Origin of the sequence: Tessaracoccus oleiagri (assembly GCF_900103275.1) — a bacterium.
GTDB lineage: Bacteria > Actinomycetota > Actinomycetes > Propionibacteriales > Propionibacteriaceae > Arachnia > Arachnia oleiagri.
The window spans coordinates 57,234-112,723 of sequence record NZ_FNGP01000004.1 but is presented as its reverse complement, the minus strand read 5'-3'; the positions used below and the strand labels follow the sequence as shown (position 1 = coordinate 112,723).

Below are 55,490 nucleotides of genomic sequence, written 5' to 3'. Positions count from 1 at the left end.
GCTCGACGGTGGTGCGCCACTCGGGGCGCGCGTCCACCTCGAAGGTGACGGTGGTGGCGGTGAGGTCGGTGACCCGGATGCCGAGCCACGAGTTGTAGGGGCTGTCGTCGATCCAGCCCTGGACGACCTCGAGTTCCGGTAGGGCCATGTCAGGCCTCCAGCCAGGGGTCGACGACGATCTTCCCGAACACCTGGCGCCCCTCGAGGCGGCGGAAGGCGTCGACCGCGTCGTCCAGTCCGACGACCGAGTCGATCACCGGGTGGAAGTCGCCCTCCTCGACGTAGCGCAGCAGCGACTCGAAGTCGGGGGTGTCGAAGCCGTTGCTGCCGATGATGCGCAGCTCGAAGCTCCAGATGTAGCGCAGGTCCTCCGTGGGGTCGAAGCCGGCGGTGGCGCCGCAGACGAGGATGGAGCCGCCGCGCTTGGTGGACCGCAGGGTCGGGTGCCAGGTGTCGCCGCCGGTGTTGTTGACGATGACGTCGAAGCCGCCCTCGTAGCTCGTCCGCGACGGCTTGCCGAGGTGCTCCTTCGTCCAGGCGTAGAAGTCCTGCTCCCGGTAGTTGATGAACTCGTCGGCGCCCAGCTCGAGCAGCTGGCGGCCCTTCTCGTCGGAGCCGGCCGCCGCGACGACGTACGCCCCGAGCCGCTTGGCCAGGAGGACCGAGGCGGTGCCGACACCGCCGGATGCCCCGAGGACGAGGACCTTGTCCCCGGCCTTGATGGTCTGCTTGTCGACGATCATGCGGTGCGCGGTGCCGTAGGCGACGGGCAGCGCCGCGGCCTCCGTGAAGCTGACCGCGTCCGGCAGCCGGATCAGCTGGCCGGCCTCCACCAGCGAGTACTGCGCGAGTCCCCCGTCAACGACCTCGCCCATGAGCTTGCCCTCGGAGTTGATGGGGTGCACGAGGACCCGGTCACCGATCTCCCAGCCCTCCACGCCGGCGCCGACCTCGTCGACCTCACCCGCGATGTCGAGCCCCGGCACCACCGGCATCGGGATGGTGATGCCCGGCATGCCCCGCAGCGTGAAGATGTCGTGGTAGTTCAGGGACGAGGCCCGGACCTTGACGACGACGTGACCCTCGGTGGCGATGGGCCTGGGGTGGTCCTCCACGACCCTCAGTGCCTCCACGTTGCCATGCTCGGGGATGGTTACGGCGCGCAATTTCGTGCTCCTTCTTTCGTTGCTCGGTGGTCAGCTGACGGTCCAGGCACCGCCGGGCCCGGAGACGGTGAGGGACAGGGACGGCTGGTCGGCCCGCGCCACCGGGAGATCGGTGCCGAGTGCGGCGTAGCGTTGCCGCACCCAGTCGGGATCCGGGTGGGCCACGAGGAAGTCATCGAGCGCCGCGGCGGCACGGACGGTCTCGGCGGGCGTCGGGGTGGAGCCCCAGTCGATCAGGAACGGGATCACGCCGGACTCCTCGGCGAACAGCGGCCGCGTGAGCCGCCACTCGAGCAGGTTGCCCTCCGTGTCCCGTCGCTGCCCACCGGCGAGCGGGCCGAGGTCGAGCCCCAGGTCTGCGGCGCGGCGCAGCGCGTCGTCGGGGTCGGAGGGGTGGATCGCGAACGTCGCGACCACGGGGGTGATGACGCGGTGCAGGTTGAACATCCGCGTCTCCCCCGGGACCGCGATGTCGGGGTCGAGCCCGATGAGCTCGAGGTAGGCGCCACCGCCGAAGGTGACCAGGTAGTTCCGGGTCCCGAACTGTGGATGCACGCCGCCGGCCTGGGGGGCGACGCCCGTGGCTTCCTCGAAGTCTCGGACGGTCGCGGCGAGGTTGTTCGTCGCGACCACGACGTGATCCAGGTTCAGGGGTGTGGACATAGTCATTCCTAGGAAGGTTTTCGGGTGGGCGAGCGTCAGCCGGCGTAGGGGCCGCAGGGGCGACAACACGAGGGCGCCGCGGTGCACGCGGTGCGCTGTCGGTTGGCCTGCGGCATGGGTTCGGCTCCCTCGAAAGCTGTGGTTGCTAGAACCTACAACTTCCGGGCCCGCGGGGTTATTCCGGATTCCAGAGAATGGACGAACAATTTCCGGCGGTGCCGGGCCTAGTGGCCCAGGAGGATGCTGCGGGCGTCGTCGATGTCGTGGCGCATCTGCTCGATGAGCGGGCCGACGCCCTCGTACTTCACCTGCCCGCGCAGCCGCTGCACGAAGTCGACCACGACCTCGGCCCCGTAGAGGCTGAGGTCGTCGCGGTCGAGCACGTGGCTCTCCACCCGTCGCTCTGCCCCGTCGAAGGTGGGGTTCGATCCCACGGAGATGGCCGTGGGCATGGGGGATCCGCCAGGTATGTCGACGCGCGTCAGCCAGCCGGCGTACACCCCGTCGGCGGGCACTGCCATGTCCGGGCTCACGAGCAGGTTGGCCGTCGGGAACCCGAGGTCGCGACCACGCTGGTCCCCCACGACCACCAGTCCCCGGAACTGGAACGGTCGGCCCAGGTGCTCCGCCGCCAGCGCGACGTCGCCGCCGGCCAGTGCCTGGCGGATGGCGCTGGAGCAGGTCGTCTCGTCATGGATCGACTCGAGCTCGAGCGCCTCGACCTCGAATCGGCCCTCGCCCAGTCGGCGCAGGGTCTCGACGTCGCCGGCGGCGCGGTGGCCGAAGCGGAAGTTGATGCCGATCACCACACGGCGGGGCTGCAGCGGCAGCAGGAACGTCTCGACGAAGTGCTCGGGGCTCATCCTGGACACGGTCTCGTTGAAGCGGACGACGCGCACCTCGTCCGCCCCCGCCTGGCGGAGCAGCTCGATCCTCGTCTGGAGGTCGGTCAGGAGCTTCGGGGCCCTGTCGGGCCGCAGGACCGAGACGGGGTGGGGCCAGAACGTGACCACGATGAGGCGGTCCAGCCCGCCCGCGCGGGCGTGTTGCAGCACCGCCTGATGACCGCGGTGCACCCCATCGAAGTTCCCAATCGCGACGACGCTCACCGGTTCACCCTAGAGCAATCTCGTCGTCCGGGCCCACCAGAACGGTCACGGGGATGGCCCGCTCCCCCTCGGGCGCGTACAGCGCGAGCAGCTGCCCGCCCGGGGACAACAGCCCGGTGACCGGGCCCCGCACGGCCACGTCGAGCGCCCGCCCGAAACGGACGTCCCTGGTCTGCGCCTCGTCGAGCGTGACCACCGGGAAGCTGCGACGTGCCGCCTCCGCCATGGTCATGAGTTCGGGTGCCTCGTCGCCGAGGACGACGGCGTCGTCGATGTCGAAGTTGCCGATGCGCGTCCGGCGCAGCGCCGTGAGGTGCCCGCCGACGCCGAGCGCGGCGCCGAGATCGCGGGCGATGGCCCGGATGTAGGTTCCGCTGGAGCACTCCACGTCGATGTCGACGTCGAGGCAGGCCCCGTCGGGGCGCAACCCGAGCACGTCGAGGCGCGACACGCGCACGCTCCTGGGCCGCAGTTCGACGGGCTTGCCCTCCCGGGCCAGGGCGTAGGCCCGCCTGCCGCCGACCTTGATCGCGGAGACGGTGCTGGGCACCTGCTGGATGTCGCCGCGGAGCGGTGCGCAGGCACGGTCGATGTCCTCGCGGGTGAGCCCGGAGGCGTCCGCGACGGCCTCGACGACGCCGTCCGCGTCGTCCGAGTCGGAACGCTCCCCGAGGCGCACGGTGGCGAGGTAGCGCTTGTCGTGCAGCGCGAGGTGGCCGAGCAGCCGGGTGGCGCGGCCCACCCCGAGGATGAGCACGCCGGTGGCCATGGGGTCGAGCGTCCCCGCGTGGCCGATCTTCTTCGTGCCGAGGAGACGGCGAAGCCGCCCGACGACCTGGTGGGAGGTGGCCGCCGACTGCTTGTCGACGACCACCACCCCATCGAGGCTCACTCGAGCGGCTTCTTGTACGGGTCGGCCTCGCCCGCGTAGCGCTGGCCCTCGCGCCGGGCGGCCGCCTCGGCGTCGCTCGCCTGGGCGCGGGCGAGGAGGTCCTCGATGTGGCGGGCCTCCTCCTCCGTCGCGTCCAGGACGAAGTCCAGCGTCGGCGTGTACCGCAGGCCGAGCTGTTGACCGACCGTGGTGCGGAGCATGCCCTTGGCGGACTCCAGCGCAGCCGCGCTGTCGGTCCGGGCCGCCTCGTCACCGAACACGGTGTAGAACACCGTCGCCTCACGGTTGTCGCCGGTCAGCCTGACCTCCGTGATCGTGATGAATCCCTTGCGGGGGTCCTTCACGCGGCGGTCGAGCGCGGACGCGATGATCGTCTTGATCTGGTCCGCCAGCTTGGCGTTGCGGGGGTTGCTCATCACACGCGCTCCTGTTCCACCATCTCGAACACCTCGACGATGTCGCCGATCCTGATGTCGTCGTAGTTGTGCAGGGTCAGGCCACACTCGAAGCCCTCGCGCACCTCGGTGGCGTCGTCCTTCTCGCGCCGCAGGGACGCGATGGACGTCTCGGTGACGACCACGCCGTCACGCAGCAGGCGCGCCTTGGCGTTGCGCTTGATGGTGCCGTCGATGACCATACAGCCCGCGATGTTGCCGATCTTGGACGAACGGAAGATGTTGCGGATCTCGGCCTGGCCCCGGACGACCTCCTTGAAGATCGGCTTGAGCATGCCCTTGAGCGCCGCCTCGATCTCGTCGATCGCCTGGTAGATGACCGAGTAGAACCGCAGGTCGACGTTCTCCTGGTCGGCCATCTGCGCCGCGTGCGGGGTCGGCCGCACGTTGAAGCCGATGATGACCGCCTTCGACGCCGCAGCCAGCGACACGTTGGTCTCGGTGATCGCACCGACACCGCGGTCGATGACCCGCAGCGACACCTCGTCGGAGACCTCGATCTTGCTGAGGGCATCCTCCAGCGCCTCGACCGAGCCCGCGCCGTCGCCCTTCAGGATGAGCAGCAGTTCCTGCGTCTCGCCCTTCTCGAGCTGCTCGAACAGCTGGTCGAGCGTCTTGCGGCGGCTGGACTTGGCCTGTTGGGCTGCGCGCATGCGCGCCTCCCGCTTGTCGGCGATCTGGCGGGCGACGCGGTCGTCCTCGACGACCAGGAAGTTGTCACCGGCACCGGGGACCGACGTCAGGCCGAGCACCTGGACGGGCATCGACGGCGGCGCCTCGGTGATGTTCTCACCCAGGTCGTTGATCATGGCGCGCACGCGGCCATGGGCCGAGCCGGCGACGATGGAGTCACCGATGTGCAGCGTCCCACGGTGCACGAGGACCGTCGCGACCGCGCCGCGGCCCTTGTCGAGGTGCGCCTCGATGGCGACACCCTGCGCGGGCATGTCGGGGTTGGCGCGGAGGTCCAGCGCGGCGTCGGCCGTGAGGACGATCGCCTCCAGGAGCTCGTCGAGGCCCTGGCCGGTGAGCGCCGAGACGTCGACGAACTGCGTGTCGCCGCCGTACTCCTCGGGCACGAGGCCGTACTCGGACAGCTGCCCGCGGACCCTGGTGGGGTCGGCGGCCGGCTTGTCCACCTTGTTGACGGCCACGACGACGGGCACTTCGGCCGCGATCGCGTGGTTCATGGCCTCGATCGTCTGCGGCATCACGCCGTCATCCGCCGCCACCACGAGCACCGCGATGTCCGTCGACTTGGCGCCGCGGGCACGCATGGCGGTGAACGCCTCGTGACCCGGGGTGTCGATGAAGGTGATCTTGCGATCCTGGTCGTCGACGTTGGCCTCGACCTGGTAGGCGCCGATCTTCTGCGTGATGCCGCCGGCCTCGCCGGAGACCACGTTCGACTTGCGGTAGGCGTCGAGCAGCTTGGTCTTGCCGTGGTCGACGTGGCCCATGACGGTGACCACCGGCGGGCGCGCCGCCAGGTCGTCCTCGTCGCCGAGGTCCTCGCCGAAGTCGACGTCGAAGCTCTCCAGCAGCTCGCGGTCCTCGTCCTCCGGGGAGACGACCTCGATGTTGTACTCGAGCTCGGCGCCCAGGATCTCCAGCGTCTCGTCGGAGACGGACTGGGTGGCGGTGACCATCTCGCCCAGGTGGAACAGCACCTGCACCAGGGACGCCGCGTCCACGCCGATCTTCTCGGCGAGGTCGGTCAGCGAGGCGCCGCGACGCAGACGGATCGTCTCGCCGCCGCCCTTGCGGACGCGCACACCGCCGATCGCCGGGGCCTGCATCTCGTCGAACTCTTGACGACGCTGCTTCTTCGACTTGCGACCGCGGCGACCTCCAGCGCCACCGCGACCGAACGCGCCCTGCGTGCCGCCACGGCCGCGGGCTCCGCCGCGTCCACCGGGTCCGCCGGGACCGCCCATCGGCGGGCCGCCGAAGCCGCCGCCACCACCGCCGCCGGGACCACCGGGACCACGGCCGCCCGGGCGGCCACGGCCGCCGCCGGCGGGCCGTGCACCACCGCGAGCGGGCGCTCCGCCGATGGCGGGATCACGGTGCTTGGGCATCATCGCGGGGTTGGGACGCGGCATGCCGGAGGTGCCGCCGGGACGCGGCATGCGGTTCTGGTCGCCACCGGGCGCGCCGGCAGGGGCGCCGGGACGCGGGCCGGGGCGCCGCTGGTCGCCGTCCGGGCGGGGGCGGCGCTGCTGCGTGCCCATGCCCTGACTCGGCGCGAACGGGTTGTTGCCCGGACGGGGCGTCCCGGGACGGCGCGGTCCGGGAACCGCTCCGGATCCGGGGCGGGGGCCGGGGGCCGCCGCAGGACGCGAACCGGGCGCGCCGGGTGTCCCGGGACGAGGGGCTCCCGCGGCTGGGCGTGCTTCACCGGGCTTGGGCGTACGCGGCGCCGGGGCCGCGGGGCGCGCCGACGGGGTGGCCGGGCGCGGCGCCGGGGCGCCTGGCTTGGCGGCCCCTGGCGCGGGCGCTGCGGGTCGCTGCTGCGGCTCGGCCGGCTGGGCCGCCGCGGGCGCTACCGGAGGCTCCGGCTGGGGCTGCGGGGTGGGTGCGGGGCGCTGCTGCGGCTCGGCCGCGGCCGGCTTGGGGGCGGGCGCCGGGGCCGCCGGCTTGGCCGCCGCGGCCTTGGGCGCGCCGGGCTTCGGGGCGGCGCCCCCCTTGGTCTTGGCACCGAAGTGCTCACGAATCCGGCGCACGACAGGAGCCTCCAGCGACGACGACGCGCCGCGGACGTACTCACCCTGGTCGTTGAGCCAGCTCAGCAGGTCCTTGCTGGCGATACCGAATTCTTTTGCGATCTCATGAACGCGAGGCTTAGCCACTACTCTCCTTCAAGGGGCCCAAGCCTCAAGCGGCCGGGACCGGTTAGTTGTTGCTCATCGTTGGTAACTCATCGAGTGGTCATGAGCGTTAGCCCACCTTCTGGGTAGTGCCCCGACGGGTTCGGGGCAGGGGAACGAGCGGTCCTTGGACCGTTGGTCATTCTAACGCGTCGCCACCCCTCCGACGCAAACCCCTGTTTCCTTGTGGCGCTGCGCGCGACGTTGTAGGCTCTATGGAAAACCTTCTCTACAGGAATGGGTATGGGGTTCTTCGAAGACCTGGCACTCGACGAACGCCGGCTGGCGCTCGACTGCGACGTGGTGGTCGGCCACTGGACGGCACGACCGGAACTCGACGCGTCCCCGGAGGCGCTGCTGGCCCTCCAAGCCCGTGGCGGGATCGACTCGGCCGTGGTGGCATGCGCCGAGGCGGTCTGGTACGACGAGGAGCGCGGCAACCGGCGGGCCTCGGCCCTGGCCCGGGAGCATGGCTGGGTGCCGTGCCACGCCGTGAACCTCCGCGACACCTACGGGATCGGCGAACGGCTCGACGGATGGGTCGAGTCAGGCGTCCGCGCGATCCGGCTGCCGGGCTCCACGCAGGGCATCAGCCCCTCCACCCCCGGGTACCGGAAGACGGTGACGGAGGCGGCGGCGCGGAGGCTCGTGATGCTGGTGGAGGGCGACTTCACCGCCGTCCAGGCCGCCTTCCGGGGGCTCGGCGCCAAGGCGGTCTTCCTCGACGCCTCCTACTACGAGTTGGCCGACTTCCTCCTCGTCGCGCAGGAGGAGCCGGCGTTCGTGGTGTCGACGCGCCGGATGCTCGGCCCAGACTCCTTCGAGATCATCTGCGACGAGGTCGGCGCGGCCCACCTGACCTTCGGGTCGGGGACGCCGCTGCAGGACCTCGAACCCACCGTCTGGCGGCTGCGTGACGCCGCGCTCTCCCCCGCCGACTTCGACGCCGTGGCGGGCGGCACCCTGCGTTCCCTCCTGGAGGCATGACCATGCACAACTACCCGACCATCGCCGACGCGGCGGGACGCAGACTGGGCGAGGAGGAGGAGTCGGCCGTGCTCCGCGTCCTGCGCAGCGGCCATCTCTGGCGCGTCGACGGCGCGGAGGTGGTGGCGCTCGAACGGGAGTTCGCGGCCTTCACGGGCAGCGCGCACGCAGTGGCCGCCGCGACGGGTTCGGGCGTGATCCACGCCGCCGTGGCCGCGCTGGACCTCGAGCCGGGCGACGAGATCGTGATGCCGCCGATAACCGACGCGGGCAGCCTCGTCGGGGCGCTGGCCCAGGGCCTGGTTCCCGTGTTCGCCGACGTCGACCCCGTCACCGGCTGCCTCACGGCCGAGAGCGTCCGGGAGGTGCTCGGGGCGCGCACCCGGGCGGTGATGGTCGTCCACCTCTTCGGCGGGGCCGCCGACGTCGAGGGCATCGTGGCATTGTGCCGCCCCCATGGGATCCGCGTCGTGGAGGACTGCGCGCAGGCGTACCTGACCCGCACCCCGGGCGGCGCCCTGGCAGGCACCGTCGGGGACATCGGGTGCTTCAGCCTCCAGCAGTCCAAGCACATCACCACCGGCGACGGCGGGCTCCTCGTCACGGACGACGCCGAGCTGGCGCGGCGGGCCGCCCTCTTCACGGACAAGGGCTGGCCGAGGGACACCGGCGAGCGGACCCACCTCTTCCTGGGCCTCAACTACCGCATGAACGAGCTGACGGCCGCCGTCGCTCGCGTCCAACTGGGGAAGGTGGCGTCGGTGGTCGAGGACCGCAGGGCGATCGCCGAGGCGTGGTCGACGGCGATCGCCGCCCCCGGCGTCACGGTCCCGCACCACACCGGCCACAGCTACTGGCTCTACCCCATCGTGGTCGACGCGGCGACGGCCGGCTTCGACAACCGCCGACTCGCCGAACTCGTCAACGGCACCGGGCTCGGCGCCTCCGCGGGCTACCTCCAGCGGCCCCTCTACGCGAACCCCGTCATCGCGCAGCGCCGCACGTTCGGCGCCTCCGGCTGGCCGCTCACCCTGTCGGACCGTGGCGCGCCCCACTGCCCGGCGGCCGAGCGCCTCATCGGGGAGACGCTCGTGACGGTCTCCATCAACGAGAACTTCACGCCTGACGACGTGCGCGCGTCCACCGAGTCCCTGCGGTGGGCGATCGCGGAGGCGGGGTCCACCCGTGGCTGAGCTGCACCCACTGGCCCGCGTGGCGCACGTCGTCGACGTCCACGCCCACGTCGGCCCCTACTTCTTCCACATGGGCCAGCGCGACCTCGCCGCCAGCCAGCGGCTGTGCGATCGCTGGGGCATCACGCGCCAGCTGGTCTCCCACGCGCGGGGTGTCTTCCACGACGCGCGGGAGGGCAACGAGGAACTCGCCCGGGCGCTCGAGGGCCACGACACGTTCCGCGGCTACGTCGTGATCAACCAGCGCGACCTCGACACCGCGGCGCGCGAGCTCGACCGGTGGCTCCGGCCCGACAGCCCGTTCGTCGGCGTCAAGGTCCACACCCACTACCCGCGCACCACCATGGCGTCGCCCCAGATCCGCGACGCGCTGCGGTTGCTGGACGAGCACGCCGCCACGCTGCTCATCCACACCTGGGGCGACGACGTCCTGCAGCTCGCCGCGGCGATGCGAGGCCTCGATCGCATCAAGGTGATCGCCGGCCACATGGGCGCCGACCGCTGGGACCTGGCCTGCGAAGCGGCCACCGCCAACCCGAACCTCTACCTGGAGCCGTCGTGCTCGGTAGCCCTGGCGGGCCAGATGCGCCACGTGATGCGGCACGCCCCCCGCGGGCAGGTCCTGTTCGGCACCGACGCGTCACTGCTCGACCCGGTGGTCGCGTTCGGCCAGGTCGCCGCCGCGGATCTCGGCGCCGACGAGCTCGAGGACGTCATGTGGCGCAACGCCGTTGCGCTATTCGGCGACTCGCTCGAGCTCGGCTGACAGCGACGGGTCGAGTTCGGCCCCGGCCCCGAAGGCGCGCGTCACGGCCCGACGTCGCACGGCGAGCCCGAGGCAGCCGGCGTGCACGTACGCGCCGCGTCCGGGGGCGCGAGGCTTCGTCCCGTCCACCACGACGTCGCCTCGGCGGACGAGCCGACGCAGCGCCGCCTGGTCGTCGACGGTCCGGCATCCGATGCACGTGCGCTGGGGCATGCCTGCAAGGTAGCAGTTCACAGGAGAGCCGGGTCGCGTCCACAGCCGAGTCACAGCTCGGGGCGACACGCTGGTGGCATCGAACACCACGTTCCTGAAGGGAAGTGAAGAGCCATGAAGAACAAGCTCATAGTGGGCGGCGCGACGGCACTGGCGCTGGTCGGGGGTGCCTGGGGCGTCGCCCAGACCGCGAGCGCCGACGAGGAGTCCACGCCCACGCCGTCGGCCAGCGCGGAGGCGCAACCGGGCAACGGTTGGGGTCGCGGGGGCCAGGACGGGTTCCGGGGCCACATGCGGGGCCACGGCGCGATGCGCGGCGGCGCCGACCTCGGCTCCCTCGCCGAGAAGCTCGGCGTGGCGGAGGACGACATCGAGGACGCCATGGAGGCGGTGCGGGACGAGTTGCGCTCGACGATGCAGGAGGGCGGACCGTTCGGGATGAGCGACGAGGACCGCCAGTCCCACCAGGACGCCATGGCGGACGCCCTCGCCACCGAGCTGGGCATCGACGTCGACACGGTCAAGGCCGCGTTGCAGGAGATGCACGACGAGCGCCAGGCCGCCCGCGACGCGGAGACCGATGAGGTGCTCGACCAGGCGGTCGAGGACGGCAAGCTCACCCAGTCGGAGGCCGACGCGGTGCGCAAGGCCGTCGAGGAGGGCATCGTCGGCGTGCGCGGCGGCCGCTGACGCCACGCAAGAAGACGCAGGGCCCGGGCAGTGTGCCCGGGCCCTGCGTCGTCGCGCCGATTTCAGCCCTGCGTGTCGGGCTGGATGTCGATGCGCCAGCCCGTGAGCCGGGCCGCCAGGCGCGCGTTCTGCCCCTCTCGGCCGATCGCCAGTGAGAGCTGGTAGTCGGGGACGACCGCCCGGCACGCCTTGCCTGCCTTGTCGGTGATGACCACGTTGAGGACCTTCGCCGGCGAAAGCGCCGCGGCGACGAACTTGGCCGGGTCCTCCGAGTAGTCGACGATGTCGATCTTCTCGTTGCCGAGCTCGTTCGTGACGGCGCGGACCCGCTGCCCCATCGGACCGATGAAGGCGCCCTTGGCGGAGACGTCGGGATTGTTGGAGGCGACCGCGATCTTGGTCCGGTGCCCGGCCTCCCGGGCGATCTCCTTGATCTCCACCACGCCGTCGGCGATCTCGGGCACCTCCAGCGCGAACAGCTTCTTCACCAGGGCCGGGTGGGTGCGGGACACGACCACCTGGGGACCGTGCGCCTCCCGTCGGACGCTCACGATGAAGACCCGGAGCCGGCGCCCGTGGGTGTACTCCTCCCCCGGCACCTGTTCCGCGAGCGGCATGATCGCCTCGAGCGTCCCGAGGTCCACGCGCACCGTCTTGGAGTCCCGGTCCTGCTGGACCACACCGGTGACGATGTCGCCCTCGACGCCCGCGAAGTGGCCGTACTTCTGGTCATCCTCCGCCTCGCGGATGCGCTGGGTGATGACCTGCCGCGCCGTCGAGGCGGCGACCCGGCCGAAGTCCTCGGGGGTGTCGTCGAAGTAGCCGATGATCTCGTCGTCGTCGCCGAACTCCGGCGCGAGGACCGAGACCTTGCCGGTCCGGCGGTCGATGTCGATCTTCACGCCGCGGAGCGCGTGGTCGGTCTTGTTGTAGGCGTTGAGGATCGCGTCCTCGAGCGTCTTGAGCAGGTACTCGGTGGGGATGTCCCGGTCCCGCTCGATGGCGCGAAGCGCCGCCATGTCGATGTCCATGCCTAGCCCTCCTTGCGGTTCAGCTCGACCTGCACCACGGCCTTCGTGACCTGGTCCAACGGGATCCTGCTCACCTCGCCCTTCACGTCGAGCGCGACGGAGTCGTCCTCGGCGCCGACGATGCGGCCCAGGACCTCCTGGTCCCCGATCCACAGCTTCACCAGCCGGCCGGCGTTGCGCCGGTAGTGCTTGGTCTCGGTCAACGGCTTCGAGACGCCGCGCGAGGACAGCTCGAGCGTGAAGGGCTGCTCACCCACGGCTGCGCTCTCGTCGAGCGCGGCCGAGACCGCCTGCGATGCCGCCGCGATGTCGTCGAGGAGGGGCCCCTTGCCCTCGGGCCCGTCACCGTCCACGGTGATGCGCAAGATGGCGCGTTTCCCGACCGGAGTCACGTCGAGAGCGTCCAACTCCAGTCCGTGTGCCGCGAGGATGGGTTCGACCACCTCGACCAAAGCTCGTTCCTGCATGCTTTCTCCGTATCCGGTTGTGGGCCTCAATTGTGAAGCACAAGCATACCTATAGGCTGGGCGCCATGCTTCTCGCTCGGCGCTCCGTCATGCTCGGCGCGGCGTTGGGCCTGGTCGGCTGCGCGGGGGACCCGACGATCCTCGTGCCCGAGGGGACCGCACCACGGGTCCGCGAACCCGACGAGCCGGTGCAGGCGCCCCTCATGGCACGAGCCGCGTCACTCGCCGCGGGCGTCCTCGAGCAGGTGCGCTCGGCGCAGTCCGGGTCGTGGCGCGACGCCGCGACGGCGCAGTGCGAGGCGCAGCTCGCCCGTTTCAACTCGATGAGCCCCTACGCGGAGCCGGACCCGATCTTCTCCCCTCCGGCCGCGTCGGCCACGGACCTCGGCGGGGCGGTATCGACGGCGACCGCAGGCCTGGTGGTGTGCGCCGACGAGGCGGACACCGTCGCGGACCGCCTCCTGTTCCTGTCCGCGGCCGCGGCGACCGCGGGGTTGGCGGACACGTCCTCGGTGCCCGCGGAGGGCGGCTCGCCCGCCTTCGTCGAGACGCTCGACGGCCAACGCCAAGTGGCGCTCCGGCACGCGTGGGCACTGGTCCACGGGCTCGAGGTCGGGCTCGGGAGGCTGGCCGCGGAGGAGCCGCTCCGTGCCGAGCTGGGGGCCCGCCTCGCCACGGCCAAGGCGCTCCGCAACGAGATCCGCGACGGCTTCGACGGCGTGGCGCCCTCGCAGCCGGCGGCCTTCGCGCTGCCCACGGCCATGAGCGACGTCGCGTCCATCCGGGAGGGCTGGGGGGCGCTGGAGGTGCGGCTGTTGGAGGGGCTGGTGCTGCTGGCGGCCGACGAGCCGGGCGGCGAACCGTTGTGGCCGGAGCAGGTGGCGCAGGCGCAGGCCGCCGGGGGACGGATCCCCCGGTGGCCCGGCTGGGACTGACCCGTCAGCGGCCGACGAGCGCCACCACTTCCGCCACCGCATCGGCCAGGGCCACCTCGTGCTTCTCCCCGGTGCGACGCGAGCGAACCTCGACCACGCCGTCGGCGAGCCCGCGGCCCACCACGACGATGACCGGCATGCCCATGAGCTCCGCGTCCTTGAACTTCACCCCGGGGCTGGCCTTCCGGTCGTCGACGAGGACGTCGATGCCGTGCGCCTGGAGCGCCTCGGCGAGCCGGTCGGCCTCGTCGAACACCGCCTGGTCCTTGCCCGTGGCGAGGACCTGCACCTGGTAGGGGGCGAGCTCGACGGGCCAGCACAGGCCCAGTTCGTCGTGGGTGGCCTCGGCGACGGCGGCCACGGCGCGCGAGACGCCGATGCCGTAGGAGCCCATGGTCACGGTCACGAGCTTGCCGTTCTCGTCGAGGACCTTGAGGCCGAGCGCCTCCGCGTAGCGGCGGCCGAGCTTGAACACGTGGCCCATCTCGATGCCGCGCGAGAGCTTCAGCGGTCCTGAACCGTCCGGCGCGGGGTCGCCGTCCAGCACCTCCGCGACGTCGAGGACGCCGTCGACGGTGAAGTCGCGGCCACAGGTCACGCCGGAGAGGTGCTGGTCGACCACGTTCGCGCCGGTCACCCAGTGCGAGCCGGTGACCACCCGGGGGTCGGCGAGGTAGCGGATCTTCGTGGTGGACTCCTCACCCAGCACGCGCTCGCCACCGGCCGTGACCGGCCCGATGAAGCCGACGGGCAGCTGCGGGTACGCCTTGAAGTCGTCCGCGGTGAACGGGACGGCCTCGGCGGGCGTCAGCGCCGCCTCCAGGCGCTTCTCGTCGAGCGCACGGTCGCCAGGGATCGCGATGGCGAGCGGGTACCAGGTGCCGTCCGGCTCGGTGACCCGGTACATCAGGTTCTTCAGCGTCCGGCCGCCCTGCCAGGGCTGCTCGGCCGGGTGGTTGGCGTTGAGCTGGTCCACCAGTTCCGCGATCGTCCCGGCGCCGGGGGTGTCCAGCACCGCGATCTCGGGCGCCGCGTCGAGCGGCAGCGCGTCGGGTGCGGCGATCCGCACGGCCTCGACGTTGGCGGCGTAGCCCCCGTCGGTGTGGGCGAAGGTGTCCTCGCCCACCGGCGACACCGCCAGGAACTCCTCCGACGCGGAGCCGCCCATGGCACCCGCCATGGCGGAGACGACGACGTACTCCAGCCCCAGCCGGTCGAAGATCCGCTCGTACGCCTCGCGATGCGCCCGGTAGCTGGCGTCGAGGCCGGCGTCGTCGACGTCGAACGAGTAGGAGTCCTTCATCACGAACTCACGCCCGCGCAGCAGGCCCGCCCGGGGCCTGGCCTCGTCGCGGTACTTGGTCTGGATCTGGAAGAGGCTGAGCGGGAGGTCCTTGTACGAGTTGTACAGGTCCTTGACGAGCAGCGTGAACATCTCCTCGTGCGTCGGACCGAGCAGCATGTCGGTGTGCTTGCGGTCCTGCAACCGGAACAGGTTGTCGCCGTAGTCGGTCCACCGGCCGGTGGCCTCGTAGGGCTCCCGCGGCAGCAGTGCTGGGAAGTGGACCTCCTGCGCGCCGATCGCCTCCATCTCCTCACGGACGATCCGCTCCACCTTCTGCAGCACCTTCAGCCCCAGCGGCAGCCAGGAGTAGATGCCGGGCGCGGCGCGCCGGATGTAGCCGGCGCGGACCAGCAGCCGGTGGCTGGGCACCTCGGCGTCGGCGGGGTCGTCGCGGAGGGTGCGGACGAACAGCTGCGAGAGTCGAGAAATCACGGGGGCAACTCTAGCCCGTCGCCCACCTAGTAGTGCACGGTGGACAGGGAGCCGATGGTCTCGAACCCGAGCCTCTCGTAGGTGCGCAGCGCGGCGGAGTTGAAGTCGTTGACGTAGAGCGACACCGTGTCGAACTCGCGCATGACGATGCGCAGCATCTCGGACAGGGCGGGGACCGCCAGCCCCTGGCCGCGCAGTTCCGGCTTCACCCACACGCCCTGGAGCTGCACCTGTCCCTTGTGCTTGGGCCCCAGGTCCGCCTTGAAGATCACCTCGCCGTCGACGACGATCCCGTACGCGTCTCCCTCCCGCAGCCGGGACAGCACGAACGACTCGTACCCGGGTCCGTACTTGAACGGCGAACTGCCGATCTCGTCGGTGTACATCATGACCGACGCCTCGAGGTAGCTCTCGAACACGTCCTCCCCCAGCCGGTGCACGCGGGGATCGCCGTCGGCGACCACGGGCCGGTCCAGCACCATCAGCGGCTGTCGGCGGCGCACGTTGCTCACCGAGCCCCACTGGTCGCGCCACCGCTCGGCGAGGCCGATGAACAGGCCCAGCGCCGGGAAAGTCGGCCCGACGATCGAGGTGGCACGCCGGAAGGAGCCGAGCTCGTGCACGAAGTGCGGCAGCGCCTCCGAGTCGTTGCCGGTGACGAAGATCGTTCCGCCGTCGAGGCAGAGCGCGGAGATCTCCGTACCCCGCTGGAACGCGTGGATCCGGCCGAGCCTGCGGCGGTCGATGCCGAACTGCGCGATCTTGGAGGTGAGGAACAGGTTCTCGTGCGGCGACGCCTCGAGGAACTCCATGACCCGGTCGCGGTCCCTCGAGTCGAGGGTGCGCAGCTGGCCGGTCATGGCGACACTCTAGTGTCGCGCCCGCGCGTCAGGAGACCGAAACCTGAGGTTCGCCGATCTCGCCCATCTCGGCGGCGATGCGTCGCGCCTCGTGGACGAGCGTCTCGACGATCTCGGCCTCGGGCACGGTCTTGATGACTTCCCCCTTGACGAAGATCTGGCCCTTGCCGTTGCCGGACGCGACCCCGAGGTCGGCCTCGCGCGCCTCGCCGGGGCCGTTCACGACGCAGCCCATGACCGCGACGCGCAGCGGCGCCTGCAGGCCCTCCAACCCCTTCGTGACCTCTTCGGCCAGGGTGAAGACGTCCACCTGGGCCCGGCCGCACGACGGGCAGGACACGATGTCGAGTTTGCGCGGGCGGAGGTTGAGCGACTCGAGGATCTTGGTGCCGACCTTGACCTCCTCGACCGGCGGGGCCGACAGGGAGACACGGATGGTGTCGCCGATGCCCTGGCTGAGCAGCGCACCGAACGCGACGGAGGACTTGATGGTGCCCTGGAACGCCGGGCCCGCCTCGGTCACGCCGAGGTGCAGCGGGTAGTCGCACTTCTCGGCGAGCAGCTCGTAGGCCCGGACCATGACGACGGGGTCGTTGTGCTTGACGGAGATCTTGAAGTCGTGGAAGCCGACGTCCTCGAACAGGGACGCCTCCCACAGCGCGGACTCGACGAGCGCCTCGGGGGTGGGTGAGCCGTACTTCGCGAGCAGCCGCTTGTCGAGGGAGCCGGCGTTGACGCCGATGCGGATCGAGATGCCGGCCTCACTGGCCGCCTTCGCGATGTCGGCGACGCGGTCGTCGAATTGCTTGATGTTGCCGGGGTTGACCCGGACGGCCGCGCAGCCGGCCTCGATGGCCGCGAACACGTAGCGCGGCTGGAAGTGGATGTCGGCGATGACCGGGATCTGCGACTTCTTGGCGATGATGTGCAGCACGTCGGCGTCGTCCTGGCTGGGGACGGCGACGCGGACGATGTCACAGCCGGAGGCGGTCAGCTCGGCGATCTGCTGCAGGGTGGCGTTGATGTCGGTGGTCTTCGTGGTGCACATGGACTGCACCGAGATGGGGGCGTCGCCACCGACGGCCACCTTGCCGACCCGGATCTGCCGCGTCTTCCGCCGGGGTGCGAGTACGGGCGGAGGGGATGCTGGCATGCCAAGGCTCACGGTCATGCTGTGCAGTTTAGTCGGATCGCCGCTAGAACAAACTCACGGGCGAGATGATGTCCGCGAGGATCAGGACGGCGCCACCCAGCACGAGGAAGCCGCCGACGACGAAGATCATCGGCATGGCCTTGGCCGTGTCGACGGGGCCCGGATCCGGTCTGCCGAGGAGCCGGTGGGCGCGGCGCTTCAGCCACTCGTAGATCGCGCCCGCGATGTGGCCGCCGTCCAGCGGCAGCAACGGGACGAGGTTCAGGAGCGCGACGAACAGGTTCACCGAACCCAGCAGGGAGAACCACGTCGCGACCTTGCTCTCGACCGGCAGCTGGTCCGTGACGCCGATCTCGCCGGCCACGCGGCTGGCGCCGACGATGGAGATGGGGCCGTTGAGGTCACGGGGACGGCCCATCACCAGGTCCTCGGCGACGTTGTAGATGCGCACGGGGAAGCTCAGGAGGGCGACCGCCGACTGCTGCGTCATGGTCCACATCTGCCTTGCCGTGGCCACCGGCCCCGCGCGCTGGAGCTCAACCGTCGGCGAGACACCGAAGAAGCCCGCCTCGACGTAGGCCGTCGGGTCCAGCCGGTCGGGCAGGTGGTTCAACTGTGTGCGCACGGTCGGCAGGTCGACGCGTTCGCCGTCGCGGATGACCGTGACCCGGGCCTCCCCGTCGCGGTTCTCCCGGATGAGCTCGCTCATCTGGTCCCAGGACTGCAGCGCGACCCCGTTGAAGCTCGCGATGACGTCGCCGACCCGGACTCCGGCCTCCACGGCCGGGGTGGGTGGGTCGTCGGGGCCGCACGTGCGGTCCTCGCTGTTGGCGGCGATGACGCACTCGCTCACCGCGGAGACGGTGAGCGTGGAGACGTACATGCCGTGGATGGCGTTGACGCCCAGGAAGATGAGGAAGGCCAGGACGATGTTCATCATCGGGCCGCCGAGCATGACGACGATCTTCTTCCACGTCTTCTGCTGGTAGAGCAGGCGGCCCTCGTCGGCGGGGGTGATCTCGTCCCACTCGACGGACCGGGCGTCGTCGGCCATCCGGGTGAGCCAGTTGCGCTTCTCCCCCGGCCTCGCCGGCGGGTACATGCCCACCAGCCGCACGTAGCCCCCGAGGGGGATCCACTTGAAGCCGTACTCGGTCTCGCCGCGCCGCGTGGACCAGATCCGCTTGCCGAACCCGACGAAGTACTCCGTCACCTTGACGCCGAACAACTTCGCGGGGACGAGGTGGCCGATCTCGTGGAGGGCGATCGACGCCATGATCAGCGCGAAGAAGAGGATGCCGAGCGCGATGACCAGCAGCACCTCGGTCATCGACGTGCCCCCGCCAGTTCGGCGGCGCGGGACCGGCCCCACGCGTCGGCCGCCAGGACCGCGTCGACGGTCAACGCCTCGTTTGGGACGTGCCCGTCGGCGAGGTGCTCGTCGAGGCAGCGGGCGATGGTCTCCGTGATCTCCAGGAATGCGAGGCGACCGTCACAGAAGGCGTCCACGCACGACTCGTTGGCGGCGTTGAACACGGCCGGGGCGGTGCCCCCCGCCTTCCCGGCCCTGCGGGCGAGCTCGACCGCCGGGAACGTGGCCGAGTCCAGCGGCTCGAAGGTCCAGGTGCTCGCCGTGGTCCAGTCGCACGGGGCGGCGGAGCCCTCCAACCGCTCCGGCCAGGTGAGCGACAACCCGATCGGCATCCGCATGTCCGGGGGCGACGCCTGCGCGATCGTCGACCCGTCGAAGAACTCGACCATCGAATGGACGATCGACTGCGGGTGGACCGTGACCACGATGTCGTCGAGGTCCACGTCGTACAGCAGGGCGGCCTCCAGCAGCTCGAGCCCCTTGTTGACGAGGGTGGCCGAGTTGATCGTGACGACCCTGCCCATGCTCCACGTCGGGTGCGCCAGCGCCTGGGCGGGGGTCACCTCGTGGAGCTCGTCGCGGGTCCGGCCGCGGAAGGGGCCGCCGCTAGCCGTCAGCACGAGGCGACGCACCTCGTCGCGCCTCCCGCCGCGCAGGGCCTGCGCGAACGCCGAGTGCTCCGAGTCCACGGCGACGATCTGCCCCGGCAGGGCGGCCTCGGTGACGAGGCGTCCGCCGATGACGAGGGACTCCTTGTTGGCCAGCGCGAGCGTGCTGCCTGCGCGCAGCGCGGCCAGCGTGGGCTCGAGCCCGGCGGCGCCGGTGATGGCGTTCAGCACCACGTCGCACTCCATGGCGGCGAGCTCGGTGGAGGCGTCCGGCCCGAGCAGCAGCTTGGGGAGCCGGTACTCGCCCTGCGCCCAGCCCCGCTCCGCCGCCACGGCGTAGAGCGCGTCCATCAGCTCGCGCCCCTTCGAGGCGCGCGCCAGCGCCACCACGGACGGCCGGAACTCGACGATCTGGCGCGCCAGCAGCTCGATGTTGCCACCGGACGCCGAGAGGCCCACGACGTCGAACCGGTCGCGCCTCGTGGAGATCACGTCGAGTGTCTGCGTACCGATGGAGCCGGTGGAACCCAGGAGGACGACTTTTCGCACCTGCCCAGTGTTCCACGCGGGCCAAGGGGTGGGCCAAGAACCTTCGCGAACCGGCGGTGGATGACCGGGCGCGGGGTGATGATGGAGCATGGAATCTGTCTGGTTTGCCACCCATCAGCCAACGACCGCAGAGACGCAGCCGCTCGAAGCGGGGACACACTTCGACACCCTCGTCGCGGGGGCCGGCCTCACCGGGTTGACCACCGCCCTGCTCCTCGCCCGGGCCGGCCAGAAGGTGGGCGTGCTAGAGGCCCGCAGGATCGGCGCCGTGACCACCGGCCACACCACCGCGAAGGTGTCGCTCCTGCAGGGGCTGACCCTCTCGGACGTCCTCGCCCACCAGAGCGAGGAGGTGCTCCGCGCGTACGTCGACGCCAACCGCGAGGGTCAGGCGTGGCTCCTTCGACTGCTGGACGACCACGGCGTCGACTACCAGCGGCGGACCGCCTACACCTATGCCACCACGGACGACTCCCAGGGCGCGCTGCGCGCCGAGCTGGACGCCAGTCGCCGCGCCGGGCTCGACGTCGAGTGGCTCGAGGAGACCGAGCTGCCGTTCCCGGTGACGGGTGCCATCGCGCTTCGCGACCAGGCCCAGATCCACCCGCTCGAGGTGCTCGACGCGCTGGTCCGCGAATTGCGGGAACACGGCGGCACCGTCGTCGAGGGGGTCCGCGTCACGGACGCGAACCTGTCCGGCTCCAAGGGGCCCCTCCAGGTCGCCACCCCGCAGGGCGAGGTCACCGCGGACCGGCTCGTGCTGGCCACGGGCACCCCGGTGCTCGACCGCGGCGGGTACTTCGCCAAGCTCGTCCCGATGCGCTCCTACGCCACGGCACACCGCGTCGCGGGCGGGACGACACCGCGCGGCATGTACCTGAGCATCGACCAGCCGACGCGTTCCCTGCGCACCCTCCCCGTCGGCGACGAGGAGTTGCTCATCGTGGGTGGCAACGGGCACGTCGCCGGCCGCCACTCCTCCACCCAGGACCTGGTGGACGACCTCGGCGCGTGGACACGCGAGCACTTCCCGGGCGCGCAGATGACGCACGCGTGGTCGGCGCAGGACTACATGGCGGCCGACCGGGTGCCCTACGTGGGCGTCCTGCCGCGGGGCGGTGGCCGGATCTACGTCGCCACCGGGTTCAACAAGTGGGGCATGGCCAACGCGGTCGCGGCGGGACTGAACCTCAGCGGGCAGATCCTCGAGGGCCACATGCCGTGGGCGGAGACCCTGAGCCGCCGCAGCACCACACCCGCCTCCATCGTCAGCGCCCTGAGCCCCAACCTCCAGGTGGCCTACGAACTGGCGAAGGACTGGGTGCAGGCCGAACTGCAGCACCTTCCGGACAGCGCCCCCGAGGAGGGTCAAGGTGTGGTCGGTCGATCGGGCGGGAAGCCACATGCCGTCTCGACGGTCGACGGGGTGACCTGCAAGCTCTCGGCGGTCTGTACGCACCTGGGCGGGATCGTGCGCTGGAACGACGCGGAGAAGTCCTGGGATTGCCCGCTGCACGGGTCACGCTTCGCTGCTGACGGGAAGCTGCTCGAGGGGCCGGCGGTCCACGACCTGCCGCGGGCGGACTGACCCGGGCGCCCCCTCAGGATCGCCGGTTCGGGGTATTGTGCGAGACGAAGCCGTGTGTTTTGATGCCTTGTGCCCACACGCGCGCGTGCCTTCCACCATGCCCTCGCCAACACCGCAGTGGCCCTCCTCGGAACGGCCTTCCTGTGGTTCGCCCCACGTTCTGGGCCTATCTGGAAACGCGCTCTGTCCTAGTGACCTCGTGGCTCGGCGGCGCGTACATGCTCGCCATGGCAGTGAGTGGCGTCCCGTTCGGGAGCATGATCGATCGGCACCACAAGCAGCAGGCGATGCTGGCCTCCGCAGCCGGCAGCACGCTGCTGTTCGGCCTCGCCTGGCTGGTCTACGTGCTGGCGCCCACCTCGGAACTCACCAGATCGGACAGCCCCTGGTTCTGGGTCTTCGCCGCCTGCGTACTGCTGGGCGCGCTGCTCGTCAACCTACGTAGCTTGGCGCTCGCCACCCTCGTGACCATGCTCGTGGAGCCCGACCGCCGCGCCAATGCCAACGGGATGGTCGGCGCCGTCAACGGAGCCATGATGCTGGTCACCGGCGTGGTGTCCGGGCTCGCCATCGGGCAACTCGGCATGCACGCCGTGCTGGTGATCGCGTTCGTGACCGTCGCCGCCTCGCTGCTGCACCTGGCATTGCTCAGGATCCCGGAGGCGGAGATCGTCCACGCTGAGGGCACTCCGAAGGCCGTGGACTTCCGTGGGGCGTGGCTGGCGATCATCGCGGTCCCCGGTCTCGTCGGGCTCATCGTCTTCTCGACCTTCAACAACTTCCTCGGGGGCGTATTCATGGGCCTGCTCGACCCGTACGGGCTCACCCTGATGTCCGTCGAGGCCTGGGGCATTCTCTTCGGGCTCAGCTCTGTCGGCTTCATCGTCGGCGGCGCACTCATCGCCAAGTTCGGGCTCGGCGCGAAGCCGTTGCGCAGCCTGCTGCTCGGCTGCCTCGGCATGTGGTTCATCGCCGGCGGCTTCACGCTGCGCGAGCACGTGTGGCTGCTCGCCCTCGGCGTCTTCGCGTACATGGTACTGATCCCCGTCATCGAGGCGGCGGAACAGACGCTCCTGCAACGCGTCGTACCTCTCGCCAAGCAGGGGCGCGTCTTCGGGTTCGCGCAGGCCGTCGAGGTCTCAGCAGCTCCGGTCAGCGCGTTCCTGATCGGTCCGCTCGCGGAGTTCTGGCTCATCCCATACGCCGAGTCGCGGCAAGGTGTGCGCGCGTTCGGGTGGCTGCTCGGCGACGGAGACGCCCGGGGCATCGCGCTGGTCTTCGTCCTCGTGTCGGCGGTCGGGCTTGTCACCACCGCCATGGCGTTCCTCACCCGCACGTACCGACGGCTCAACGCCGCGTACCTCGAGGGCGACGTGAACGCCGGCATCGTGCCGCCCGAGACCCTCGGTGACGACGGCGTGCCCGGACCGCACGTGCTCGGCAAGGGACATACTCAAGCCTGAGCACGTGGAATGATGGGGCCATGTCGCTCGCAGCCACTCCCCCGCCCGGCATCCGCGTCCCCGACCCGATCGCCCGCTGGGCCGACCAACGGGGCTACAGCGTCGACGAGCTCATCTGGCTGAGCGAGATCGGTGGCATCACTGCGCGCCTCCGGAGGGACGACGACCACCCGACGCTCTACGCCAAGTGGGTGCCCTACGGCGACTGGACCAGCGACGACGCCATCGACGAGGCCGAACGGCTCTCGTGGCTCTCCGGCAGGTTCCCGTCCCCGCGGATGGCGGACTTCCAGGACCTGGACGAGGGGTCCCTCCTGGTGACGGTGGCGCTCAGGGGTGATTCGGCGGTGTCGGAGCGCTGGAAGCGGGAGCCCGCCACGGCGGTGCGCGCCATCGCCGAGGGCTTGGGCCGGCTCCATTCGCTGGACCCTTCGGAGTCCCTGTTCGGGGCGCCCGAGTGGATCGGGGACCAGGACGACGTGGACCATCCCGTCATCATCCACGGCGACGCGTGCGCCCCGAACACGATCCTCGGCGAGGACGGACGCTTCGCGGGGATCGTCGACGTGGGACGCCTCGGCGTGGGCGACCGCTGGGCCGACCTGGCGATCGCCTCCTGGTCCCTGGAGTGGAACTTCGGCCCCGGGTTCGAGGAGGAGTTCTTCGCCGCCTACGGCGAAGCGCCGGACCCCGACCGGATCCGGCGCTATCGCGACCTGTGGGAACGCTGAGGCTCAGACGATGCCGAACGCCTTCATGGCGTCGGCGACCTTGACGAAGCCGGCGATGTTGGCGCCCGCGACGTAGTCGCCCGGCATGCCGTACTCCTCGGACGTCTCGGCGACGGTCTCGTGGATGCCGACCATGATCTCGGTCAGTCGCTGCTCGGTGTACTCGAAGTCCCAGGCGTCGCGCCCGGCGTTCTGCTGCATCTCGAGCGCGGAGGTGGCCACGCCGCCCGCGTTCGCGGCCTTCGCGGGGCCGAACAGCACGCCGGCCTCCTGGAAGGCGCTGACGCCCTCCGGGGTGGTGGGCATGTTGGCGCCCTCGGCGACGACGCGGACGCCGTTCTTGATGAGCGTCAGTGCGTGGTCGCCGTGCAGCTCGTTCTGGGTCGCGCAGGGCAGCGCCACGTCCGTCGGGACGTCCCAGATGCCGCCGTCACGACCGAGGTGGGCGGAATCGCGGCGCGCGACGTAGTCGGCGACGCGGCCCCGCTCCACCTCCTTGATCTGCTTCAGCAACTCGAGGTCGACACCGGCCTCGTCGACGACGTAGCCCGACGAGTCGGAGAAGCCGATGACCTTGCCGCCGAGCTGGTGGACCTTCTCCACGGCGTAGATCGCCACGTTGCCGGACCCGGACACGGTGACGGTCTTGCCCTCCATGGACTCGCCGTGGGACTTCAGCATCTCGTTGGCGAACACCACGGTGCCGTAGCCGGTGGCCTCCTTGCGGACGAGCGAACCACCCCAGGTGAGCCCCTTGCCTGTGAGCACACCGGACTCGTAGCGGTTGGTGATGCGCTTGTACTGCCCGAACATGTAGCCGATCTCGCGCCCGCCCACGCCGATGTCGCCGGCAGGGACGTCGGTGTACTCGCCCAGGTGGCGGTACAGCTCGGTCATGAAGGACTGGCAGAAGCGCATGATCTCGCCCTCGGACCGGCCGTGCGGGTCGAAGTCGGACCCGCCCTTGCCGCCACCGATCGGGAGACCCGTCAGGGAGTTCTTGAAGATCTGCTCGAAGCCGAGGAACTTGATGATGCCGAGGTAGACGCTCGGGTGGAACCGGAGGCCGCCCTTGAACGGGCCCAGTGCGGAGTTGAACTCGACGCGGAAGCCGCGGTTGACCTGGACCTCGCCCTTGTCGTCGACCCACGGGACGCGGAAGATGATCTGCCGCTCGGGCTCGCAGATGCGCTCGATGACCTTCGCCTCGAGGTACTCGGGATGCTTCCGCACGACCGGACCGAGCGACTCCAACACTTCGCGGACGGCCTGGTGGAACTCAGCTTCCCCCGGGTTCCGCGCCACCACGGTGTCGAAGACACCCTCCAGTGCTTGTTCCATCTCGATTTTCTCCTATCGGTTTCGGACCAGCGGAAGCATAACTGCACCCTTGCCGGTGATTGCGCCAGACAACCGGGGGGTCCGAATGGCGGACGCGGTCATGGGAGCGCAGGTTGGGCTGCCGTCGCGGCGAGCTGGCCGCAGGCCCCGTCGATCTCCCGGCCGCGGGTGTCGCGCAGGGTGACCGGGACCCCGCGCCGCTCGAGGGTGGCGATGAACGCCCGCTCGTCCTCCTTGCGCGACGCCGTCCACTTCGACCCGGGCGTCGGGTTCAGGGGGATGAGGTTGACGTGCACCCAGCCCCAGTCGCCGCGGCGCTTGAGGACGTTCGCCAGCTGCTGCGCATGCTCCACCGAGTCGTTGATGTCGCGCATCATGGCGTACTCGATCGAGACGCGCCGCTTCGTCGTCTGGGCGTACTCGAAGACGGTGTCGACGACCTCGTCCACCTTCCAGCGGTTGTTGATCGGCACCAGTTCGTCGCGCAGTTCGTCGTTGGGCGCGTGGAGGCTGAGTGCCAGCGTGAGGGGCAGGCCCTCGTCGGTCAACTGGCGGATCTTGGGCACCAGTCCCACCGTGGAGACCGTGATGCCGCGGGCGCTCATGCCGAACCCGTTCGGGCTCGGCTCCAGCATGGTGCGGATCGCGCCCATCACGGCGTTGTAGTTCGCGAGCGGCTCCCCCATGCCCATGAACACGACGTTGTTGAGGCGTCCCGTCGTCCCGGGCACGACCCCCGACGCGAGCGCCTGGTCGGCGGCGAGGACCTGGGCGGTGATCTCCGCCTGTGAGAGGTTGCGCTTCAGGCCGCCCTGGCCGGTGGCGCAGAACGGGCACGCCATTCCGCAACCGGCCTGGGACGAGATGCAGAGCGTCGTGCGGCTCGGGTAGCGCATCAGGACCGACTCGAGGAGCGAACCGTCGTGCAGCCGCCAGAGGGTCTTCACGGTCCGGCCCGCGTCCGCGGTCTGCTGCTTCACGTGGGTGAGCAGCGGCGGGAACAGCTGCTCGCCGAGCTCCCCGCGGATCGCCGCAGGGATGTCGGTGAAGTTCTCGGCGTCGCTCTCGAGGCGGTCGAAGACGTGCCGCGAGATCTGGTCGGCGCGGAACCGCGGCAGCCCCATCCCGACGATCGCGTCACGGCGCTCGTCGAGGGTCAGGTCGAGCCAGTGCTTCGGGGGCTTGCCCTTCCTGGGCGCCTCGAACACCAGGGGAAGTTGCTTCATCTACGGTCCCATCGCGAGGTTGAGCACGAACCAGCCGACGGGGAAAGCCATCAGCATGGAGTCGAGCCGGTCCATGACGCCGCCGTGTCCCGGCAGCCATTTGGACATGTCCTTGATACCCGCATCGCGCTTGATCAGCGACTCGGTGAGGTCCCCGACAGTAGCAGCCACGGAGACGAGGACGCCAAGCGGGATGCCGACCCACCAGTCGATGTGAAGGACCCAGATCGCGGACGCCACGCCCAGCAGCGAGGAGAACACCACCCCACCCGCGAAGCCCTCCCAGGTCTTGCTGGGGCTGATGCGCGGGGCCATCTTGTGCCGGCCCAGCAGCACGCCGGTCGCGTACGCGCCGGTGTCGGAGGCGACCACGCAGATCAGGACCGCCCAGATGCGCGCGGGGCCGTCGGCCGCCGCCATCATCAGCGCGACGAAGACCCCGATGAGCGGGATGTAGGCGATGAGGAGGCTGCTCGCGGCGATGTCGCGGATGAAGCCCTCCGCGTGGCCGCGGAACAGTCGCCCGATGAACGCGGCGAGCACCGTGCCGCCGAGGCAGGAGACGATGAACGTCATCGACGAGATCCCCAGCTCGGGGCTGGCGGTCACCCAGTACCCGCCGACCACGCTCAGCGCGGTGCCCGCGATGATCGGGACCGTCTCGGCGAACATGTTCTTCCGCGCCACCGCCCGGCTGATCTCCACCACGCCCAGGCACAGCATGAGCGCGACGTAGACGATGAACAGCCAGTTGAACCACAGCAGCCCGACGACGATCGGCGCCAGCAACGCCAGACCCACCCCGACTGCGGCCGGGAGGTCCCGGCCTGCCTTCGAGGTGGTGGGCAGGGCTGCCGACTCTGGCATCAGACCTCGAGGAGTTCCTGCTCCTTGTGCTTAAGGAGGTCGTCGATCTGGTCGGTGAACTTCTTCGTCTGCGCGTCGACCGACTTCTCCGCGCGGGCGAGGTCGTCCTTGCTGATCTCGCCGTCCTTCTCGGACTTCTTGAGCGACTCCATCGCCTGGCGGCGGGCATTGCGCACGACGATCCGGGCGTCCTCGGCCTTGCTCTTGGCGAGCTTGATGTACTCCTTGCGGCGCTCCTCGGTGAGCTGCGGCATCACGACGCGGATGGAGTTGCCGTCATTGCTGGGGTTGACGCCGAGGTCCGCCTCGCGGATGGACTTCTCGATCGCCCCGATGGAGCTGCGGTCGAACGGCGTGATGAGCATCGTGCGGGCGTCGGGCGAGGTGAACGTCGCGAGCTGCTGCAGCGGCGTGGGCGCACCGTAGTACTCGGCGTTGAGCTTGCTGAACATCGCCGGGTGGGCGCGGCCGGTGCGGATCGTGGCGAGGTCCTCACGGGCGTAGTCGACCGCCTGCTGCATCCTGCCAGCGGCGTCCTTCTCGATGTCGGCGATCATGCGTGATCGGTCCTTCCTTTTCGTTAGCGGGAGACGAGAGTCCCGATCTCTTCACCAGCGATGACGCGGGCGATGTTTCCGTTCTGGGAGAGATTGAAGAAGATGAGGTCGAGGTCGTTGTCACGGGCCAGCGCGATGGCGGTGGCGTCGGCGACCTTGAGGTCCTCGGCGAGGAACTGGTCGTACGTGAGGCGCTCGAACTTCTTGGCGTCGGGGTTCGTCCGGGGGTCGGAGTCGTACACTCCGTCGACGCCCTGCTTGCCCATCAGGAGGACCTCGGCGCCGATCTCCAGCGCACGCTGGGCCGCGACCGTGTCGGTCGAGAAGTACGGCATCCCGGAGCCGGCGCCGAAGATCACGAGGCGACCCTTCTCCAGGTGCCGCTCGGCCCGACGGGGGATGTAGGGCTCGGCGACCTGGCCCATGGTGATCGCCGTCTGGACGCGGGTGTTGATGCCCTCCTTCTCGCAGAAGTCCTGCAGGGCGAGGCAGTTCATGACGGTGCCCAGCATGCCCATGTAGTCGGCGCGGTCGCGGGCCATGCCGCTCTGGGAGAGCTCGGCGCCGCGGAAGTAGTTGCCGCCGCCGACGACCACGGCCACCTGGGTGCCGGAGCGGACGACGTCGGCGATCTCCTTGGCGATCTGCGCCACGACGAGCGGATCAACGCCCAGCTTGCCGCCCCCGAACACCTCGCCGGAGAGCTTGATCAATACGCGTTGGAACGCCTGGGTCATGGATTCCTCCCGATATGGCTGTGCGCCGCCAGGCGAACCTGCGCGGCGCACGCCACTCTACTGTGTTTTGGTTTTGGCTCAGCCCTGGACGGCGAAGCGGACGAAGCGCTTGACGGTCATGCCACCGGCCTGGAGCGCGGAGCCGACCGACTTCTTGTCCTCCCAGACGGCCATCTGGTCGACGAGCGCGACGTCCTTGAAGAAGCCACCGAGGCGACCCTCGATGATCTTCGGGATGGCACCCTCGGGCTTGCCCTCCTCGCGGGCGGTCGCCTCGGCGATGCGTCGCTCGTTGGCGATGACGTCCTCGGGGACGTCGTCGCGGGTCACGAACTGCGGCGACATCGCGGCGATCTGCATGGCGACCTGGTGCGCCAGCGTCTCGTCGCCGCCCTCGTACTCCACGAGCACGCCGACCTGCGGGGGCAGGTCCGACGCGCGGCGGTGGAGGTACAGGTGGGTGGTGCCGTCGAAGTTGGCGACCGCCGCGAGCTGGATGTTCTCGCCGATCTTCACGCCGAGCGCCGAGACGGCCTCCTCGACGGTCTGGTCCCCGATCTTCGCGGCCTTGGCGGACTCCACGTCGGTGGCGCCCGAGGTGGCGACCGCGTCGACGATCTGGTCGGCCAGGCCGACGAACTCCGCGTTCTTGGCGACGAAGTCGGTCTCGGCGGCGAACTGGATCAGGATGCCGTCGCGGCCCGCGACGATGCCGTTGGTGGCCTCGCGGTCGGCGCGCTTGGCGGCCTTCGCCAGTCCGGAGATGCGCAGCAGCTCAACAGCCTTGTCGTAGTCGCCCTCGGCCTCGGTCAGAGCCCTCTTCGCGTCCATCATGCCCGCGCCGGTGGCGTCGCGGAGCTTCTTCACGTCAGCGGCAGTGATAGCCATAAAACGTCAATCCGTTCTCGGTAGTGGGTTACTTGGTCTCGTCGGCGGGGGCGTCGGCAGCCTCGTCCTGCGAAGGAGCGGCTTCCTCTGCCGGGGTCTCCTCGGCAGCGGCCTCCTCGGCCTGCGGGGCCTCAGCAGCGGCCTCCTCGGCCTGCGGGGCCTCGGCGGCCTCCTCCTGCTCGGCGGGGGCCGCGGCGTCGGCGCCCAGGAGCTCGCGCTCCCAGTCGGGCATGGGCTCGGCGACGACGGTCTCGTCCCCGGAACGGCCCTGCGAACGCTCGATGAGACCGTCGGCGACGGCGTCGGCGATGATGCGGGTCAGCAGACCCACGGAACGGATCGCGTCGTCGTTGCCGGGAACGGCGTAGTCGACCTCGTCCGGGTCGCAGTTGGTGTCGAGGATGCCGACGATCGGGATGTTCAGCTTGCGCGCCTCGTCGACCGCGAGGTGCTCCTTCTTGGTGTCGACGATCCAGACGGCCTGCGGGGTGCGGGCCATGTCGCGGATGCCGCCCAGGGTCTTGGAGAGCTTGGTCTTCTCGCGCTCGAGCTGGAGCAGTTCCTTCTTCGTCAGGCCGGACGCCGCGACGTCGGAGAAGTCCATCCCCTCAAGCTCCTTGAGGCGGGCGACGCGCTTGGCGACGGTCGGGAAGTTGGTCAGCATGCCGCCGAGCCAACGCTGGTTGATGTAGGGCATGCCCACGCGGGTGGCCTGCTCGGCGATGGCCTCCTGGGCCTGCTTCTTGGTGCCGACGAAGAGGACCTGGCCCCCGCGCCCGACGACACCCTTGACGAAGTTGTAGGCCTTGTCGATGTAGGTCAGCGAGAGCTGGAGGTCGATGATGTAGATGCCGTTGCGCTCGGTGAAGATGAAGCGCTTCATCTTCGGGTTCCAGCGACGGGTCTGGTGCCCGAAGTGCACGCCGTTCTCGAGCAGCTGGCGGGTGGTGACGACGGCCATGGCCGTTCCTTTCGCGGTCGGCGCGCGGCGCTCGACCTGAAATCGGGTGGGCGCGGAGCCCACGGTGGTTGGTTTCCTGATGCGCTGGATGCCACAACCCGCCGGAGCGGGACCACAGGGACAACCGGGCGGGGCCCGAAAGCGCATGCGAAGTCACCCGCGTTTGCGGGTGCGTGCCTGATTCTAACGCGACGGCGCCCCCGGACACCAACCGGGCGTTGTCCACAGGGCCGCGCCGGTGACGCACGTCGGGGACGGGACGTCGCCATCACTGGGCATGAGACTACTCCTCGCGCTGGCGGCCGTGTGCCTGCTGCTCCCCGGCACCGCCTTTGCCGGCCCGGGCCTCGTCCTGGACGCCCCGGTGGACGGACCGCCCGTGAGGGGGTTCGACGGGGGCACGAGCCGATACTCGGCGGGTCATCGTGGCGTGGACCTGCGGGCGGCCACCGGCGGGCCCGTGCGGGCGGCGGCCGCGGGCCGGGTGCACTTCGCCGGAGTGGTCGCCGGCCGGCCGTCGGTGTCGGTGGACCACGGCGGCGTCCGCACCACCTACACGCCGGTGCGGGCGACGGTCTCCCCCGGTCAGGCCGTGTCCGCCGGCGACGTGCTCGGTTTCGTGGTCGGCGGCCACTGCGACGGGCAGCCGTGCCTCCACTGGGGCCTCACGGACGGGACCGACTACCACGATCCGATGGCGTACCTCGCGCAGCGACGGGTCCGGCTGCTGCCCCGCGGGAGCCAGCCGTCGGCCCGCGCGCCGCTGCCGGCGGCGGAGATCCCGGGCCCCGGAGGCCGTCCTCCCGTCGAGGGAAGGCTCTCGTCCCCGTTCGGGATGCGGGTGCACCCAGTCACCGGCGTCCTCAAGCTCCACGACGGCACGGACTTCGCCGCCCCCTGCGGGACGCCCGTGCGCGTGCCGTGGGCGGGCGAGGTCATCCGCGCCGATGTCTCCCGCGGTTACGGGTACCGGGTCCACGTCCGGCACGACGACTCGCTCGTCACCGCCTACGCGCATCTGCCGCGGTTCGAGGTGCGGGTCGGGCAGCGCCTCTCCGCCGGGGCGCGGGTCGGCGAGGTGGGCAGCACGGGCTACTCGACGGGTTGCCACCTGCACTGGATGGCGTGGCGCGACGACGGCGTGGTGGACCCGATGGCGGTCCTGGGTTGAGGCGGCGCACGACGGCCGCCGGCGGAGCTGCGCCGGCGGCCGTCGCTTCCGGGCGCTCAGCTGATCAGCGCCGGCCAGGTCACCGGCCCCACGGCCCCGTCGCGGTAGAGGCCGTGGTCGCCCTGGAACGCGACGACCGTGGCGTGGGTGCCGGTCCCGAACGAGCCGTCCACGACCATCTTGTGGCCGGTGCTCACCAGCTCGAGCTGGAGGGCTGTCACCGCGCTGCCCGTCGCGCCCTGAGGGAGGGTCGGCAGGAGCGCCTCCCACGTGATCGGGCCCACCACACCGTCGGCGACGAGGCCGCGGGAGCGCTGGAAGGCCAGGACCGTCGACTTGGTGCCGGAGCCGAACTGGCCGTCGACGACGATGCTGTAGCCCCGTGCCTTCAGGGCGTACTGGAGTGTCACGAAGGCACCGTTGCGGGCCCCCTCGCGGATCGTCGGGAAGGAGCTGGTGTTCACGGCGTTCATGCCGCCGTAGCGGGTGGCGACGTAGTTCGACCAGGCCATCCGCTGGGGGTCGGCGTGGACGGACGGCCGTTCGTAATAGATGCGCACGGCGATCGCCGCCGCGTCGGCCGTGCTCGTCTCCTTGAGCTTCGTGTAGGCGTACGACTCGGTGCCCCTGAGCTCCTTCCCGACGAAGTCCAACTGCAGCTGCAGATTGCTCCAGTGCAGGCCGCGCGAGTCCGCATAGGCGAACAGCGCGTCGCGCCGCGCACCCTCCCATTGCGCGATGCCGCGGCCGGGCCCGCCGCCGTACTGCACCGCGGCGGGGTTGATCGGGTCGCCGCCCGATTCGACGATGAAGTTGCCGATGAGCCCGGAGGCCTGGGCGCGGGTGAGTCCCTTGTTCCGGAAGAAGCTGTACGCGATCTCGCTGTTGTTGGCCGCGGCCTGCGCGGGCGCAGCGGTGGCGAGGGCTCCTATTCCGAGGAGGGCGACGACGAGGGCCGCGACGGCGCGGCGGAGGGCAGTGGGCATGGCACGTCCTTTGTGCTCGGGGATCTGCGCCAGAACCTAGGGGGCCGCCGCACCGGCACCCGTCGGCCGGGTCTGCCGGCGGCCGTTACCGGACACACCGGAGCAGGTTCCGCAGGGACGACGCGGTCAGGCCCTCGGGTGCGCCTGGCGGAACGCCTCGCGGAGGCGTTCCGAGCTGACGTGTGTGTACACCTGCGTGGTGCCCACCGAGGCGTGCCCCAGCATCTCCTGGACGCTCCGCAGGTCGGCGCCGCCGTCGAGCAGGTGGGTGGCCATCGCGTGCCGAAGGCCGTGCGGCCCGATCTCGGCACCCGGACCGGCCGCCGCCGTCGCCCCGTGCACGACGCGGCGCGCCACCCGCGGGTCGAGTGGCCCCCCTCGCGCGCCGAGGAACAGCCGGTCGGGGCTCTTCTCCGTCGCGATCTCCGGGCGGCGTGCCAGCCACGCGTCGACGGCCCGGGCCGCGGGCACCCCGATCGGCACCACGCGTTCCTTGCCGCCCTTGCCCATGACCCGGACGACGCGCCCGTCGAGGTCCACGTCGGCCGTTCCGATCCCCACCAGTTCCGAGACGCGGAGCCCACTGGAGTAGAGGAGCTCCACGATGGCGAGGTCCCGAGCAGCGACCGGATCGTCCGCGTCCGCCAGCCGCGCCGCCGCGGCCTCCATCACCTCGTCCACCGCCGACCGGGTGATGACCTTGGGCAGCCGTCGCCCACGTTTGGGCGCCTGCAGCCGGGCGGCGGGGTCGGCGTCGACGAATCCCTCCCGCCGCGCCCAGCCGAAGAAGCCCCGGATGCAGGCCACCCGCCGCTGGACGGTCGCGGACGCCACCCCGCCGGAGGCCATCCCCGCGAGCCACGAGCGCAGCGCGGCCAGGGTCACCCGCCGCGGGTCCGGGGCGTGCGCGGCGAGGTCGCGCAGGTCCCCGAGATAGGCGCGGACCGTGTGCTCCGACAGGCCCCGGTCGGCTCTCAGGTGCTCCTCGTACTCGGCCAGCAGGCCTTCCCAAGCGCTCATCGGTCCGAGACTACGTCCGCGCACGGCATAATGTCCGGAGCGAAACTCTTTCCTAGGATCGGACACATGACTGAGCTCAACACCGGCGGCAAGGTGCTCCCCATCACCCGTTGGGGCGCCCCCGTGATGCATCGCAAGACCAGGCCGGTGGAGCAGTTCGACGGGCAGTTGCACGAACTGGTGCGCGACATGTTCGCGACGATGGAGGCGGCGGAGGGTGTCGGCCTCGCCGCCACCCAGGTCGGGGTCGATCTGGCGGTGTTCGTCTATGAGTGCCCCGATGAGGACATGGTCGTTCGGCGCGGCGTCGTGTGCAACCCCGTACTCCACCTGCCGGAGGGGCAGGACCGGGTGTTGGACTCGTCGGAGGAGGGGTGCCTGTCGCACCCGGGCGGTTACGCCACCGTCTCGCGTCCGAACGTCGCCCGCTGCACGGGCCAGGACGAGCACGGCAACGACATCGAGGTCGTCGGCACCGGACTGCTCGCGCGGTGCCTCCAGCACGAGACCGACCACCTGAACGGCACGGTGTACGGCGACCGCCTCTCGAGCCGCGTCCGGCGGCAGCTGGACAGGGAGGTCGCCGAACTCGCGTGGCGCTACCCGGACGACTGGCCGGTGTCCCCCAAGAACAAGGCGGCCACTCCGCCCGGGGACTCCTCCTCGGCCGAGTAGCCGCGAGCCCGGGACCGGGCGGGTCTGCGGGGGCTGCTAGCGTCACGCCCGTGAAGATCGACCGGATGACCTTGGTGATTCTCGGCGCGCTGGCGCTGTCCATCGTCCTGCCCGTGCGCGGGCAGGCCGCGGAGGTCTACGACCTCTTCACGAAGGTCGCCGTGTTCGTGCTGTTCTTCGGCTACGGAGCCCGGCTGAGCACGGAGGAGACGCTCGCGGGCGTCCGGCACTGGCGGCTGCACGTCACGATCCTCGCCTGCACGTTCGTCGTGTTCCCCCTGCTGGGCGCGCCCATGCTCCTGCTCCCTGACGGGTTCGTCTCGGACGCCGTCCGCGCCGGCCTCGTGTTCCTGTGCCTCGCGCCCTCCACCGTGCAGTCGTCGATCAACATGACCTCGCTCGCGGGGGGCAACGTCCCGGCCGCCATGATCTCGGCCACCGCCTCCAACGTGTTGGGTGTGGTGCTCACCCCGCTGCTCGTGATGCTGCTGCTGCCGACGAACGGCGGAGGCTTCTCCTGGCAGATCGCGCTCGACGTGTTCGTCCAGCTCCTGCTGCCGTTCTTCCTCGGCCAGATCTCCCGGTTCGCCACCGCGCGGTTCATGGCCCGCAACCGGGCGCGGCTCAAGCTGCTCGACCAGTTCGTCATCGTGTTGATCGTCTACGGGGCATTCTCGGACATGTTCGCCACGGGGAAGTGGCGCCAGCTCGGCTGGAACGAGTTGCTCGTCACCCTCGGGTTCACCCTGCCGCTGCTGGCGTTCATGCTGTGGTTCACCTGGAACCTCTCCCGCTGGCTGGAGTTCGACCGCCCGGACCGCATCGCGATCATGTTCTGCGGGACCAAGAAGTCACTCGTCACGGGCGTGCCGATCGCGGCCGTGCTGTTCCCCGCCGCGACGGTGGGCATGCTCGTCGTGCCGCTGATGATCTACCACCAGGCGCAGATCATCACCTCCAGCCTGATCGCCGCGCGACTCTCGGCGTCGGCGACGAGGGAGGACTGAGAGGGTCACCCACCGAGCGACAGGCGGCGGCCCTCGACCGCGCCGTGACGGCCGGTGGCCACCTCGTCGCGATAGGGGCCCTCGACGAAGCGGGGCGCCATCGCGGCACCGCGGAGGAACAGCGCCCCTTCGTGGTCCGTGCGGGCCTCCACGCCGTCGACCAGCTCGAGCGGTCCCCCGTCCGACGAGATGGCGATGGGGAACAGGTCGGGCAGCGCGTAGACGTTGACGACGCGTGCCGCCCCTGCCGACCGCAGGGACGCGGCCTCGTCGTACGGCGCAGGCTCCTCCCCGCCGACGATGACGGTGCCGCCGGGCCGCGCATCGCGGAGCCTGCGCCAGTCGCGTACCGCCACGACCGCTCGACCCTGGCGCCGCACCTGACGAGCGAGCCACCGAGCGCGTGAGGAGGCACGGACCACCGGGCGTCCGCGGGCGATGGCCGCGAGCATCACGACGAGCGCGTCGGTGAGGACCGGCCCTTCGCCGTCCAGCAGGGCAGCCAGTCCCCCGACGCCCGCGGACAGGGACCCGACGGTGTGGACCACCCCGAGTGGCTCCTCGCGGCGGCCAGCGGGGAACAGGGTGAGCGCAGCCGCCTCGTCGTCGGGCGCGAACCGTCGTTTCTGGGCGCCGCCGACGTGGTCGATGGAGACGATCTCGGGCCACACGTCGTGCTTCGGGAGTCCCATGCGGTCGCGGAGCCACTTCGGGCCCCTGAGCGGCCACGCGAGTCCGGACGCGGCGACGGTGGTCCTGGCCGCCGAGGCCTCGAGACGGGCGCGGACGAACTCGTCGCCGGCGCGGGGATCGATCAGGTCGACCCTGGTCCCGGTCCCGACGGCGGCAAGGACCATGGCGACGATGGCCGGTCCCGGCGCACCGACGAGCGCCACGGAGCGCTCACCCCGGGCACGCAGCCCACCGGCGTAGCCCCAGACGAGTTCGGCGAACTCGTCGCCCCCGATGCGGTCGGCGCCGAGGAACACCGGCGCGTCGTCCCTCGTCGCGAGGGAGTCGAGGATCCCGGCGAGCACCGGCTACTGCTGCGGGCGATCGAAGCCCGGCCCGTTGTCGTCCAACCCGGGCTGGTGCTCCGCGTCGCGCTGGTGCTCGGGCTGCGGCTGGACCGAGAGCTCGGCGTCGCCCTGGAACTGCTCGGGGACCTGGCCGAGCTGCGGCGTCGGGCTGGCGCCCCCGACGCCGGGAGCGGTGCGTCGCGGGGCGACCCCGGGGTTGTCGAGCTGCTGCGCCTCCTTGATGGCCTTCTGGACGGTCTTGTCCGAGAGCTCGCGGTCTCGCTGGGCCTGGCGCTCGATCTCCGCGTGCACGTCGATCTTCTCGGGCGCCCGGAACTGCTGCGCGGCCTCGGACACGTAGCGGCGGACCTCCTCCACACCCTCGCCGCCGGCGCGGCCCAGCCCCTTGAGCGCGTCGTTCAGCTCGCTCGGGATGACCCACACCTTGTTGGCGTCGCCGCGGGCGAGCTCCGGCAGCATCTGCATGTACTGGTACGCCAGCAGTGCCTGGTCCGGTTGCCCGGCGTGGATCGCCTGAAAGACGGTGGTGATGGCCTGCGCCTCGCCCTCCGCGCGCAACATCTGCGACTGCCGCTCGGCCTGCGCCCGAAGCACCTCGGCCTCGCGCTCGCCCTGCGCGCGCAGGATCGACGACTCCCGGTCGCCGCCTGCCTGCAGGATCTGGGACTGGCGCTGGCCCTCGGCGAGCAGGATCTGCGCGCGCTTGTCGCGCTCGGCGCGCGCGCCCTTCTCCATCGCGTCACGGATGGTGGCTGGGGGTTCGATCGAGCGCAGCTCGACCCGGTTCACCTTGATCCCCCATTTGCCCGTCGCGTCATCGAGGACCGCGCGCAGCCGCTGGTTGATCTCCTCGCGCGAGGTCAGGGTGGTCTCGAGGTCCATGCCGCCGATGATGTTGCGCAGCGTCGTCATCGTGAGCTGCTCTATCGCCGCCCGGTAGTCCTGCGCCTCGTAGGCGGCGCGGCGCGGGTCCACGATCTGGAAGTAGATCACGGAGTCTATGGACACCATCAGGTTGTCCTCGGTGATCACTCCCTGCGGCGGGAATGGCACGACCTCCTCGCGCATGTCCAGGACGTAGCGGACCTGGTCGAACAGCGGGAGGATGAGGTGCGGCCCCGGCTCCAGCACGGTGCGCAGCTTGCCGAGGCGCTCGACGATCGCCACCTGCTGCTGGCGGATGATCTTGAGGCTCATTGCGAGCAGGAGCACAACGAGGATGACGAGGGCGACGAGTACGTATTCCACGGCCGTTCCTAACTTCAGTGTCTTCGCGGGAGTTGGTGTGGTGAGACGGGATGGACGAGCAGCGTGATGCCCTCGATGGCGAGCACCTCGACGGTCTCCCCCGCCTCGATGCGGACGTCGGCGTCGAAGGGGCGGGCGTCCCAGAGCTGCCCCGCGACGCGCACCTCGCCGCCCGCGTCGGTGATCTCCGTGGTCGCCCGCCCGCCCGAACCGACGAGCTGGTCCAGCGCCGAGCGGTAGCCGGGCGACCGCCGGACCCTGTCCAGCAGCGTCGGCCGCAGGAAGGCCAGGGTCAGGACCGCCACGACGAGCCCGACGACGACCTGCAGCCACACGAGCCCCGGGGCGACGAACCACGTCACCCCTGCTGCGAGGGCACCGGAGGCGAGCATCAGCAGGGTGAGGTCGAGCGTGAAGAGTTCGGCGCCGGCCAGAGCGATGGCGAGGAGGCCCCACCCGGCCCAGCCGTTGTCCCTCAGCCACTCCAAGAACGCGTCCATCTAGGCCCCCCGGGCACTCCAACGGCCGTCGTAGGTGACCTGCAGCGGAGCGTCGAACGCCGCGCTCAGGTTCTGGCTGGTGAGCGTGTCGCGCAGCGGGCCGGCGGCGACCACCCGTCCTCCGTTCAGCAGGAGGCAGTGGGTCACGCCGTCGGGAATCTCCTCGACGTGGTGCGTGACGAGCACCGTGGCCGGGGCCGCGGGGTCGGTGAACAGGTCGGCCAGCGCCCCGACGAGCGCTTCCCTGCCTGCGAGGTCCAGGCCACCGGCGGGCTCGTCGAGCAGCAGCAGTTCCGGGTCCGTCATCAGCGCGCGGGCGATCTGGACGCGCTTGCGCTCGCCCTCGCTGAGGGTGCCGAAGGTCCGGTCCGCGAGGTGGTCGATGCGGAACTGGGCGAGGAGTTCGTCGGCGCGCTCGAAGTCGAACTCGTCGTACTCCTCGCGCCAGCGGCCGACGATCGCGTAGGCCGCGGAGACGACGAGGTCGCGCACCTTCTCCCCGGCCGGTATCCGCTCCGCGAGCGCGGAGGAGGTCAGGCCGATGCGCGGGCGGAGCTCGAACACGTCGACGGCGCCCACGACCTCACCGAGGAGTCCGACGATGCCGTCGCTCGGGTACAGCTGGGCCGCGAGCAGCTGCAGCATGGTGGTCTTGCCGGCCCCGTTGGGGCCGATCACCACCCAGCGCTGGTCCTCGTCGATCCGCAGGTCGATATCGTCCAGCAGCACCGCCTGACCACGAGTGACGGTGACTCCTGCCAATTCTGCGACCGCTGCTGTCATGCGGTCAGCCTAGCCGAGCGCTCAGGCGCCCGTGGAGTGGAGGCCGCCGTCGACGTGGACCATTTCGCCGGTGGTGGCGGGGAACCAGTCGGACAGCAACGCGACGACGGCGCGGGCCGCCGGACGTGCGTCCTTCGGGTCCCATCCCAGGGGCGCGCGCTCGGACCAGATGTCGTTGAAGGAGCTGGCGCCGGGGATCGCCTGCTTGGCGAGGGTGTCGATCGGGCCGGCGGCCACGATGTTGGAGCGGATCCCTTCGGGGCCCAGGTAGCGCGCGAGGTAGCGCGAGGTCGACTCCAGCGCGGACTTCGCCACCCCCATCCAGTCGTAGGCCGGCCAGGAGACCGTCGCGTCGAAGGTGAGGCCGACGATGGAGCCGCCGTCGCGCATCATGGGCTTGGCCGCCATGGCCAGCGACTTCAGCGAGAACGCCGAGATCTCCATGGCCTTGGACACGTCCTCCCACTGGGTGCTCAGGAAGGCGCCGCCGAGCGCGGTCTCGGGGTTGGCGAACGCGATCGAGTGCACGACGCCGTCGATCCGGTCATCGAAGTGGGGCTCGAGGGTCGCGGGCAGGGAATCGAGGTGCTCGGGGACGGTGACGTCGAGTTCGATCACCGGGGGTTGCGGGTCGAGGCGCTTCGCCACCCGGGTCGCCAGCCGCAGCGCGCGGCCGGCGCCCGAGATCACGACGTTGGCACCCTCCTGCTGTGCGATGTCGGCGACGACGTACGCGATCGAGGTGTCGATCGTCACGCCGGTGACCAGGATGTTCTTGCCTTCGAGGATGCCCATGTTGGAGTGGTTGCCTTTCTTTCAGTGACCCATGCCGAGGCCGCCGTCGACGGGGATGACGGCGCCGGAGATGTAGCCGGCGTGCTCGCCGGCGAGGAACAGCGCGGCGCCGGTGACGTCGTCGACGTGGCCGAGCCTGCCCGCGGGGATGCGCCTGGTGTACTCGGTGATCACGTCCTCGCCCAGCACGGCGGTCATGTCGGTGTCGATGAAGCCGGGGGCGATGACGTTGCAGGTGATGCCGCGGACGCCGAGTTCGCGGGTGAGGCTGCGCGCCATGCCCACCAGGGCGGCCTTCGAGGACGAGTAGTTGATCTGGCCGGGGTTGCCCATGAGGCCGACGACGGAGGAGAGCAGGATGATGCGCCCGAAACGGGCGCGCATCATGGGCCGGGAGGCTCGGCGCACGACCCGGAAGGTGCCCGTGAGGTTGGTGTCGATGACCTGCTGCCAGTCGTCGTCCGACATGCGCATCAGGAGGGTGTCCTTCGTGACGCCGGCGTTGGCGACGAGGACCTCGACCGGGCCCAGCTCCTTCTCGACCGTCTCGAACGCGGCGTCGACCTGCGCCTGGTCGGTGATGTCGCACACGACCCCGAGGACCCCGTCCGGCACGCCGCCGGACCGGTAGGTGGCGGCCACGCGGTATCCGGCGTCGCGGAACGCTTCGGCCATGGCCCGGCCGATCCCCTTGGATCCGCCGGTGATGAGCACTGCTCGGGAGTCAGACATAGCCCGCAACTTACCGCAGCCGCGCGGGCCCGGTTCTGTCGAAAACGCACAGGGTTCTCCCTTCGCCGCTGGAGTACGCTGGCTCGCATGGCATCCGATGGGCACGTGATCACGCGCGCTCCCCGCGGTCGCACCCTGGACCTCGAGGAACGGCAGAAGCGCTACGCGATCACGATGGGGATCCGCACGCTGTGCTTCTTCGCGTTCCTGTTCGTGCCCGGATACTGGAAGCTCGTCGCGCTGGCCGGCGCGGCGTTCCTGCCCATCATCGCCGTCGTGCTGGCCAACTCCAGCAACCACCGTCCCCTGCCCGAGCCCGAGCCGGAGGGCGACGACGCCCTGCCTGCGCTGCCGCCCGGTGAGATCATCCCGGGGAGCGTGGACCCCGAATGACGAGGAGGATGTTGCTCCGATGGGGAGCGCTGCTGCTCGTCGTCGCCGTCCTGGCGGTCGTGTTCGTGCAGCTCGGCGAGTGGCAGCTCCGGCGTCTGGACGAGCGCCGCGCCACCAACGCACGGGTGCTGGAGCACTCGCAGCAGCAGCCGCAGCCCTACGCGCAGGTGATGGACGAGACCATCGACGACGAGGACCAGTGGTACCCGGTCACCGTGACCGGCACCTACACCGGCGAGACGTACCAGGCCCGCTACCGCAACCAGGACGGCGCCGGGACCGAGGTGGTCTCGGTGCTCGAGGCCGACGACGGCCGGCTGGTCCTGATCGACCGCGGCTTCATCCCCCGCCCGCAGGGCCAGCCCGACCCGGCGCCGCCCGCGCCCCCGACGGGCGAGGTCACCGTCCAGGGCTACGTGCACCGCAACGAGCGCGGCCGCGACAACGCCATCACGCCCCACGAGTTCAACATCCGGCTCATCAACTCCGAGGCGATCGGCGCGTCGCTCGGCGAGGAACTCGTCGACGGCTACATCACCGCGCAGTCGTCGGTGCCGGAGGACGACCCCTTGCTGGTGCCGGTGGCGCTGCCATCGCTCGACGAGGGACCGCACCTGAGCTACGCGTGGCAGTGGTTCTCCTTCACGCTCATCGCCGTGATCGGCGTGGTCGTCCTCATCCGCGCCGACATCCGCGACCGCCGGAAGGCGGAGCGTCGCCGCGCCCGGCTCGCGCAGCGCCGGGAAGCGGAAGAGGCGATCGCCGAGCCCGCCGACACGTGAGCGCCCTCGCCGCCGTCGTCGACTGGCTCCGTTGCCCGCACTGCGCGGCGGCGCTGCACCTCGACGGCTCCAGCCTGCGCTGCTCGCAGGGACACGCGTTCGACGTCGCCAGGCAGGGCTACGTCAACCTGCTCGGCCGGGCCGCGCCCCGCAACGCCGACACGGCCGAGATGGTCGCCGCCCGCGACCGGTTCTTGCGGGCCGGGCACTACTCGCCGATCGCCGACGCGGTCGCCGACGAGCTGCGGGGCGCCCGGCGGGTGCTCGAGGCGGGTGCCGGCACCGGCCACTACCTCGCCCACGCCCTCGGGGCCGACGCCCTCGGGCTGGCGGCCGACGTGTCCGTCGCCGCCGCCCGCCGCGCCGCCCGCACCCACCCGCGGGTGGCGGCGATCGTGGCCGACACCTGGTCCGGGCTGCCGGTGGCCGACGGTGCGGTCGACGCGGTCCTGTGCGTCTTCGCGCCCCGCAACCCGGGCGAGTTCCGGCGAGTCCTCGACGACTGCGGCCGCATCGTCGTCGTGGTGCCGGAGCCCGGCCACCTGGCCGAGCTGCGGCAGGCGCACGGCCTGCTCGACGTCCCGGACGACAAGGCCGACCGTGTCGCGTCCGCCCTGGGTGGCGAGGCACGGCGCCGCCACGTCCGGTTCCGCCTCGACCTGGACGCCGAGGCGGCGACGGACCTCGTCGCCATGGGTCCCAACGCCTTCCACGCCAGCCCCCGGCTCGCGGCCTCCTCCGTCACCGTGGACGTGTCGGTCCTCACCATCACCGGCCCGGGGCGTTCGCCGTTACGCTGAGCCCGTGACAGCTTTCGCCTACGGCCTGGGCACCCTGGGCCGGGACATGCTCGCCGCCATGGTCTCCCTGTTCCTGATGTTCTACCTCACCGACGTGCTGGGCATCAGCGGCGCGGAGCTCATCGCCGTCACGGTCGTGATGGTGGCCATGCGCATCTTCGACGCGGTCAACGACCCCTTCATGGGGATGATCGTCGACAACACCCGCTCCCGCTGGGGCAAGTTCAGGCCGTGGATGGGGTTGGGCGCCCTGCTCTGGGCGGTGGCCGGCGTGCTGATGTTCACCGACTTCGGCGTCACCGGCTGGGGATTCGTGGCCGTCTTCACCCTGACGTACCTGGTGTTCGAGGTGGCCTACACGATCAACGACATCTCCTACTGGGGGATGCTGCCGTCCCTGACGAGGGACCAACGGCAGCGCGAGCGGATCGGCGTGGCGGCGCGGATCTGCGCGAACGTCGGGCTGTTCTCCGTCGTCGTCGGCATCGTTCCGCTCACCAAGTGGCTCGGTGAGCGGACCGGCTCACTCCAGCAGGGGTGGTTCTGGTTCGCGGTCCTCGCCGCCGGCGGCATGCTCATGTTCCAGGCGCTCCCGCTGGTGTTCGCGCGGGAACAGGTCCTGGTGGACTCCGGCAACACGGGGCTGAAGGGGCTCTGGCGCGCCATCGTCGCGAACGACCAACTGATGTGGACCACGCTCGGCATGACACTGTTCATGACCGGGTACACCCTCACGACGTCGCTCGGCCTCTACTACTTCAAGTACGTCTTCGGTGACGAGGACGCCTACTCGACGTTCGCGCTCGTCCTCGGGGTCACGCAGATCGCCTCGCTCGCGCTGTTCCCGCTCGTCAGCCGGTACGTGCGCCGGTTCCGCATCCACCTGGGCGCCACCGCGATGATGGTGCTCGGCTACGTCGTCTTCTACTTCGCCGACGGCGACCTCGGCATCGTCGCGGTGGCCGGCGTGCTGCTGTTCGCCGGCCAGGGCGCGATCCAGCTCCTGATGGTGATGTTCATCGCCGACAGTGCCGAGTACGGCCAGTGGAAGCTGGGCAGGCGCAACGAGGCCGTCACGTTCGCGCTCCAGCCGTTCATCTACAAGTTCTCCAATGCCCTGGCCACGGGCGTCGTCGGCGCCACCGTCGTCGTGAGCGGGATCTCGGACGCCGCATCGTCCGCCGACCTCGACGCCGATGGTCGCCTCGTGATCAAGGTGGCGATGATGGGGCTGCCGCTGGTGCTCGTCGTCGTGAGCTACCTCATCCTCCGCGCGCGGTACCGGCTCGACGAGGTCACCTACGCCGACATCGTCGGCGAACTGAGGCGACGCGAAACTCCGCTCCACTGACTGCCCCGCGCCGACCGCCGAGCCAATACGCTTGGCGCATGCGCAAGTACTCCCGGCAAAGCCGCCTGAGCGAGATCATGGACCACCCCATCGGCCGGGACGTCGTCGACAAACTCATCCTGCACACCGCGCTGCCCCGCTGGCTGCCGCACGTGCTGGGCCGCCTCAAGCTGCGCACCATCGACCTCCTGCTCCGCCCCATCACCGGCGGCGGGTTCATGGACGTGATGATCGGCATGGTCAACCAGGTCACGGGCGAGCCCTCCCTCGAGGGACCCGACGAGCACCCGTGGTGGCGCAGCGCCGTCTTCTACCAGGTCTACCCGCGCAGCTTCGCGGACTCCGACGGCGACGGCCTCGGCGACGTGCGGGGCATCATCGGCAAGCTCGACTACCTGAGCGACCTGGGCGTGGACTGCATCTGGCTCTCCCCCATCTTCGACTCGCCCAACAAGGACATGGGCTACGACATCCGCGACTACAAGGCGGTGCTGCCCGAGATGGGCACCCTCGACGACGTCGACGAGTTGATCGCAGGCTGCCATGAGCGCGGCATGAAGATCATCATGGACCTGGTGGTCAACCACACGAGCGCCGAGCACGAGTGGTTCCAGAAGGCCATCGCCGACCCCGACGGCATCTACGGGGGCTACTACTACCTTGTGGCCGGCACCGAGGACAAGCCGCCGACGAACTGGCAGTCGTTCTTCTCCGGGTCGACGTGGCGCTGGATCCCCGAGGCGAACCTGTGGGCGCTGCACCTCTTCGACGAGTCGCAGATGGACCTCAACTGGAACAACACCAACGTCCGCCGTGAGGTGGCGGAGATCGTGCAGTGGTGGTTGGCGCGGGGCATCGACGGGTTCCGGATGGACGTGATCAACTACATCTCCAAGCCGGACTACCTCCCTGACGGGCATCCGTACGTGGGCGAGTTGCTGGAGTTCACCGGCATCGAGCACTACCTCTACGGCCCACGGCTCGACGAGTTCCTCGCCGAACTGCGCCGCGAGGGGTTCACCCGGGAGGACGGGTCGGTGGCCGTCATGATCGGCGAGACGCCCGGCATCGGTGTCCAGGCGGGCCGCCTGCTGAGCGGCTGGTCGAGGAAGGAACTCGACCTCATCTTCAACTTCGACGGGCTCGAGCCGCCCGGCATGACCCGCTGGCACGACTACGTCTACGACCTCAACTACCTGGCGAAGTTCTGGTCCAACTACAACGCCAAGATCGGCGAGGGCGACTGGGTGAGCCTGTTCGTCGAGAACCACGACAACACCCGCATGGTGAGCAAGGTCTACCCCGACGCGATCCACCAGCCGCGCACGCGCGTGGCGGTCGCGAAGCTGATCGGCACGATGCAGCTCACGATGCGCGGCACGCCGTTCGTCTACCAGGGCCAGGAACTGGGCGCCGTGAACGAGCCGTTCGACTCGCTCGACGAGCTGCGCGACATCGAGTCGATCAACCGCTACGCGTCGCTGCGCGAGATGGGCAAGACCGAGGAGGAGGTGTGGAACCACATGATGGTGGGTTCCCGCGACCACTCGCGGACCCCGATCCGGTGGACCGAGGACCAGGACGACTCGAACGCGTGGCTGCCGGGCCACGAGCGCACGCCGGGCTTCTCCGTCGAGGCGCAACGGGAGAACCCCGACTCCGTCTACTCCTGGTACCGCGACCTCATCGCGCTGCGGCACGAGCACACCGCGCTGTCGGTGGGGCGGCTCGAGGTCATGCACCACGAGGACGACGTCTTCGTCTACGTGCGGCGCGACGCCGCGTCGAGCTGGCTGGTGGAACTGAACCTGGGCGCGAAGCCGCGCCCGAGGCCGCCGGTGCGGGCACAGGTGACCCCGGTGATCGGTGAGCGGGGCGCGACGATGACGCCCTGGGAGGCGACGGTGAGCCGCATCCGCGACTGAACCGTCGGTTCAGGAGAGCAACGCGCCGAGCACGATCGCCGCGCTGAGCGCGATCTCGATCATCCCCAACGGCAACGGCTTCCACCTGAGTGGGGGTACGACGACCGCCCTGAGGAGTGCCGCGCCCAGCACCGCCACCCACCACCAGCCGGCCACCCCGGCGGCGGCGAGGGCCGCGGCGAGCAGCGCCGCGCCCACGTGGTAGCCGATGGACGCGACCAGGTACGTCCGCGAGCCCCGTTCGCGCAGGTTGGTCTTGACGAACAGGACCGTGCCGAAGAAGTAGGCGAACACCAGCACCGCGGCTGCGGTGACCTCGGGCCGGTCGTCGACGGCCGAGGGATGGAGGTAGCGCGCCACGGGCACCATGAGGGAGGCGGCCGCGATGGTGAGCAGCCCGCCGATGGTGGCGCGCTCTCGCCGGCGGCTGGCCAGCCACAGCGCGGGCACCATCAGCGGCAGGAAGGCGAACGCCCACGGCAGGGGGCGCAGCCCGACGAGCAGGAGGGTCGCGAGACCGGCGAGGGCCGACGCGCAGGCGTAGACCAGCAGCGGGCGCACGTACTTCGGGCGTTGCCGGGGGGCCGCCTTCAGCCAGCCGGAGGCGGCGTTGAAGGTGAAGTACCCGAGCATCCAGAACACGAACAGCGTGAGATGACCCCATCCGAGGGCCGAGGCCCGTGCGGCACCGACGAGGCCGAGCAGGAACGGCACCACCAGCATCGCCCACGCCCCGTGCTGCTTGGGGATCCAGCCCTTCGACCTCATCCGGTCAGGCTATCGGCCGCGCTCCGGCGCGGGCGGGCGACCCCGCTCAGGCGGAGGGGTTGCAGTACTCCCGGGCGTCGCCGGCCAGGAAGTACCAGTCGGAAGCGGGCACCTCGGGCCCAAAGGGAAGCAACCGTGTCTCCCCGTACACCCGGACGCACCGCCCCGCGGTCCCGGTGGCGGTCACCGCGGCGTGGTAGCGGTACTCGCCGCGGTCCAGCGCCGCCTCCCCGCCGTCGGTGAGCAGCATCGCCACCATCGGCACGGGACCGGACGCGGTGCCGTTCCCGCCGACGGTCATGGCGCACGTCGTGCCTCCGGCGGCCGCCGAGTAGAAGACGTCGACCCGGAGCCGGCCCAGCTCCGTGGTGGCACCCAGCCCGTCGCGATCCACCAGCGCGTGCGACGCGACCAGGTCCCCGAAGCAGTTCGCGGCCACCCCGGCCGTCGCGGCGGCGGGCGGCGCACCGGCCGCAGCGGAGGCGACGACGAGCGTCGCGACCAGGGCGACCGGGCGGAACTTCACGCGCGCCACTGTACCGGCGCGACGAGCACCGGGCTCATCGGTAGTGCCCGCCGAGGTGCTCCAGCGCGGGGACGCCCTCGGCGAGTTCCACGGACTCCACCGTGGCCCGCACGAGCAGCCCCCAGCCCGCCGACGGCGGGTACGGGTCCACCAGCCGTGCGCCCACCCAGGCGGAGCAGCCCGCGAGCCGGGGCCCGTGGGGCGCGTCGGTCCAGTCCCCCGTGCGGAACACCCCGCCCGGCGACGGGGCGACGCGGGCGAACACGTCGGCGATCCAGCCCTGGCCCGGCCCCAGTACGTTCACCGTGGCGTACCCGGTCTCGCGGAACAGCTCCCACCAGTCGGCGTCCTCGTTGACCAGCGCGACGAGCTCCGCGGGTTCGCCGTTCGCCACCAGCAACGACGAGATCGTCCACCCGTCGCGTCGGCCGTCGGCCGCGCTGGTCCAGATGCTGACCGGTGCGGGCAGGCGGCCCCGGAGCCGACGGGCCGGCTCACGCTCCTCCGGGGGCGGCAGGAAGGGATGCGAACTGTGGATCGTCATGTCCCCAGTCTCCCCCACGGATCAGGCGAGCTGGATGAGCTCCGCGTACTCCTCGCTCCACAGGTCCTCGACGCCGTCGGGCAGCACGAGCACCCGGTCGGGCTCCAGCGCCTCGACGGCGCCGGGGTCGTGGGTGACGAGGATCACGGAGCCGGCGTAGGTGCGGATGGCGTTGAGCACCTCGGCCCGCGAGGCGGGGTCGAGGTTGTTCGTCGGCTCGTCCAACAGCAGCACGTTCGCCGCCGAGACGACGAGCATCGCGAGCGCGAGGCGGGTCTTCTCGCCGCCGGAGAGCACCTTGGCGGGCTTCTCGACGTCGTCACCGGTGAAGAGGAACGAGCCCAGCACCTTGCGCACGTCGGTGTCGTTCAGGTTCGGGGAGGCCGACTTCATGTTGTCCAGCACCGAGCGCTGCACGTCGAGGGTCTCGTGCTCCTGCGCGTAGTAGCCGAGCTTGGCGCCGTGGCCGTAGAGCACCTCGCCGCTGGAGGGTTCCTCGATGCCGGCCAGGATGCGCAGCATCGTGGTCTTGCCCGCGCCGTTCAGGCCCAGGATGACCACCTTGGAGCCGCGGTCGATCGCGAGGTCGACGGCGGTGAAGACCTCGAGCGAGCCGTAGGACTTGCTGAGACCGTCGCCGCGCAGCGGGGTCTTGCCCGACGGCGCCGGGTCCGGGAAGCGGATCTTGGCCACCTTGTCCTGGGTGCGCTCGCCCTCGACGGAGCTGAGCAGCTTCTCCGCGCGCTTGGCCATGTTCTGCGCGGCGACGGCCTTCGTCGCCTTGGCCCGCATCTTGTCCGCCTGCGCCATCAGCTGGCTCGCCTTGCGCTCCGCGTTGGCGAGCTCGCGCTTGCGGCGCTTCTCGTCGGTCTCGCGCTGCTGGAGGTAGCGCTTCCAGTTCATGGAGTAGATGTCGATCTCCGCGCGGTTCGCGTCGAGGTGGAACACCTTGTTGACCACGGCGTCGAGGAGCTCCACGTCGTGGCTGATGATGATGAGCCCGCCTGGGAAGCCCTGCAGGTAGCCGCGCAGCCAGGTGATGGAGTCGGCGTCGAGGTGGTTGGTGGGCTCGTCGAGGAGCAGCGTGTCGGCGTCGGAGAAGAGGATGCGGGCGAGCTCGATGCGTCGCCGCTGGCCGCCGGACAGCGTCTTCAGTGGCTGCCCCAGGACGCGTTCGGGGAGCCCGAGGTTGGCGGCGATCCGCGCGGCCTCCGCCTCGGCGGCGTACCCGCCGGCGGCCTGCAGCTGGTTCTCCGCCCGTGTGTAGGCGGCCATCGCCTCCTCGCGTTCCGACTCGCTGCCATCGGCCATCCGCTCCTCGGCCTCACGCATGCGACGCATCACGTGGTCGAGTCCGCGGGCGCCGAGCACCCTGTCGCGGGCGAGCTGTTCGGGGTCGCCGGAGCGGGGGTCCTGCGGGAGGTAACCGAGCGTGCCGGAGCGGACCACCTGCCCGCTCGCCGGGATCCCCTCCCCCGCCAGGATCCGCGTCAGCGTGGTCTTGCCGGCGCCGTTGCGGCCGACGAGGCCGATGCGGTCACCGGGAATCACCTGGAACGAGATCGGCGACAACAACAAGCGGGCCCCTGCCCGCACCTCAATATCCCTGGCCTGCAACACGAGGGACAAGTCTACGCCCACCGGCGAAGGGCACCGGCCATCGCTTGGACCCGCCAGACAAAGGCACCCTGTGCGTTTCTGATGCCGCACAGGTTGCCCCTGCTCGGCGAGGGATGCCGTGCCGTCACCCCGCATGCCGGGGATGTGCGTGCCTCAGCGGCGACGGCCCTGCCGCAGCACGTCGACGGCGAAGATCACGATGGCGACCCAGACGAGCACGAAGCCGGCCCAGCGCGACGGGGGCATGGGCTCCCGGAACACCAACCAGCCGATCAGGAACTGCCAGATGGGGCTGAGGTACTGGATCATGCCCAGCGCCACCATGGGGAGGTGTCTGGCAGCAACGGCGAAGAGCAGCAGCGGAACAGCGGTCACGATGCCGGTGCTGGCCACCAGCAGTCCGTAGCCGTCCGGTGTGACGGTGGTCTGCCCGGCCCAGGCGACCCACACCAGGAACGCGAGCGCCAGCGGAGCCGTGGTCGCGGTCTCGAACGCCAGGCCGGGAATGGGCCTGACCTTGCCTCCGACCAGCTTCTTCACCAACGAGTAGGAGCCGAACGTCAGGGTGAGGATCAGCGCGATCCACGGGACCTCACCGTAGGCGACCACCATCACGACGACGGCCGCCGCCCCGAAGATGAGCGCCACCTTCTGCAGGGGCCGCAGCTTCTCGCGGAAGACCAGGACTCCGAACCCCACGACCGCCAGCGGGTTGATGAAGTAGCCGAGCGCCGCCTCGATGGTGCGTCCGGCCAGCACGCCCGCGACGTAGGTGGACCAGTTCGCGGTGATCAGGACGCCGGCGAGTGCCATCAGTCCGGCGATCCTGAGGTCGCGCCAGATGGCGCCGAACTCATGGAAGGTGCGCGTGACCGCCAACAGCAGGAGGCAGAAGACGAGGCTCCACAGCACTCGGTGCGCGACGATCTCCAGCGCCCCCGAGCGGGCGAAGAGCACGAAGTAGATCGGGAAGATGCCCCACACGAGGTAGGCGGTGAACCCCGTCGCCCAGCCCACCCGCAGATCTCTCGTCACGAGCCGTGAGCATATCCCAGTGGACGCGGAAGAGCCCCGCCTGGGCGGGGCTCTCCGGACAACCTCAGAGGTTGTAGCCGATCGATCGCAGCTGCTCGCGGCCGTCGTCGGTGATCATGTCGAGCGTCCACGGCGGCAGCCAGACCCAGTTGAGGGTCACGGAGTTGGCCAGCCCGTCGAGGACGTATCGGGTGTCGTACTCGATCTTGTCGGTGAGCGGACAGGTGGGCGACGTGAGCGTCATGTCGAGGGTCACGTTGCCCTCGGCGTCGACGTCGACGCCGTAGAGGAGGCCGAGGTCGACGACGTTGACCATCAGTTCGGGGTCGACGACGTCCTTCATCGCCTCCTCGATCTCCTCGACCGTCGGCACCGCGCTGGGCGCGCCGACGTCGGGGAGCTCGTCCTTGACGAGGTCGCTGGGTCGGGGTTCGGTCATTACTGCTCCTTCGCTTGGGCCTGGAGGATGGCGTCACGCACGGCGGACCATCCGAGGAGGGCGCACTTCACGCGCGCCGGGAACTTGGCGACGCCGGCGAACGCGATCGCGTCCTCGAACCTGTCCTCGTCGGGGGTCAGCTCCCCCTTCGACTGCATCACCTCGAGGAACTCGTCGTGCAGGGCGAGCGCCTCGGTGACGGGCCGGCCGATGACCAGGTCCGCCATGATGGACGTGGAGGCCTGCGAGATCGAGCAGCCCTCCGCGTCGTAGGACACGTCGCCGACGGTGTCGCCGTCGAGGTGGACGCGCAGGGTGAGCTCGTCGCCGCAGGAGGGGTTGACGTGGTGGACCTCCACGTCGAACGGCTCCCGGAGTCCGCTGTGGTGCTTCTCCCGGTAGTGGTCGAGGATGATCGTCTGGTACAGCTCGTCCACGTTCATGTCAGCCCCTGAACTTCGGCGCGAAGTAGTCGCGGGTGAACACGAGCGCGTCGGCGAGCGCGTCGATCTCGCCGTGCGTCGTGTAGAGGTAGGACGAGGCCCTCGTGGACGACTGGTGGCCCAGCCGACGGTGCAGCGGGCGGGCGCAGTGGTGCCCGCCGCGGATCGCGACCCCGCGGGAGTCGAGCAGCTGCATGACGTCATGCGGGTGCACGCCCTCGAGGTTGAACGAGATCGCGGAGCCGCGCTCGATCGCCTCGGCCGGGCCCAGCAGCGTGAAGCCCTCGATGGCGGTGAGCTTGCCCAGTGCGTACGCGGTGAGCTCGTGCTCGTGCGCCTCGATCCGGTCCATGCCGACGCCGGTCAGGAAATCGACGGCCGCGCCGAGCCCCACGGCCTGCGCGATCGGCGGGGTGCCGGCCTCGAAGCGGTGCGGCGGTGCCGCGAAGGTCGACCGCTCCATCTCGACGACCTCGATCATCTCGCCGCCACCCAGGAAGGGCGGCATCTCGGCCAGCAGGTCGTAGCGACCCCAGAGCACGCCGATGCCGGTGGGCCCGCACATCTTGTGGGCGGTGAAGCAGACGATGTCGGCGCCGAGGGCGACGACGTCCGTGGTCTGGTGCGGGACGGCCTGCGAGCCGTCGACCACCATCCGCGCGCCCACGGCGTGGGCCTTCGCGGCGATGTCCGCGATGGGGTTGCGGGTCCCGAGCACGTTCGACACCCAAGTGAGGCTCACGATCCGGGTCCGCTCGTTGATGAGCTGCTCCGCCTCCGCCTTCTCGAGGTCCAGGCGGCCGTCACCGGTGATGTCGAACCAGCGGAGCCGGGCGCCGGCGCGCTCGCAGAGCAGCTGCCACGGCACGATGTTGGAGTGGTGCTCCATCACGGAGATCACCACCTCGTCACCGGGCCCGAGCCCGGCGCCGAGGGAGTGGGCCGCGAGGTTGAGCGCCTCGGAGGCGTTCTTGGTGAACACCACCTCCTCCGGGCGCCCGGCCCCGATGAACGCCGCCACCTTGGCCCGCGCGCCCTCGAAGGCGTCGGTCGCCTCCGCGCCCAGCATGTGCATGGCGCGGGCGACGTTGGCGTTGTGGAGCCGGTAGTGGTCGGCGACGGCGTCGACGACCACCTGCGGCTTCTGCGACGTGTTCGCCGAGTCCAGGTAGACCAAGGGGTGATCCCCCACCCGGCGGTCGAGGATCGGGAACTGCTCCCGCAGCGCGGTGACGTCCATTCGGATGCTCCAGTTGGTGGTGGTGATCAGGCGTTCGCGATCGCGGACACGTACTGCTCGTAGCCCTCGGCCTCGAGCTTCTCGCCCAGCTCCTTGCCGCCCGACTCGACGATCTGGCCGCCGACGAAGACGTGGACGTAGGTGGGCTCGATGTAGCGCAGGATGCGGGTGTAGTGCGTGATCAGGGCCACGGCCTTGTCGCCGGCGGCGGCGTACTGGTTCACGCCCTCCGCGACCACCTTGAGCGCGTCGATGTCGAGGCCGGAGTCGGTCTCGTCGAGGATCGCGGCCTTGGGGTTGAGCAGCTGCAGCTGCGCGATCTCGTGGCGCTTCTTCTCGCCGCCCGAGAAGCCCTCGTTCACCGAGCGCGCGGCGAACGACTTGTCGAGCTGCAGGTTGGCCAGCGCCTTCTCGACGTCCTTGACCCAGGTGCGGACCTTCGGGGCCTCGCCGTCGAGCGCGGTCTTCGCGGTGCGGAGGAAGTTCGACACGGACACGCCCGGCACCTCGACGGGGTACTGCATGGCCAGGTACAGGCCGGCCTTGGCGCGCTCGTCGACGCTGAGCTCGGAGAGCTCGACGCCGTCGAGGGTGACGGAGCCCGAGGTGATCTCGTACTTCGGGTGCCCGGCGATGGCGTATGCGAGGGTGGACTTGCCGGAGCCGTTGGGGCCCATGATCGCGTGGATCTCGCCCGGCTTGATGGTGAGGTTCACGCCCTTCAGGATCTCCTTCGGGCCGTCCTCGGTCAGGACGTTGGCGCGGAGGTCGGTGATGACAAGGGTGGACATGTGTCAGGTTCTCCTGTGGTGGTGCTTAGAAATCTGTGGTGGTGGTGGCGGTGTCGACCTGGATCGAGTCGCCCTCGACGCGGACGGGGAAGACGCGGACCGGCTCCGTGGCGGGCAGGTTGAGGACGCGGCCGGTGGCGAGGTCGAAGCGGGAGCCGTGCAGGTAGCACTCGATGGTCCCGTCCTCCACCTCGCCCTCCGACAGCGGCACGTTGCCGTGCGAGCACTCGTCCTCGATCGCGAACAGCCGGCCGTTGTGGCGGACGATGGCGACGCTCAGGTCGTCGTCGATCTCGATCGACAACGGCATGTCGTCCTCCAGGTCGGCCACTTCCGCGACGGTGACGAAGCTCATGCCTCGCCCTGCGCGTGCTCGAGCAGCTCGAGCTCCTGCTCGACCCGCTCCAGCATCTTCTCCTCGATCTCGTCGACGTCGATGCGGCGGATGATGTCCCAGAAGAAGCCGTGCACGACGAGACGGCGCGCCTCCCGCTCGGGGATGCCGCGGCTGCGGAGGTAGAACAGCTGGAGCTCGTCGAACCGGCCGGTGGACGACGAGTGCCCGGCACCCGCGATCTCCCCGGTCTCGATCTCCAGGTTCGGCACCGAGTCGGCCTTGCAGCCCTCGGTCAGCAGCAGGTTCTTGTTGGACTCGTAGGTGTCGATCGACTCGGCGGCCTTGCGGATCAGCACGTCGCCGATCCACACGGCGTGCGCGCCCTTGCCCTGCAGCGCGCCGCGGTAGTCCACGTTCGACTTGGTGTGCGGCTCGTTGTGGTCGACGAAGAGGCGGTGCTGGATGTGCTGCTCACCGTCGACGAAGTACAGGCCGTACCCCTCGAACTCGCCGCCGGGGCCGGCGTAGCGGGAGTTCTCCTGCAGCCGCACGACGCTGCCGCCGAGCGACGCGGTGACCGCCTTGACGTGGGCGTCGCGACCCACGAGGACCGAGCGCTGGCCGCCGTGGATGGCGCCGTCGTCCCAGTCCTGCAGGGTGACGAAGTTCACCTTCGCGCCGTCGCCGACCAGGACGTCGGTCTTCTCCGCGTAGGTGGCCAGCCCGCTGTAGCGCAGGATGATCGTCGCCTCCGCGAACTTGCCGATCCGGAAGATCACGTGCCCGAAGACGATCTCGCCCGAGCCCTTGAGGTCGAGCCGGATCGGCTCCGCGGAGGTGAAGTTGTCGGGGATGTCGACGACGAGCGCACCGTCGGTGGAGTTCGCGTGCGCGAGCGCGGCGACGCGGTCGACGGGGGCCTCGACGGACAGCGCCCGCGCCTCCTCCACGCCCACGACCCGCTGGGTCACGCCCTCGGGGAACGCGCACTCCCACTCCAGGTGGGAGTCGTGCGGCCCGTCGGCGTTGAAGAGCGCCTTGAGCTTCTTCACCGGGGTGAAGCGCCAGATCTCCTCGCGGCCGGAGGGCACGGGGTGGTCGGCGACGTCCCAGGACGGGGTGGGGTGCAGGTGGGACTCGACCGTCTCGAGGGCCGAGGCCACGTTCGGTGCGTCAGTAACTGTGGTCAATTGTGATTCCTTCGTGAAGACTCGTCTGGGGTACGGCGGCGGTCAGCCGACCGCGCCTTCCATCTGCAGCTCGATGAGGCGGTTCAACTCCAGGGCGTACTCCATCGGCAGCTCGCGCGCGATGGGCTCGACGAAGCCGCGGACGATCATGGCGGTGGCCTCGATCTCCGTCATCCCACGACTCATCAGGTAGAAGAGCTGGTCCTCGGAGACCTTCGAGACGGTCGCCTCGTGGGCCATCGACACGTCCTCCTCGCGGATGTCCACGTAGGGGTAGGTGTCCGAGCGGGAGATGGTGTCGACGAGCAGCGCGTCACACATGACACCCGACGACGAGTGGTGCGCGCCGGGCTCCACCTGGACGAGGCCGCGGTACGACGAGCGGCCGCCGGCGCGTGCCACGGACTTGCTCACGATGGAGCTGGACGTGTACGGCGCGCAGTGGACCATCTTGGAGCCGGCGTCCTGGTGCTGGCCCTCGCCGGCGAAGGCGATGGAGAGGGTCTCGCCCTTGGCGTGCGGGCCCATCAGGTAGACGGCCGGGTACTTCATGGTGACCTTGGAGCCGATGTTGCCGTCGATCCACTCCATGGTGGCGCCCTCCTCGCAGACGGCGCGCTTGGTGACCAGGTTGTACACGTTGGTCGACCAGTTCTGGATGGTGGTGTAGCGGCAGCGGGCGTTCTTCTTCACGATGATCTCGACGACCGCGGAGTGCAGCGAGTCCGAGGAGTAGATCGGCGCGGTGCAGCCCTCGACGTAGTGGACGTAGGCGCCCTCGTCGACGATGATCAGCGTCCGCTCGAACTGGCCCATGTTCTCCGTGTTGATGCGGAAGTAGGCCTGCAGCGGGATGGTGACGTGGACGCCCTTCGGCACGTAGATGAAGGACCCACCGGACCACACGGCCGAGTTGAGGGAGGCGAACTTGTTGTCGCCCACCGGGATGACGGTGCCGAAGTGCTCCCTGAACAGCTCCGGGTGCTCCTTCAGCGCGGTGTCGGTGTCGAGGAAGATGACGCCCTGGCGCTCGAGCTCCTCGTTGATCTTGTGGTAGACCACCTCGGACTCGTACTGGGCGGCGACGCCGGCGACGAGCCGCGCCTTCTCCGCCTCGGGGATGCCGAGCCGGTCGTACGTGTTGCGGATGTCCTCCGGCAGGTCCTCCCAGGTCTGGGCCTGCTTCTCGGTCGAGCGCACGAAGTACTTGATGTTGTCGAAGTCGATGTCGGAG

Annotated in this window: 58 protein-coding genes (2 of these 58 cut by a window edge); 16 read left to right on the top strand and 42 right to left on the bottom strand. The window is 70.2% G+C overall.

Annotation, left to right across the window (positions count from 1 at the left end; genetic code table 11):
- From BLR46_RS11105 to infB, 7 genes are all read right to left on the bottom strand, one after another.
- Positions 1-148, bottom strand: partial view of a PaaI family thioesterase gene (locus tag BLR46_RS11105; RefSeq protein WP_093252167.1) — the 5' portion only. 278 nt of this gene lie to the left of the window's left edge; 148 of the gene's 426 nt are visible here — the first part of the coding sequence; it begins with the start codon at positions 146-148; its stop codon lies off the left edge, out of view.
- Between the two features lies 1 nt (position 149).
- Complete coding sequence (locus BLR46_RS11100) at positions 150-1,166, bottom strand: zinc-binding dehydrogenase (RefSeq protein WP_093252166.1); 1,017 nt, start codon at positions 1,164-1,166, stop codon at positions 150-152.
- 30 nt (positions 1,167-1,196) lie between these two features.
- A complete protein-coding gene (locus BLR46_RS11095) occupies positions 1,197-1,829 on the bottom strand; it encodes a VOC family protein (RefSeq protein WP_176761747.1) in 633 nt (210 codons plus the stop codon).
- A 224-nt stretch (positions 1,830-2,053) separates the two neighbouring features.
- Positions 2,054-2,938: a bifunctional riboflavin kinase/FAD synthetase gene (locus tag BLR46_RS11090; RefSeq protein WP_093252161.1), complete on the bottom strand. Its 885-nt coding sequence runs from the start codon at positions 2,936-2,938 to the stop codon at positions 2,054-2,056.
- Positions 2,939-2,942: 4 nt separating this feature from the next.
- Positions 2,943-3,830, bottom strand: a complete 888-nt coding sequence (gene truB / locus BLR46_RS11085) for a tRNA pseudouridine(55) synthase TruB (protein ID WP_093252158.1) — start codon at positions 3,828-3,830, stop codon at positions 2,943-2,945.
- Positions 3,827-4,246: a 30S ribosome-binding factor RbfA gene (gene rbfA / locus BLR46_RS11080; RefSeq protein WP_093252155.1), complete on the bottom strand. Its 420-nt coding sequence runs from the start codon at positions 4,244-4,246 to the stop codon at positions 3,827-3,829. The genes truB and rbfA overlap by 4 nt, the downstream gene beginning before the upstream one ends.
- Positions 4,246-7,137: a translation initiation factor IF-2 gene (gene infB, locus BLR46_RS11075; protein WP_093252153.1), complete on the bottom strand. Its 2,892-nt coding sequence runs from the start codon at positions 7,135-7,137 to the stop codon at positions 4,246-4,248. Before infB ends, rbfA begins: the two co-directional genes overlap by 1 nt.
- Positions 7,138-7,398: 261 nt before the next feature.
- Here infB and BLR46_RS11070 point away from each other — a divergent pair, with 261 nt between their 5' ends.
- From BLR46_RS11070 to BLR46_RS11060, 3 genes are read left to right on the top strand one after another with little or no spacing between them, the layout of a single operon-like run.
- The gene (locus BLR46_RS11070; protein WP_093252150.1) at positions 7,399-8,142 is read left to right on the top strand and encodes an amidohydrolase family protein; all 744 of its coding nucleotides are present in this window, start codon (positions 7,399-7,401) and stop codon (positions 8,140-8,142) included.
- On the top strand, positions 8,139-9,335 hold the full coding sequence (locus BLR46_RS11065; protein ID WP_093252148.1) for a DegT/DnrJ/EryC1/StrS family aminotransferase: 1,197 nt from the start codon (positions 8,139-8,141) through the stop codon (positions 9,333-9,335). Before BLR46_RS11070 ends, BLR46_RS11065 begins: the two co-directional genes overlap by 4 nt.
- Positions 9,328-10,101 (top strand): amidohydrolase family protein, encoded by a 774-nt coding sequence (locus tag BLR46_RS11060; RefSeq protein ID WP_093252145.1) that lies wholly within the window; start codon positions 9,328-9,330, stop codon positions 10,099-10,101. The genes BLR46_RS11065 and BLR46_RS11060 overlap by 8 nt, the downstream gene beginning before the upstream one ends.
- Here BLR46_RS11060 and BLR46_RS11055 read toward each other — a convergent pair.
- On the bottom strand, positions 10,072-10,314 hold the full coding sequence (locus BLR46_RS11055) for a YlxR family protein (RefSeq protein ID WP_093252142.1): 243 nt from the start codon (positions 10,312-10,314) through the stop codon (positions 10,072-10,074). The two genes, BLR46_RS11060 and BLR46_RS11055, sit on opposite strands and share 30 nt — an antisense overlap.
- Positions 10,315-10,428: 114 nt before the next feature.
- On the opposite strand from BLR46_RS11055, the gene BLR46_RS11050 reads away from it, so the two are divergent.
- On the top strand, positions 10,429-11,004 hold the full coding sequence (locus tag BLR46_RS11050) for a phage protease (RefSeq protein WP_093252139.1): 576 nt from the start codon (positions 10,429-10,431) through the stop codon (positions 11,002-11,004).
- A gap of 62 nt (positions 11,005-11,066) precedes the next feature.
- Here BLR46_RS11050 and nusA read toward each other — a convergent pair whose 3' ends face one another.
- Entirely contained in the window at positions 11,067-12,035 is a 969-nt protein-coding gene (nusA, locus tag BLR46_RS11045) for a transcription termination factor NusA (protein ID WP_093252136.1), read from the bottom strand.
- Positions 12,036-12,037: 2 nt separating this feature from the next.
- Positions 12,038-12,502, bottom strand: a complete 465-nt coding sequence (gene rimP, locus BLR46_RS11040) for a ribosome maturation factor RimP (RefSeq protein ID WP_093252134.1) — start codon at positions 12,500-12,502, stop codon at positions 12,038-12,040.
- 65 nt (positions 12,503-12,567) lie between these two features.
- Between rimP and BLR46_RS11035 the strand changes: the two genes are divergently transcribed.
- On the top strand, positions 12,568-13,437 hold the full coding sequence (locus tag BLR46_RS11035) for a hypothetical protein (protein ID WP_093252130.1): 870 nt from the start codon (positions 12,568-12,570) through the stop codon (positions 13,435-13,437).
- A gap of 4 nt (positions 13,438-13,441) precedes the next feature.
- On the opposite strand, the gene BLR46_RS11030 is transcribed toward BLR46_RS11035, so the two are convergent.
- From BLR46_RS11030 to dxr, 5 genes are read right to left on the bottom strand one after another with little or no spacing between them, the layout of a single operon-like run.
- Positions 13,442-15,214, bottom strand: coding sequence for a proline--tRNA ligase (locus BLR46_RS11030; RefSeq protein WP_093252127.1), 1,773 nt, complete (start codon positions 15,212-15,214; stop codon positions 13,442-13,444).
- Positions 15,215-15,240: 26 nt separating this feature from the next.
- Entirely contained in the window at positions 15,241-16,074 is an 834-nt protein-coding gene (locus BLR46_RS11025) for a GNAT family N-acetyltransferase (RefSeq protein WP_093252124.1), read from the bottom strand.
- 28 nt (positions 16,075-16,102) lie between these two features.
- Positions 16,103-17,245, bottom strand: coding sequence for a flavodoxin-dependent (E)-4-hydroxy-3-methylbut-2-enyl-diphosphate synthase (gene ispG / locus BLR46_RS11020; protein ID WP_093252121.1), 1,143 nt, complete (start codon positions 17,243-17,245; stop codon positions 16,103-16,105).
- A 25-nt stretch (positions 17,246-17,270) separates the two neighbouring features.
- Positions 17,271-18,557: a M50 family metallopeptidase gene (locus BLR46_RS11015; RefSeq protein ID WP_093252120.1), complete on the bottom strand. Its 1,287-nt coding sequence runs from the start codon at positions 18,555-18,557 to the stop codon at positions 17,271-17,273.
- On the bottom strand, positions 18,554-19,756 hold the full coding sequence (dxr, locus tag BLR46_RS11010) for a 1-deoxy-D-xylulose-5-phosphate reductoisomerase (RefSeq protein WP_093252117.1): 1,203 nt from the start codon (positions 19,754-19,756) through the stop codon (positions 18,554-18,556). Before dxr ends, BLR46_RS11015 begins: the two co-directional genes overlap by 4 nt.
- Before the next feature lie 88 nt (positions 19,757-19,844).
- Between dxr and BLR46_RS11005 the strand changes: the two genes are divergently transcribed.
- From BLR46_RS11005 to BLR46_RS10995, 3 genes are all read left to right on the top strand, one after another.
- Complete coding sequence (locus BLR46_RS11005) at positions 19,845-21,344, top strand: FAD-dependent oxidoreductase (protein ID WP_093252115.1); 1,500 nt, start codon at positions 19,845-19,847, stop codon at positions 21,342-21,344.
- Positions 21,345-21,406: 62 nt separating this feature from the next.
- On the top strand, positions 21,407-22,807 hold the full coding sequence (locus BLR46_RS11000; RefSeq protein WP_281230833.1) for an MFS transporter: 1,401 nt from the start codon (positions 21,407-21,409) through the stop codon (positions 22,805-22,807).
- A 20-nt stretch (positions 22,808-22,827) separates the two neighbouring features.
- The gene (locus tag BLR46_RS10995; RefSeq protein WP_093252113.1) at positions 22,828-23,538 is read left to right on the top strand and encodes an aminoglycoside 3'-phosphotransferase; all 711 of its coding nucleotides are present in this window, start codon (positions 22,828-22,830) and stop codon (positions 23,536-23,538) included.
- 3 nt (positions 23,539-23,541) lie between these two features.
- Here the strand turns inward: BLR46_RS10995 and gdhA are convergent, their stop codons facing one another.
- From gdhA to rpsB, 7 genes are all read right to left on the bottom strand, one after another.
- On the bottom strand, positions 23,542-24,879 hold the full coding sequence (gdhA, locus tag BLR46_RS10990) for an NADP-specific glutamate dehydrogenase (RefSeq protein ID WP_093252111.1): 1,338 nt from the start codon (positions 24,877-24,879) through the stop codon (positions 23,542-23,544).
- A 98-nt stretch (positions 24,880-24,977) separates the two neighbouring features.
- Positions 24,978-26,105 carry a dual-specificity RNA methyltransferase RlmN gene (gene rlmN / locus BLR46_RS10985; protein WP_093252108.1) on the bottom strand — a complete coding sequence of 376 codons (1,128 nt, stop codon included), beginning with the start codon at positions 26,103-26,105 and terminating at the stop codon, positions 24,978-24,980.
- The gene (locus BLR46_RS10980; RefSeq protein WP_093252106.1) at positions 26,106-26,972 is read right to left on the bottom strand and encodes a phosphatidate cytidylyltransferase; all 867 of its coding nucleotides are present in this window, start codon (positions 26,970-26,972) and stop codon (positions 26,106-26,108) included.
- Positions 26,972-27,526, bottom strand: coding sequence for a ribosome recycling factor (gene frr, locus BLR46_RS10975; RefSeq protein WP_093252666.1), 555 nt, complete (start codon positions 27,524-27,526; stop codon positions 26,972-26,974). The genes BLR46_RS10980 and frr overlap by 1 nt, the downstream gene beginning before the upstream one ends.
- A 26-nt stretch (positions 27,527-27,552) precedes the next feature.
- Positions 27,553-28,266: a UMP kinase gene (pyrH, locus tag BLR46_RS10970; RefSeq protein WP_093252093.1), complete on the bottom strand. Its 714-nt coding sequence runs from the start codon at positions 28,264-28,266 to the stop codon at positions 27,553-27,555.
- A gap of 78 nt (positions 28,267-28,344) precedes the next feature.
- A complete protein-coding gene (tsf, locus tag BLR46_RS10965; RefSeq protein WP_093252090.1) occupies positions 28,345-29,154 on the bottom strand; it encodes a translation elongation factor Ts in 810 nt (269 codons plus the stop codon).
- 28 nt (positions 29,155-29,182) lie between these two features.
- Positions 29,183-30,115, bottom strand: a complete 933-nt coding sequence (gene rpsB, locus BLR46_RS10960; RefSeq protein ID WP_093252088.1) for a 30S ribosomal protein S2 — start codon at positions 30,113-30,115, stop codon at positions 29,183-29,185.
- Positions 30,116-30,392: 277 nt separating this feature from the next.
- Here rpsB and BLR46_RS10955 point away from each other — a divergent pair, with 277 nt between their 5' ends.
- The gene (locus tag BLR46_RS10955) at positions 30,393-31,286 is read left to right on the top strand and encodes a peptidoglycan DD-metalloendopeptidase family protein (protein WP_093252085.1); all 894 of its coding nucleotides are present in this window, start codon (positions 30,393-30,395) and stop codon (positions 31,284-31,286) included.
- 56 nt (positions 31,287-31,342) lie between these two features.
- On the opposite strand, the gene BLR46_RS10950 is transcribed toward BLR46_RS10955, so the two are convergent.
- Together BLR46_RS10950 and BLR46_RS10945 are read right to left on the bottom strand one after the other, a co-directional pair.
- The gene (locus BLR46_RS10950; protein ID WP_093252083.1) at positions 31,343-32,272 is read right to left on the bottom strand and encodes a phage tail tip lysozyme; all 930 of its coding nucleotides are present in this window, start codon (positions 32,270-32,272) and stop codon (positions 31,343-31,345) included.
- Positions 32,273-32,398: 126 nt separating this feature from the next.
- A complete protein-coding gene (locus BLR46_RS10945; protein ID WP_093252063.1) occupies positions 32,399-33,292 on the bottom strand; it encodes a tyrosine recombinase XerC in 894 nt (297 codons plus the stop codon).
- A 66-nt stretch (positions 33,293-33,358) separates the two neighbouring features.
- Here BLR46_RS10945 and def point away from each other — a divergent pair, with 66 nt between their 5' ends.
- Together def and BLR46_RS10935 are read left to right on the top strand one after the other, a co-directional pair.
- Complete coding sequence (gene def, locus BLR46_RS10940; protein ID WP_093252060.1) at positions 33,359-33,967, top strand: peptide deformylase; 609 nt, start codon at positions 33,359-33,361, stop codon at positions 33,965-33,967.
- A gap of 50 nt (positions 33,968-34,017) precedes the next feature.
- A complete protein-coding gene (locus tag BLR46_RS10935) occupies positions 34,018-34,974 on the top strand; it encodes a bile acid:sodium symporter family protein (protein ID WP_143008278.1) in 957 nt (318 codons plus the stop codon).
- 5 nt (positions 34,975-34,979) lie between these two features.
- Here BLR46_RS10935 and BLR46_RS10930 read toward each other — a convergent pair whose 3' ends face one another.
- From BLR46_RS10930 to fabG, 6 genes are all read right to left on the bottom strand, one after another.
- Positions 34,980-36,011, bottom strand: coding sequence for a hypothetical protein (locus tag BLR46_RS10930; protein ID WP_093252056.1), 1,032 nt, complete (start codon positions 36,009-36,011; stop codon positions 34,980-34,982).
- Positions 36,012-36,014: 3 nt separating this feature from the next.
- The gene (locus BLR46_RS10925; protein ID WP_093252662.1) at positions 36,015-37,211 is read right to left on the bottom strand and encodes an SPFH domain-containing protein; all 1,197 of its coding nucleotides are present in this window, start codon (positions 37,209-37,211) and stop codon (positions 36,015-36,017) included.
- Positions 37,212-37,276: 65 nt separating this feature from the next.
- The gene (locus tag BLR46_RS10920; protein WP_093252053.1) at positions 37,277-37,762 is read right to left on the bottom strand and encodes an NfeD family protein; all 486 of its coding nucleotides are present in this window, start codon (positions 37,760-37,762) and stop codon (positions 37,277-37,279) included.
- The gene (locus BLR46_RS10915; RefSeq protein WP_093252051.1) at positions 37,763-38,545 is read right to left on the bottom strand and encodes an ABC transporter ATP-binding protein; all 783 of its coding nucleotides are present in this window, start codon (positions 38,543-38,545) and stop codon (positions 37,763-37,765) included. It lies immediately after the preceding gene.
- 21 nt (positions 38,546-38,566) lie between these two features.
- Positions 38,567-39,340: an enoyl-ACP reductase FabI gene (gene fabI / locus BLR46_RS10910; protein WP_093252048.1), complete on the bottom strand. Its 774-nt coding sequence runs from the start codon at positions 39,338-39,340 to the stop codon at positions 38,567-38,569.
- A gap of 21 nt (positions 39,341-39,361) precedes the next feature.
- Positions 39,362-40,072 (bottom strand): 3-oxoacyl-ACP reductase FabG, encoded by a 711-nt coding sequence (gene fabG, locus BLR46_RS10905; RefSeq protein WP_093252046.1) that lies wholly within the window; start codon positions 40,070-40,072, stop codon positions 39,362-39,364.
- A gap of 87 nt (positions 40,073-40,159) precedes the next feature.
- On the opposite strand from fabG, the gene BLR46_RS10900 reads away from it, so the two are divergent.
- From BLR46_RS10900 to BLR46_RS10880, 5 genes are read left to right on the top strand one after another with little or no spacing between them, the layout of a single operon-like run.
- Entirely contained in the window at positions 40,160-40,465 is a 306-nt protein-coding gene (locus BLR46_RS10900) for a DUF3099 domain-containing protein (RefSeq protein ID WP_093252043.1), read from the top strand.
- A gap of 8 nt (positions 40,466-40,473) precedes the next feature.
- On the top strand, positions 40,474-41,247 hold the full coding sequence (locus BLR46_RS10895) for an SURF1 family cytochrome oxidase biogenesis protein (protein ID WP_176761746.1): 774 nt from the start codon (positions 40,474-40,476) through the stop codon (positions 41,245-41,247).
- The gene (locus tag BLR46_RS10890; RefSeq protein ID WP_093252037.1) at positions 41,244-42,047 is read left to right on the top strand and encodes a putative RNA methyltransferase; all 804 of its coding nucleotides are present in this window, start codon (positions 41,244-41,246) and stop codon (positions 42,045-42,047) included. Before BLR46_RS10895 ends, BLR46_RS10890 begins: the two co-directional genes overlap by 4 nt.
- A gap of 4 nt (positions 42,048-42,051) precedes the next feature.
- Positions 42,052-43,398: a glycoside-pentoside-hexuronide (GPH):cation symporter gene (locus tag BLR46_RS10885; RefSeq protein ID WP_245701668.1), complete on the top strand. Its 1,347-nt coding sequence runs from the start codon at positions 42,052-42,054 to the stop codon at positions 43,396-43,398.
- 38 nt (positions 43,399-43,436) lie between these two features.
- A complete protein-coding gene (locus BLR46_RS10880; RefSeq protein ID WP_093252036.1) occupies positions 43,437-45,323 on the top strand; it encodes an alpha-glucosidase in 1,887 nt (628 codons plus the stop codon).
- 9 nt (positions 45,324-45,332) lie between these two features.
- Here the strand turns inward: BLR46_RS10880 and BLR46_RS10875 are convergent, their stop codons facing one another.
- From BLR46_RS10875 to sufB, 12 genes are all read right to left on the bottom strand, one after another.
- Positions 45,333-46,091 (bottom strand): YwiC-like family protein, encoded by a 759-nt coding sequence (locus BLR46_RS10875; RefSeq protein ID WP_093252033.1) that lies wholly within the window; start codon positions 46,089-46,091, stop codon positions 45,333-45,335.
- 46 nt (positions 46,092-46,137) lie between these two features.
- Positions 46,138-46,617, bottom strand: a complete 480-nt coding sequence (locus BLR46_RS10870; RefSeq protein WP_143008277.1) for a hypothetical protein — start codon at positions 46,615-46,617, stop codon at positions 46,138-46,140.
- A 34-nt stretch (positions 46,618-46,651) separates the two neighbouring features.
- Positions 46,652-47,161, bottom strand: a complete 510-nt coding sequence (locus tag BLR46_RS10865; RefSeq protein WP_093252028.1) for a flavin reductase family protein — start codon at positions 47,159-47,161, stop codon at positions 46,652-46,654.
- Positions 47,162-47,182: 21 nt separating this feature from the next.
- The gene (gene abc-f, locus BLR46_RS10860) at positions 47,183-48,781 is read right to left on the bottom strand and encodes a ribosomal protection-like ABC-F family protein (RefSeq protein ID WP_093252025.1); all 1,599 of its coding nucleotides are present in this window, start codon (positions 48,779-48,781) and stop codon (positions 47,183-47,185) included.
- A 153-nt stretch (positions 48,782-48,934) separates the two neighbouring features.
- On the bottom strand, positions 48,935-49,816 hold the full coding sequence (rarD, locus tag BLR46_RS10855) for an EamA family transporter RarD (protein WP_093252023.1): 882 nt from the start codon (positions 49,814-49,816) through the stop codon (positions 48,935-48,937).
- A 64-nt stretch (positions 49,817-49,880) separates the two neighbouring features.
- Positions 49,881-50,255, bottom strand: a complete 375-nt coding sequence (locus BLR46_RS10850) for a metal-sulfur cluster assembly factor (RefSeq protein ID WP_093252020.1) — start codon at positions 50,253-50,255, stop codon at positions 49,881-49,883.
- On the bottom strand, positions 50,255-50,698 hold the full coding sequence (sufU, locus tag BLR46_RS10845) for a Fe-S cluster assembly sulfur transfer protein SufU (protein WP_093252018.1): 444 nt from the start codon (positions 50,696-50,698) through the stop codon (positions 50,255-50,257). Before sufU ends, BLR46_RS10850 begins: the two co-directional genes overlap by 1 nt.
- A gap of 1 nt (position 50,699) precedes the next feature.
- The gene (locus BLR46_RS10840) at positions 50,700-51,944 is read right to left on the bottom strand and encodes a cysteine desulfurase (RefSeq protein ID WP_093252016.1); all 1,245 of its coding nucleotides are present in this window, start codon (positions 51,942-51,944) and stop codon (positions 50,700-50,702) included.
- Between the two features lie 20 nt (positions 51,945-51,964).
- Entirely contained in the window at positions 51,965-52,729 is a 765-nt protein-coding gene (gene sufC / locus BLR46_RS10835) for a Fe-S cluster assembly ATPase SufC (protein ID WP_093252015.1), read from the bottom strand.
- Between the two features lie 25 nt (positions 52,730-52,754).
- Positions 52,755-53,084 carry a non-heme iron oxygenase ferredoxin subunit gene (locus BLR46_RS10830; RefSeq protein WP_093252014.1) on the bottom strand — a complete coding sequence of 110 codons (330 nt, stop codon included), beginning with the start codon at positions 53,082-53,084 and terminating at the stop codon, positions 52,755-52,757.
- Positions 53,081-54,256 carry a Fe-S cluster assembly protein SufD gene (sufD, locus tag BLR46_RS10825; protein WP_093252013.1) on the bottom strand — a complete coding sequence of 392 codons (1,176 nt, stop codon included), beginning with the start codon at positions 54,254-54,256 and terminating at the stop codon, positions 53,081-53,083. The genes BLR46_RS10830 and sufD overlap by 4 nt, the downstream gene beginning before the upstream one ends.
- Positions 54,257-54,298: 42 nt before the next feature.
- Positions 54,299-55,490: the 3' portion of a Fe-S cluster assembly protein SufB gene (sufB, locus tag BLR46_RS10820; RefSeq protein ID WP_093252012.1), read on the bottom strand. Its footprint extends 251 nt past the window's final position; only the last 1,192 of its 1,443 coding nucleotides appear in the window; the start codon falls outside the window, past its right edge; its stop codon occupies positions 54,299-54,301.

Coding starts and splice junctions, on each gene's coding strand:
- BLR46_RS11095 (WP_176761747.1), bottom strand. CDS start 1,829: ATGTCCACACCCCTGAACCTGGATCACGTCGTGGTCGCGACGAACAAC.
- rbfA (WP_093252155.1), bottom strand. CDS start 4,246: ATGAGCAACCCCCGCAACGCCAAGCTGGCGGACCAGATCAAGACGATC.
- BLR46_RS11070 (WP_093252150.1), top strand. CDS start 7,399: ATGGGGTTCTTCGAAGACCTGGCACTCGACGAACGCCGGCTGGCGCTC.
- BLR46_RS11065 (WP_093252148.1), top strand. CDS start 8,139: ATGACCATGCACAACTACCCGACCATCGCCGACGCGGCGGGACGCAGA.
- BLR46_RS11055 (WP_093252142.1), bottom strand. CDS start 10,314: ATGCCCCAGCGCACGTGCATCGGATGCCGGACCGTCGACGACCAGGCG.
- BLR46_RS11050 (WP_093252139.1), top strand. CDS start 10,429: ATGAAGAACAAGCTCATAGTGGGCGGCGCGACGGCACTGGCGCTGGTC.
- nusA (WP_093252136.1), bottom strand. CDS start 12,035: ATGGACATCGACATGGCGGCGCTTCGCGCCATCGAGCGGGACCGGGAC.
- rimP (WP_093252134.1), bottom strand. CDS start 12,502: ATGCAGGAACGAGCTTTGGTCGAGGTGGTCGAACCCATCCTCGCGGCA.
- BLR46_RS11035 (WP_093252130.1), top strand. CDS start 12,568: ATGCTTCTCGCTCGGCGCTCCGTCATGCTCGGCGCGGCGTTGGGCCTG.
- BLR46_RS11025 (WP_093252124.1), bottom strand. CDS start 16,074: ATGACCGGCCAGCTGCGCACCCTCGACTCGAGGGACCGCGACCGGGTC.
- ispG (WP_093252121.1), bottom strand. CDS start 17,245: ATGACCGTGAGCCTTGGCATGCCAGCATCCCCTCCGCCCGTACTCGCA.
- BLR46_RS11015 (WP_093252120.1), bottom strand. CDS start 18,557: ATGACCGAGGTGCTGCTGGTCATCGCGCTCGGCATCCTCTTCTTCGCG.
- BLR46_RS11005 (WP_093252115.1), top strand. CDS start 19,845: ATGGAATCTGTCTGGTTTGCCACCCATCAGCCAACGACCGCAGAGACG.
- BLR46_RS11000 (WP_281230833.1), top strand. CDS start 21,407: ATGCCTTGTGCCCACACGCGCGCGTGCCTTCCACCATGCCCTCGCCAA.
- BLR46_RS10995 (WP_093252113.1), top strand. CDS start 22,828: ATGTCGCTCGCAGCCACTCCCCCGCCCGGCATCCGCGTCCCCGACCCG.
- gdhA (WP_093252111.1), bottom strand. CDS start 24,879: ATGGAACAAGCACTGGAGGGTGTCTTCGACACCGTGGTGGCGCGGAAC.
- rlmN (WP_093252108.1), bottom strand. CDS start 26,105: ATGAAGCAACTTCCCCTGGTGTTCGAGGCGCCCAGGAAGGGCAAGCCC.
- BLR46_RS10980 (WP_093252106.1), bottom strand. CDS start 26,972: ATGCCAGAGTCGGCAGCCCTGCCCACCACCTCGAAGGCAGGCCGGGAC.
- pyrH (WP_093252093.1), bottom strand. CDS start 28,266: ATGACCCAGGCGTTCCAACGCGTATTGATCAAGCTCTCCGGCGAGGTG.
- tsf (WP_093252090.1), bottom strand. CDS start 29,154: ATGGCTATCACTGCCGCTGACGTGAAGAAGCTCCGCGACGCCACCGGC.
- rpsB (WP_093252088.1), bottom strand. CDS start 30,115: ATGGCCGTCGTCACCACCCGCCAGCTGCTCGAGAACGGCGTGCACTTC.
- BLR46_RS10955 (WP_093252085.1), top strand. CDS start 30,393: ATGAGACTACTCCTCGCGCTGGCGGCCGTGTGCCTGCTGCTCCCCGGC.
- BLR46_RS10950 (WP_093252083.1), bottom strand. CDS start 32,272: ATGCCCACTGCCCTCCGCCGCGCCGTCGCGGCCCTCGTCGTCGCCCTC.
- BLR46_RS10945 (WP_093252063.1), bottom strand. CDS start 33,292: ATGAGCGCTTGGGAAGGCCTGCTGGCCGAGTACGAGGAGCACCTGAGA.
- def (WP_093252060.1), top strand. CDS start 33,359: ATGACTGAGCTCAACACCGGCGGCAAGGTGCTCCCCATCACCCGTTGG.
- BLR46_RS10925 (WP_093252662.1), bottom strand. CDS start 37,211: ATGAGCCTCAAGATCATCCGCCAGCAGCAGGTGGCGATCGTCGAGCGC.
- BLR46_RS10920 (WP_093252053.1), bottom strand. CDS start 37,762: ATGGACGCGTTCTTGGAGTGGCTGAGGGACAACGGCTGGGCCGGGTGG.
- BLR46_RS10915 (WP_093252051.1), bottom strand. CDS start 38,545: ATGACAGCAGCGGTCGCAGAATTGGCAGGAGTCACCGTCACTCGTGGT.
- fabI (WP_093252048.1), bottom strand. CDS start 39,340: ATGGGCATCCTCGAAGGCAAGAACATCCTGGTCACCGGCGTGACGATC.
- fabG (WP_093252046.1), bottom strand. CDS start 40,072: ATGTCTGACTCCCGAGCAGTGCTCATCACCGGCGGATCCAAGGGGATC.
- BLR46_RS10900 (WP_093252043.1), top strand. CDS start 40,160: ATGGCATCCGATGGGCACGTGATCACGCGCGCTCCCCGCGGTCGCACC.
- BLR46_RS10895 (WP_176761746.1), top strand. CDS start 40,474: ATGTTGCTCCGATGGGGAGCGCTGCTGCTCGTCGTCGCCGTCCTGGCG.
- BLR46_RS10880 (WP_093252036.1), top strand. CDS start 43,437: ATGCGCAAGTACTCCCGGCAAAGCCGCCTGAGCGAGATCATGGACCAC.
- BLR46_RS10875 (WP_093252033.1), bottom strand. CDS start 46,091: ATGAGGTCGAAGGGCTGGATCCCCAAGCAGCACGGGGCGTGGGCGATG.
- BLR46_RS10865 (WP_093252028.1), bottom strand. CDS start 47,161: ATGACGATCCACAGTTCGCATCCCTTCCTGCCGCCCCCGGAGGAGCGT.
- BLR46_RS10850 (WP_093252020.1), bottom strand. CDS start 50,255: ATGACCGAACCCCGACCCAGCGACCTCGTCAAGGACGAGCTCCCCGAC.
- sufU (WP_093252018.1), bottom strand. CDS start 50,698: ATGAACGTGGACGAGCTGTACCAGACGATCATCCTCGACCACTACCGG.
- sufC (WP_093252015.1), bottom strand. CDS start 52,729: ATGTCCACCCTTGTCATCACCGACCTCCGCGCCAACGTCCTGACCGAG.
- BLR46_RS10830 (WP_093252014.1), bottom strand. CDS start 53,084: ATGAGCTTCGTCACCGTCGCGGAAGTGGCCGACCTGGAGGACGACATG.